The following is a 57671-nucleotide window of genomic DNA, read 5'->3' as shown; positions in this document are numbered from 1 at the left end:
CGCAGCCACGGACGCGGTAAAGACGTAGACACCGCTATTACCTGCCGGAATAAAGTTGGCCGGAATATTCAGTCGTGAAGCACCGTTGGCAGGAATGCTATTCGTGGTGGTAAATACGTGGTTTACACCTGATATACCCTGATACGTCCAGCCATTGATTACGGTACCGGTACTAACGCCGATAGTCCAGTTCGCTGATCGTCTAATATTAAGCGTGATGGTGCCAGTGGTAGGATTACCCGCTAACTCCACTACAGTAGCACGAACCGTAATAGCCGTATTACCTGTAACGATCGAAGGCAGAATGACCACCGTAACGCCCAGGTCTGGAGCCGCATTACTCAGCCCACCAAACTCACTGGGTTTGTTATCCACGGCATCGGCAATACCATCATTGTCATTGGTATCTACCGGGCCATCTACCTTGCCATCATTGTTGGTGTCGGTTGAACCCTTACCATTTTCGACAATATCATTGGTGCCGTCACCGTCGCTATCAAGATCGTTATAATCCGGCGTACCATCGTTGTCCGTATCACGGGGAGCCGTAGTGCCCGGCGAGCCAAACACGGCATCATTGGTATCTGCACTATCCTGAATACCATCACCATCGGCATCCGGACCATCTACGACGCCATCATTGTTGCCATCGACCAGACCAGGCTTGCCACTTTCAACCAGATCCGAAACGCTGTCCTGATCGCTGTCAAGGTCTACATAATCCGGTTTGGTATCACCGTCCGTATCTTTTACTGGTGTGATCCCCGGAGATCCGAAAACCGTATCGTCCGTATCCGCACTATCCCGAATCCCGTCACCATCAGTGTCCGGACCGTCTACAACACCATCGTTGTTGGTATCCGTCAAGCCCGTCTTACCACTCTCAATCAGATCGGGGATACTGTCATTGTCGCTGTCCAGATCACGCTGATCCGTAATCGTATCACCATCGGTGTCTCTAGGCAGCGGCATGTTGGGCGAACCGAAGGCGGCATCATTGGTATCTACGCTGTCCTGAATTCCATCCTGATCGGCGTCTGGACCATCCACTACTCCATCATTATTCGTATCAGCGTAGCCCGTCAGACCACTTTCCTGAAGATCCGGAATGCCATCATTGTCGCTATCCAGATCAAGGAAGTCAGGGATGCCATCGCCATCTGTGTCACGGGGGGTGTTGGTAGAAACGGGGTTAGCCGTGTCCAGTACACCATTCTGATTAGCATCGTTGTTGCCTACCGCAACGCCCGATTCGTACAGATCCAGAATGCCATCGTTGTCACTATCCAGATCCAGGTAGTTGGGAATGCCATCGCCGTCCGTATCCACATCAATGCCCTCAATGGTATCGGGAATACCATCGTTGTCACTGTCGGCATCACAGGCGTTGAAAATGCCGTCGGAATCCGTATCTACGAAAGGTGATTTGTTGTTCACCTGATTACAGCCATCGACGCAGTCCGGGGTACCATCGCCGTCGGAATCCAGAGCGTCATTGCCGGCAGGGCAGACGTCAAAGCAATTCGGTACGCCGTCGTTGTCATCGTCCAGGGAAGCCAGGGCGTTATAAATACGAATACGGCCTCCCAGGTTAACTCCTACCGGAGTATTAATCGTAATTCGAATCCGGTTATAGGGCAGGGTCGTTTTAAATCCAATCGTAGAGCGACCATCACGACCTGTAATCAAACTTAATCCCAGTAATCCACCCGCTGTGCGACTTTGCTGTTCGGTATCTCCGTTATAGGTGGTAATAACAATGTTATCCAATAGCCCCAGATTCAATAGGCCGCCCACGCGTTCGATGACAAAACCCGCGAAGGAATACCGGGGAATGGTATCCACATTAGCAGTGGTTCCGTTGTTGCGAATCGTCAGCTGAACCGAACCACCGATACTAACCGTTGGAAAAATATAGGTGGCGAAATCATTCGTATCGGCGTTCACTACGTTAGGGGTGTCATCAATAATTGGAACATTAAAAGCATTCGTCGTGGTGGAAGCAACAGCTCCTTTGAACCGGTTCTGGCTAGCCGTACTTACGAGCAAAGACCGACATTCGGCACAGGCGGAGCCACTTTCAAACGCATAGTAGATCAGCAGAGGTGAACTTAGCACATTGGCGGCAATGCCATTACGCTGTACCAGCCGTATCTCATTGTAGGGCTTCGTTGTCGTAATGGCTACTTCCTGAGCTGGGGTAGTATTGCTGCCCGATAGCAGGCTCAGGCCCAGGAGACCCGTGCTGCTGCTCAGGTTAACATCATCCTGAAGCTGACCGTGTAGATAGGTACGGATCGCCAGGCTATTCAGGACATCTGCACTTAAGAGACCCCCATTACTGACCTGGATTACAAAGCCAGCCTTACTACCAGCCGGATAAACCTGCTGCAGGCTGTTCACGCCGACAAAGGGAGCATTCGACAACAGACCTGTACCCACGGTAAGCGTCCAGGAAGCGGCTGTATTCTTATTGCCGTCAATGATGTTCTGGGGATCGGACAGGCCGGAAAGTACACCCGCTAGCCCGTTGGAATAATTCACCACCGTCTGATTACCTGCAATCTGATCGTAGCAAATATTGTTGTTTTCCTTGAAGCCACAGCTGGGGTCAAAAGCAGTCGCATAATAAATCCGCAGCGACGAGGCCAGGGAAACACTCAACGTTTGAGGTTTATACAGACGAACTTCATTGAAAGGACGCGTGGTTTTAAAATTCAAGTAAACCCGTCCCGTCGAACTGCCCGCAATCACCGTGACGCCTACACCATTCGCAATTGTAAACGTTTCAGGAGCCGTGGCAGCATTACCATCATCGGTCTGAATGATAAAGCCGTTGAGCACATCCGCATTTACTAATCCAGAACCTCCTAGTTCTACTACGTACCCGGCGTGCCAGCCTGCTGGATAGGTCATTGCACTATTTCTGACACTCACACCTCCATTACCGAGCAGGGTTACGATATTAGAAATTTCTGCGTAGTCATTAAGATTGCCGTTGGTTAATTTATCGGGGGTATTCCCTGTAGAAAAGCCAACGGTTGCTACCGAACCACCCAGCGGAGCAGCGGTGACGCCAGCTCCAACAATGGGTTTGTAACAAAGCGAACCTTCCTGAGCATACGTCATTGAAGGTAACGTTAGTCCCAGTAATAAGGACAAGAATAGTGCTAGTAGTGGCCTGAAGTAAGCCGCTGATTGAGAGGTAGAAATTTTCATGTGTAATTTGGATTGTTAAACTAGATTATCAGCAACACGCATACCTGTTTCTCGATCGCCGGGACTCGGTCGTTCGGGAAAGGATATGTACCGATAACTCCTACGAAAATGAGTAGGAGACAAAAAAGCACCGATTACTAACTGGCGTTGATCGCAGTTAGACTAATCATCAGACGTTGCGGAGCCAGCAGGGACTGTAACGCAGAGAGGGATAGAGGGCGGGTGTGGACGTAAAATTAGTCATAGCGGTTACTAGGTTTACAAGAATTGGACGGTTAAAAAAAACTGACGGTTACTGCAAACGATAGATTCGAGGTGACTTTGGGGCGAAACAAGTAATTAATGGACAAATTAACACCTGTTAATGTAAGGCAAAGTAAATAAATACTTACAAATATATACGTAGATAAAACTTTATATTTTTAGCTTTTTTTATTAAAATAACTATGCCAGTATAAAATGTTAATAAAAAAGCCGCCCCAATATGGGACAGCTTTTTTATTAAGGATCAACTAGTTATCAAAAAGAATTCGCTTTTCTAAGTGCTCTTCCAGTTGAGAACGTTCAATTCCCTTACTCCACCAATCTGGAGCGGGTTTGTTTTTGAGATGGTAATCAAAAAATTCCATCATTCGCATGGCGTAGTCCTTACGGTTGGGGAGTTTCGCCAGACCGTGGTTTTCTCCCTTATACTGGAAAAGTACTACTGGTTTTTTTAACCGGCGTAATGCAGTATAGTACTCAATACCTTGGGTAAAATCAACCGCACCATCGGCATCATTGTGTAATAACAGCAACGGCGTCTGAATATTCTTGACGTGGTGCAGCGGGGAGTTGCGGTAGTAAGCATCCCAGTTCTCCCAGGGAGCTACGAGCCGGCCCTGTGAACCTTCGAAAATCTGACCGTTGCTGGTACCTGAGTTCTTGTAAATCAGGTTATACATGGAAACCATGTCGGTCAGCGGAGCACCCGCCGCTGCCGCCTTGAACAGGTTGGTCTGGGTAATCAGGAAGCTGGTTTGGTACCCACCCCAGGAGTGGCCGTGAATCCCCATTTTGGTTTCATCAATGACGCCCGTTTTCAAAGCGGCCTTCACTGCGGGTAGTACACACCATACCGCCGACATACCCGGATCATTCATCTTGTAAACGATATCCGGAATGAAGACAGCGTATCCGTTAGACGTATATACATTTGGGTTCCAGCCCGTGCCGCTATAACCCGGATTGGTATACGCGTGCAGCGTTTGCGACAGCTTTTCGTAGTAATAGACAATCGTCGGATATTTCTTACCCGTTTCGTAACCTGCGGGCAGGAACAAGGCTCCCTGTAAGGTGTCGCCTTTGTCGGAAACGTAGTCTACTAGACGTACGCCAGAGCTCCAGGCATACTTTTCAAATTCCGGCGTATTCTTGGTTACCTGTTTCCCACTGGTCAGTTCCGGTGAAGTGGATACGAAATAATCCGTAGGCTTGGTAAAGGTTTCGCGGCTGAACACGTAGACGTTCGCTTTTTTCGCCTTACTCAGGTTACTGACACTGGCGTCTTCCCACAGCAGGGGTTTCACACCCGTAACGAGGTTTCCTTTCTTATCTACCTCAATGCGGCCAATGCCCGATTTCTTCGTAAACTCTCCGTACATCCGCACGTACAGGGGCTGTTTAAGGTTAATTCCCTTTTCTTCCGGGTCGAGCTTATAACGGGTCGTGTAGTGAATCTTTTCTTTCCGGCCGTTTTTCGTCAGGTTTACCGCTTCCTTACCATCCACGGAAACTTTCCAGATGTCCCAGACATCCCGCAGCAGCACGTACTTCGAGTCCGTAGACCAGCCCAGCATGGGTACCATAGGCTTCTTCTGGTTATGATCGTCTTCGGTATCGACAAAGCTGGTGGGGAGCTTTTCGGTCAGGTTCAGACTGGTTTTCGACGGAATGTCGTATACGTAGAAATGGCCGTCTTTGCCATACGTGAATTTAGTTCCGTCTTCGGATGTCATCGGCGAACTGGCGTAGCTGGGCAGATAGAGCTTTTCGAGTACCTTGGTTTTAGCCCCTGTTTTCAGATCCACCACGTAAATATCGGCGTAGTTCTGTCCGTCCAGACTGGTCTCCAGTTCATAGGTTTGATCTTCCAGCCCAACGGCGTACAAATCCTTCGCGGCGGGACGAACGGTCATGAGCGTACTGTCCGTGAGACGAGTGAATTTCTTCCCATCGTACATCGCCAGAAAACTGAATTGCTTGTCCTGCATTTCCGTTACCTGTTGCCGCGATTGCAGACGCTTGTCCTGCCAGTTCCAGATGGTTACTTCGGGTTTGTCAATGTCGTCTTTACCTGAGCTGGGCACCGTACCGCCCCGTTGGGCTACGCGGGCCGAATCAGTTTTGACTTTCGCCAGAGCCTTTTGCAAATCTTCGATTGATTTGATCGTTGTATCGGCTTTGATTTTTGCCAGCTTCTGAGCTTCGCTTACGGGCGAAGGTTTAGGCTTCTGTACAGTATCTTTCTTGGCCTCCTTGGCTTCGGCTTCTTTCTTTGCCAGATCCTCTTTCTGAATACCAAACAGGAGACGGCTCAGGTCTTCCGTCCAGGTGGGACGACGGTTCGGACTGATTTTCATCTTCTTGGGAAAATTCAAACTGTCCTTGCCCGGATCGTATACCGTCAGTTCGGGAGTCGTACCGCGTAGTTTCACGCCCAGTACGCTCAGTACATCCGTTTTGTATTTGTCGTTCTGGGTACCTTTCAGAGCGGCCAGACCGTCGCCTTTTTCCGTCCAGGTTAGTGACTGGTAACGTGCTTTGTCATTGTCGATGATGGAAGTCAGACCTGTCGTCATGTTCCGCAAATGCAAGCCGTTACCCGCTTTTTCGTTCGCGTCAATAGTCAGAGCCAGCCAGTCACCTTTTTTGTTGAAGCTCATATCGGCGACATTACCGATGTTCTGCGTTTTACCACTGGTGAGTTCATACAGCAGTAAATCGCGTCCTTTGGGTGCCGTAGGAGCCATGGCCGGTGTAGCCGGACTCAGCAGTAAAGCCAGGTGCGAGGCTTTTTCACCATTGAATGCAAACGAGCTGACGCGTTCAAATTCCGTTTTCTTCCGGTTTGCCAATTCAATCAGAAAGACCTTTTCCGGCAGGGGTTTGCCGGGCGTTTTACCCGCGGCCTTTTTTTCCTTGGCGGTCGGGAAAACCTTGAACGCAAAAAAGCGGGAATCATCCGAGTAACTCATCGGAACGAAGATGACGGATCCGATAGGATACCGGTACTGGGTGCTGTCCGTGGTTTTCTGCAGAACTAATTCGGCGTCGCCCTCTGCTACGGACGATAATACGTAAGCCATCCACTGCCCATCCGGCGAAAGCTGCGTTCCCCCGAAGTTCGAAATCGCCTTCCAGTTGGTCACGTCTTTCCAGGTAATCGGAGGTTTGGTTTTGGATTGTGTCCAGCCCGGTAGGTAGAGACCCAACAGCAATCCCAGCAGTAAGCATCTTTTCATACAATGAGAAAATGAAGTGAAATAGTAAACATACAAAGATTTGGCAGGCTCTGCCAGTAGTTCGGTAGGAACGGCAGAACGTATACGGCTCATGAGAGGGCAGACGTATAGTATTTTTGTGTAATAAGTGCGTAATCGTTAGATAATTAGCGTAGTTTTAAACGGTTCTAACTTTCAGCCAGTATGAAAAAAAGGTTACCTGCTGCCCGGGCTTTTATCAGCCTGGTCTTTTCCTTGTTTCTAGTCAGTAAAACCCTGTCTGCTCAGGTAAATTTTACCTCCTCCAATCTGCCCATCGTAATCATCGATACGAAGGATGGGCAGGGGATTCCGGATGAGCCGAAAATACCGGCTACGATGAAGATCATTTATCGCGGACCGGGGCTGCGAAATGCACTGACCGATACGCAGTACAATTACAATGGGGCGATCGGTATCGAGGTACGGGGAGCTAACTCCCAGGCCGCACCCAAGAAATCGTTCGGTTTTGAAACGCAGGAAGCCGACGGGTCCGAAAAAGAGGTGTCGCTGATGGGGATGCCCGCCGAACACGACTGGATTCTGTATGCTTCGGCCTACGACAATTCATTCATCACAAATGTACTGGGCTATAAACTTTCCAACCAGATTGGTCGCTACGCCAGTCGGAGTCAGTACGTAGAAGTGGTTCTCAATGGTTCGTACCACGGCTTGTACGTATTGGGTGAAAATGTGAAACGGGGAAAAGACCGCATCTCCATTTCCAGCCTGAAAGAAGATGACGTATCGGGCGATAAACTGACCGGTGGATACATCCTGAAAGTTGATGCTCCGGACGGGAATCATCGCTGGGGTTCGGCCTTCGGAGCCGAGTGTCGCAACGATGGACGGGCGATGTTTGAGATTCACTATCCCAAAACGAAAAATCTGCAGCCCGTCCAACGGGACTACATTCAGAATTACGTGACCCAGTTCGAAAACCTGCTTCACGCGAAAAACTTCAATCCGCAAACGGGCTATGCTTCCATGGCCGATGTGCCTTCGTTCGCCGATTATTTTCTGATGACGGAGCTGAGTAAAAATTCCGATGGCTATACGAAAAGCACGTACTTCTACAAGGACCGGGACAGTAAGGGCGGCAAGTTGAATATGGGACCCATGTGGGATCTGGATCTGGCCTACGGACGGGGTTTTTGCGATGGAAACGTACCGCAGGGCTGGGCTTTTGAAATGAACCTGGCTGTACGCCGAGCGATCAGATTATGCCCTTCTGGTGGTCGTACCTGATGCAGGATACGCTGTTTGTCCAAACCTCCCAGCGACGCTGGACGAACATCCGGCAGGGGGCTTTTGCTACGGCTCGCGTCCTGTCGATGATTGATTCGCTACAGAATATTTTTCAGGAAGCTCACGCCCGTAACGCCATACGCTGGAATATGGGCCAGAATCTGAACGCTGAAATCCAGGATCGTAAAAACTTCATTGCGGCTCGTTTCAACTGGATGGACCAGAATATCAGTGGCCTGGGCTATTACATCAAGCCGTATAACGCTACCGAGCTTTGCCCCGGAAACCCGGTGGTACTTCAGGGGAATAGTAGCTTCAACGTCATTCATTTCTGGAAACAGTCGAACGGAAGTGTCGTCTGGCAGGGAAAAGAATTCAGTCCCAGTACGGCGGGGTACTACATGCTGGAATTTAGCCACGCCTCGGGCAGCCGGATGTGTACCTATACCTTTACGAAAACCCTGAGTCCACGCAACGATGGGGGTAATACCAGTCGGCAATCGGGACCTTGGGAGGAAGACAATACCTGGAGTTGTGGGAAGCCACCCGTCCCCCTGCAAAAAGCGTACATCGTTTCGCCGCACGTGGTTCGGCTCAATAGTACGGCAGCCGCCAGCCAAATTGATGTAGCGTCAGAATCCCGGCTGATCTTGCTGCCCAACGCCCGATTCAACGCTCCCTAAGTTGCTTCAAAAAAGGAAAGAGCAGGCACACCGCCTGCTCTTTTTTTAATACAAACCATCAACCAACAATAGATTACTGTTCGTATTGCTGAATGACTTCTTTCAGAAACGCCAGGAATGGTTTTTCAAACTCTTTCCGTTTCAGGGCAAATTCAACCGTGGTTTTCAGGAAGTCGAGTTTGTTGCCGATGTCGTGACGTTTGCCTTCGATGCGGTGGCTATAGACGTTTTCCCGCGAGAGCAGCAGTAACATGGCATCCGTTAGCTGTATTTCACCACCTTTACCCTTGGGTGTTTGCTCAATCATCCGGAAAATCTCGGGCGTCAGAATGTACCGTCCCGCGATGGCCAGATTCGACGGAGCCTGACCCAAAGCCGGTTTTTCTACCAGCGTTTCCAGCTGCATGATCGAATCGCTGAGTTCTTTTCCACCGACAATACCATAGCGGTTTACCTTATCGGTAGGAACCGTTTCTACAGCAATGACCGAACAGCGGTAGGTTTCGAAGGTATCCATCAACTGCTGCGTAACGGGAATAACCGAGTCCATGATGGTATCGCCGAGGAGTACAGCAAACGGTTCATTCCCCACGTGGTGACGGGCGTAGTAAATGGCATCCCCAAGTCCGTTGAGTTCTTTCTGGCGAACAAAGTGGATGTTGGCCATATCCGAAAGCCGACGCAATTCGTGCAGCATTTCGTCTTCTTTTTCAGCCAGTCGGGTTTCGAGTTCGAAGTTGCGGTCAAAGTGATCTTCAATCGAACGTTTGCCTTTCCCCGAGATGATCAGAATATCTTCAATGCCCGAATCAACGGCTTCCTGTACGACGTACTGGATAGTCGGTGTATCGATAATGGGCAACATTTCTTTGGGCTGTGCCTTAGTAGCGGGCAGAAATCGCGTACCAAAACCGGCCGCTGGAATGATCGCTTTTTTAATCATGAGTGTGGAAAAAAAGAGGAGGGGTGGGAAGTGTTTAGCGTTTGGGAGTTTAACCACAGAGTTAAAATAGAGTATAAGTTGTTAAAATAGCTTGATTAAACGTTGTGTTTTCCTGCCGTACTAATGAGAGCAGGGAATATTTAACTCCGTTTCCTCTGTGCCCAACTCTGCGTAACTCTGTGGTTCATAAGTAAACTCAAAACAACCAACGCATCACATCACATACGGTTTAATGACCCTGGCGTTTAGTTTTCGTAATTCGACAAACAGGCGGTTCAGCATTTCGTCGTCCCGATACAGACCGATGATACTGCCGCCCGAGCCCGTAAACGAAGCGGAAGCTCCCAATTTACGAGCCGTTTCGATCATCTGAATGTTGACCGGATGAATGTTATAAATGCGAGTCCGGAAATCAAAATTCTGATTCACCAGTTCGTGTAACGTTTCGTAGTCACGCCGTTCGATGGCTTCTTTACCCAAAGTCGCCAGATTGGCAATGGATTGCAGCGTTTCGTGTACCAGCGGTTCGCCCCGGTCAAAACGGGCCCGAACGTCGTTATGGACCTTGCCCGAAACCTTGCTCATGTCAGTATTGTAAGCCAGGTAAAGCTTCGGCAACTGAGTTGGATTAATGCGTTCGTACTCGCCGTAGCCGCGGCTTTGCACGAGTTCTTTGGCAAAATCCATATACACACAGCCTTCGTAACACTGAATCACCCGATCCTGTAGGCCGGCAGTAATCCCGAGTTCTTCGGTTTCCGCCTGTAAGACCAGCGTAGGCAGATACTCAAGCGGAATGTCCACCTCATAAAATTGCATCAGGGCTCGCATGGTAGCTACAATAATGGCACTCGATCCGGACAAACCGACCTGTCGGGGAATGGAACTGCTATAGCGAATCGTGAAATTCCGGTTAGGGAGCCGGATGCCCTGTTCCCCGCAGTACAGCGTAAACTTACGAATGGCTGCTTTGATGAGGGGAATACCGCCATTGTACCCAATTTGTCCGACGGTATCACAGAGGTGAAAAATACTGCGGAAGGTGTTGGCATCGGCCTCCTGCTGTTCAATATGAAGCTCCGGTGATTGCCATAAGCTAACGGAAGCCCCAAAATTTCGGACGGTGATGGATAGCGTTTTTCCAAAAAAACCGTCCGAGGGATTTCCTAAAAGTCCGGCCCGGGCGTACGCTCGCGTTTCAATCAGCACTGGTTGATAGGTTTGTAAGATGAGTAATCTGGTTTCAGTAGCGATCCACCTCTTCAGAGAAACGCTGGAATCATTTTTGGCGGGACGTTTTCCTGAAAATGCCCGGGTACTACCGCAATCTGCCCGGAAGTTTACGAACTTTAGGCCAAAATGGTACGGTCGTTCGCTGAAAAAGACCCGGCTTATGACCGTACACCCTGATTTTTGTATGCGAAAACTTTCAATGGATGAACTCGACCGCCTGTCAGTCGAGGAATTCAAGGCCGCGGAAAAATTTCCGTATTCCGTGTTACTCGACGACGTTCGGAGCTTAAATAACGTAGGTTCCGTCTTTCGTACGTCCGATGCTTTTCGGGTGTCTACGGTATATTTAGGGGGAATTACGGGTACACCCCCGCACCGGGATATTACGAAAACGGCTCTCGGAGCCGACGAATCCGTACACTGGGAACACGTACCTGATGCGGTTGATTTCTGTAAAGAGCTGAAAGCGAAGGGCGTACGCATTGTAGCGGTGGAGCAGGCCGAGGCTAGCGTGGGCTTGCCCGATTTTCAACCCGAACCCGGTGGCGAATATGTTTTCGTTTTTGGGAATGAAGTTTTTGGAGTGAATGATAAAATCATTGAAATTGCCGACCTATGCCTGGAAATTCCCCAGTACGGCACGAAGCATTCGCTCAACATTGCCGTAACGGTTGGAATCGTTTGCTGGGATTTTGTCCACAAGCGACTGGCTGCGAAGAAATAACAGAACTACCCAATTCATAATAAATCTCTTCATGAAACCCGACAAGAAGCTTACCAACGAACTGGCCTCTACGCTTACTGAAAAACTGAGTGGTCTGAACGCCAAACACGGCAAAAAACTGTCGAAACAAATTGAAAAAGCTGCGGAAGACTTAGCGAAAAAATTTGCTAAACTTCAGCAGAAAGAGAAAGAAAAAGACGAAAAATCGGCAAAAGACGCTAAGAAAAAATTAGCCAAACAGGCGAAAAAGACCTCTTCCAAATCCGTAGAGGTACCTTCAAAAAAAGAAGAGGCCCCCGCTGAACCGAAAAAGGAGTCAACGCCCGCTGCTTCGCAATCGAAAGCTCCGGCGGCTCCAAAGACGCCTACGCGTTCAACCAAAGCTCCCGCTGCTAAAAGTGCCAAGGTACCCGCAACGGCCAGCAAAAGTGAAGTAGCTACGACGAATGATAGCGTCGAGCCGACCGATATTGAAACCCCCGATATGCCTCACTAAGAGCCAATCGCTAACGAATAAAAATGGAGGAGCCTCACTAGCTCCTCCATTTTGTATGCACTAATTTTTTGCCTTATGTTCCGTATTCTTCTGTTACTGCCGGTGCTTTTCGTGGCCTGTGCCCGCAAACCGGCTTCTTCCCAGTCTTCAAACCTCTACCAAAGCAGTGACTTCACCGCTGAGAATCAGTTTAGCGGGAACATCGAAGGCCCCAGTTTCGACGCGGCAGGGAATCTGTACGTAGTCAACTTCAAACAGGATGGTACCGTCGGTAAAATCAATGCTCAGGGACAAGGGGAAGTGTTCGTAACCTTACCGAATAAGAGTATTGCTAACGCCATTCAGTTTAACTCGAAAGGCGAAATGTTACTGGCCGATTTCGTGAATCATAACATTTTAAAAGTGAACATGCAGACGAAAGAAGTAAGCGTGTTTGCCCACGATGATCGGTTCAATCAGCCCAATGACATTTGCATCACGAAGAAAGATGTGCTGTACGCTTCTGATCCGAAATGGAAAGACAATACGGGCCAGCTCTGGCGAATCGATCCGGATGGCAAGACGACCCGGCTACTGGAAAACCTGGGTACTACCAACGGAATTACATTGAGTCCCGACGAAAAAATCTTGTACGTCAACGAAAGTGCTCAGCGGAAAATCTGGAAGTACGATTTAGATGCTCAGGGCAATGTGCAGAATAAACAGCTTTTCCACGAATTCACGGATTTCGGCATGGATGGCATGAAGTGCGATCAGAATGGAAATCTGTACTGTACCCGGCACGGCAAAGGCGTCATTGCGATTCTGAGTCCGCAAGGGAAATTGCTACGGGAAGTACCGCTCAAGGGCAAAAGTTGTAGTAATCTCGTTTTCGGAGGAAAAAATAAAAAGACCGTATATGTTACCCTTCAGGACCGCCGAGGAATGGAGCAGTTTCGGGTAGAAACTCCCGGAAAATAAAGTACGCAAGCGACGGTTAAAAAGAAATTTGTTGGCAGCGTTTCAGGCAGGTTTGTATTCAGGAAATGGAAGTTTTTTCCCTGAATCAAACGTCCGCTTGAAACGCTGCCTTCTATGTTTGTTACCGACTTTCCAGGAAAAAGCTTAGGCTTGCAGTTCGAATAATTTAGCCAGCTCCGTTGCTTCAGCGGGCATCATCCGTCCGGCCAGAACCAGACGTAATTGACGGCGACGAAGGGCGGCATCGTACAGCGATTTTTCTTCGTCCGTCTGCGGCACTACTTCCGGAATATCCGTCGACGGTTTTCCATCGGCACCTACGGCCACGAAGGTATAAAAAGCCCGGTTTGTCATGAAGCGTTCACCGGCCGGAATATTCTCCGCGTGTACGTCGATGAATACTTCCATGGACGAATTGACGCCCGCGTCACGAAGGCCCGCAGCGTAATGACACTACCCAGGGGAATCGGGTCTTTAAACGCTACGTTATCCACCGAAGCCGTAACGACCACGTGGCGGGAATGCTTCTGGGCGGCAATCGCACCGCAAATATCCATCAGACGTAACAGGTTTCCCCCCATCAGATTACCCAGATTATTGGTATCGTTGGGAAAGACCATTTCAGTCATGGTCGTCAGGGATTCGGAGGCAAATTTGGACTGAGTCAAAGCAGTGAATGTTCAGAATCAAGATTCAACGTTGATGAAGCAGCAGGCTCCGGCAGAACCGGGGGCCGACGAAGCAATCGAACGATCGGCTTACCAACCGCTCGTGTAGTTTACGGTAAAATTCGCTGGAATGAATCGGCTATACCAAACAACTCCGCTAAATTCGTCGAAAATTAGTAGCAAGCCATGAATTTGCCAGACTGGTTAACCTTTTTAACGGATTCCCGGGAGATTATTCAAACCGGTGGCCTGGTGGCCATCACCTTAATCGTTTTCGCGGAGAACGGTTTATTCTTTGCCTTCTTTCTTCCCGGCGATTACTTACTTTTTCTGGCGGGCGTATTCTGCGGAACGGGCGTACTAAACGCGACCCTGCCTGTACTACTAGCCTGTATTCTGGGAGCGGCTGTCTTTGGTTCGCTGACAGGGTATCTCTTTGGAAAGTACTTCGGCGGTAGGCTCGAAAACCGGCCCGATTCCCTGTTTTTCAAGAAAAAGAACATCGAAACGACTCGTCAATATTTTTTGAGATATGGTTCCAGTGTTTTGATTATCAGTCGATTTTTGCCCGTGGTTCGTACGTTTGCACCGATTTTATCGGGTATGATCAAGCTCGATTTTCCGCATTTCATGACGTATAACGTCATTGGTGGAGCCCTCTGGACAATTCTGCTTTCGGGCGGTGGGTACTATCTGGGCGAGAAGTTTCCCGGTATTATTAACTACGTGCATTACATCATCATTTTCTTCCTGGCCGTCACGACGTTTACAGTCGTTAAAGGTTACCTGAATGCCCGTCGGGATATGAAGTAGGCGAATAGGTTGAATGCATAGTCAAGAGGTTTTGAAGAAGGGGTATTTCAGAAGATGCTGAAAAGAGGTATCTTTCGAAGTACCCCTTTCAAATAAAACCTTACCTATGAAACGAATCTTACTCCGGCTGGTAGCCACGTTGTTGGTACTAACCCCCGGCTTCTCAAAAGCTCAGTTCGACGCTCCTAACCTCAGGATTACTCCTGCCAGACCCCAACCCGGCCAGTCGGTTCAGGTAGTGTATACCCCGACCGAAGCGAAACTGGTTGCCAGCCCCCTGATCGAGGCTACGGCTTATGTCTTGTCAAAAAAGAATCCCGTTGCCCTAACGATTCCGCTTTCTAAAAAAGACAAGCACTGGGAAGGGGCGTTTGTACTTCCCAAAACGGCTTTGGTAGTTGCGTTCGATTTTTCTAACGGGCGAAAAGTCCACGATACCAATGCCGAACAAGGGTATCTACAGCTTTTGTATACCAATGACCAGGTGCTGCCGGGTAGTCGGGCGGCTGCAGCCGTGTGGCTGAATGAGTGGGCTGACAATATCCTGGAACTTGAACCCAATCCGGAAACCATTCATAGGCTGTTTGAAAAGGAATTTCAGGAAAATCCAGCTACCAAACCTCGTTTTATTTTTCCCTACGTGTACTCTCTGAACAACCGTACGGATCAGGCTTTGCTCAAAAGTGAAGCCGCCCGACTGGCCCGTCAACCCAAGCTTACGGAGGACGAGATGAAAGCACTCATCCTGGCTTATCAGAAGTTAGAACAACCCCAGGAAGCTCAGAACTATGAAACGAAGATACGCACTGTCTTTCCCAAAGGAACGGCGGCCCTTCGAAGCATCTATAAAACATTCAGTGAGGAAAAAGACCTTACTAAAAAAAGAGCGATCTGGGGAAAGGCAAAGCAGCAGTTTGCAGGCATACCGGAAGCTAATTTCTACATCAGTTACATGGCTAGCCAACTCGCTACGGCCTATGTTCGAAAGGGCCAATGGGAAGTACTGAAAACACTGGAGAAACAACCTGATTTCGCAGCTCCCATTGCCACCGCCTACAATTCCTACGCCTGGGAAAAGGCCGAAGCGGGCGAAAATCTGCCCCAGGCCGAGCGTCTTTCCCTGAAAGCATCTGAATGGGCGAAAAACCAACTGGATAAACCCCGGTCTGGGACGGATGAGTCCTATCTGACGGATGCAGCCATTCGGAAAAATCGGGAGAATACGTATGCTTATTACGCCGATACGTATGGGTTTATTTTGATGAAGCAGGGAAGATTAGAGCCCGCTCTTGAGGCGATGAAACAAGCGGCTGTCACTTATGGAAAATACGAGGAGCCCGATATCACCCAGCGGTACGTTGAAGCACTCGTGCAGGCCGGACAGTCTGCTCAGGCATTACCGGTGCTGGAGGCGGCTCTGCGTAAAGGCAAAGGAACGCCGAAAATAGAAGAATTATTCAAACAAGTCTACACCCAAGAAAAAGGTGTGGCTGACTACGATACCCACTGGGCAGGTATCAAAAAGGAAGTGGCGGATCGCGTGAAGGCTACTTTGCAGGAAATGATGATCCGGAAACCCGCTCCAGCCTTTACACTTACGGATCTGGAAGGGAAACCCGTTAGTCTGGCTTCCTTACAGGGGAAAATAGTCGTGGTAGATTTCTGGGCTACCTGGTGCGGTCCCTGTATTGCGTCTTTCCCCGGTATGCAGAAGGCCGTAACGCGGTATGAAAACGATCCGGATGTTGCTTTTCTATTCGTGAATACCTGGCAAAAAGAAGCGGATAAGCAAAAGAATGCGGCTGACTTCATCGCTAAAAACAAGTATAACTTTCGGGTGGTACTGGACGATACCGATGAGGTGGTTACGCGTTTCAAGGTAAGCGGTATCCCTACCAAATTTGTACTGGATAGAAAGGGCCAGATTCGTTTTAAAAGCTCAGGCTTTACTGGCAATGCCGAAGCCACCGCTGAGGAAGTGAGCCAGATGGTTGAAATGTTACGGGAAGAAACGAAATAACTAGTCTGCTAACGAAGAAAGGCCGGGTAACCGGCCTTTCTTCGTTAATTCTGACAATGTTTCTTTAACAATTTCGTCGCTTCTTTTTCTCCCGCTCGTTCCAGAAGTTTCCAGTCCTGGCACGCTTCCGGCAGACGGTTGAGTTTGTAGAAGGTAGCGGCCCGATTGAAACGAATCGATACGTTGCCGGGATCTAATTCAATACACTGATTGAATACGGCCAGTGCCTGATCGTACCGCTGTCGATTATAGTGTTGTAAGCCCGTTTCAAACAAATCTTTCGCTTTTAACGCCTTGATGTCATCCAGGGTGAGTTGCCGATTTTCGGGGATGCCGTACGGAAACTCGTAATTCACCTGCACCCGTACTGGCTTGCGGCCAACGGTCGCGGGAATCCACATGCCTTCAGAAGCTTTAATGGCCGTTCGCAGGTTATCGTCCATTTTCGGGTCCGAACTCTCCACGATTTGAATATTTTCAATCCGGCCCGTACGATTCACAATGAAACTCACCCGAAAGCGATCCCGACGCGGACGAGCCAGCTGCCGGAACGCATCTTCGATATACGTATAGGAATTCTGGTATGTTTCGTAGAAACTGCTGTCAATCAGCCGCGTACGGAATTTAGGGAAGATTGTTTCGTTCATGACGTAGAACGTATCCCGATCAAAGCGGGCGGCGGGCAGAACGAATTTCTTGCGAATGTAATCGTCGTAACTGGTGGCTTCCTGACGGGCACAGATAAACCGAAGCTGATCAGTACGCATGACGGAGGAAGTCTGCTCGGAAAGCTGTAATTCGTAATCCGTGAGTTTATCGATCGTGTAGGTGGCGTTTTCTGCCGTACGAATGCGGTTACCACTCAGCGTGTAGCTTACCGTAGTGGCCTTCTCATTGGTATAAAACCGTAGTCGCCGATCTTCAAAAACAAAAACAATATTGGACTTATCGACTTCAGCGTCACTCATCATTTGGTACCCGTTGCGGTATTCAACCCGTTTCGCTACCCAAACACCTTTGAGCTTTTCTTTATCAATATCCTGAGCCAGTAAAGACTGGGAAAACAAAAAAACAACAACAAACAAAACGGTTTCATGGCAGTCGTTTTGGATCTATCTTAAGGTCGTGAGCTGGAAAATATTTTCGCTGCTCCGGTCCGGCCATACCAGCCAGTGGCCGAAAATGAACGACTCCAGGGACTTCGACAAATATAGTTTTTTCAATTAACGAAAATTAACGTAATCTGATGAAGAATTACCCGGCTGTCAACCGCCTTTACCAACATCCGTTTCCCTGGGGAGAAGAAAGGACTGTAAAAGACAGGATGAGCAAATAAACGTTTGTACCAGTGTTTTTATACCACAAACTAGAAGAAAAAATACATAGAATGGTACAAAAAGATTGGACAGTGGGGCAAGATACGACATAAGCCGGGCTTTTTGGGCATCAAAAATGACATTTCCAGTAGTAAAAGGTGCCCAGTCGCGTTGCAATCTGGTACGGAATCAGCACGGTAGAAAAGCCTGCCTGAGCTAATAGTTCCGGCCAGCGACCCGCCGGGCCCAGTCCGTTCTGGGTCGGGTCGATCCAGTGGACGAGGCGTCCCAGTACCCGTTGCGTTGGGCCTTGGGATGGACCCCAGTCACCCAGCCAGAGCGTGCCACCGGGCTGGAGAATCCGTCGAATTTCCCGAAAGTAAAACAGCGATTCTTCGACTGAAAAATGTTCAAAAACCCAGGTGCTCGTTACGGTACCAAACCGCTCGCCCGCGTAGGGCAGGGGTCCGGAAGCGTAGTAATCGACGGGTACGGATTTTCGACGACTCACGCGAACCATGTAAGGGTCGGTATCCAGCCCACGAATGGTTTGCTGCGGATGGGTCTGCTGTAACTGTTGAAGGAAATTACCCGTACCACAACCAAAATCCAGTAAGGGCTGATGGGCGTCAATATGTTCGATGAGATAGGAACGAATCTTACGTTCGGGTACGCCTAGCCACAGGGCCCACTCGTACGCGGGCGCAGGAATGAATAACCAAGGGCAGGGTGGGGGTTGGACATACAAAATCAGAGAAAAGCAGGGGCTTAAAACTTGGCATGGAAAACAAAAGAGAAACGTACTTTTTGATGAATTTAAGCGAATTCTAATAATCCTTCTGTTCCCTTTTTCAAATTAGTTATTTTTGCAAATCGGTCTGGCTGTAAAGGACCTTTTCCAAGTGATTGTACCCGAAGTACTATGAATATTTCCCTTAATTGGCTCAAACAATACATTTCCCTGACCGAGTCGCCCGAAGAATTAGACCAGTTACTGACGGGCTGTGGCCTCGAAGTGGAAGAAATCGAACGCATTGATTCCGTACCGGGTGGTTTGCAGGGCGTGGTGATTGGCGAAGTATTGACGTGTGAGCCGTTTACCGTCAAAGAAAAACAATTACACCTGACCACCGTCGACATTGGTACGGGGGAACCCACGACCATCGTTTGCGGAGCTGCGAACGTCGCCGCGGGTCAACGCGTGGTCGTCGCTACAGTAGGAGCCACCATTTATCCAACGAATGGCGAACCGTTTACCATCGGTAAGCGTAAAGTGTACGGTCACCCTTCCGAAGGGATGATTTGTGCCGAAGACGAGCTGGGTCTGGGTACCAGCCACGCGGGAATCATGGTACTCACCACCGATCTCCCCAACGGTACGCCCGCAGCTACTTACTTCAAACTGGAACCGGATTACCGCATTGTGATTGGCCTGACGCCCAACCGGGCCGATGCCGCTTCGCACATTGGCGTAGCCCGCGACCTGAAAGCACTCTTGCACCGGGATATTAAGCTGCCTTTTGCGGATAACTTTTACGCCGCCAACAATCAGCATCCGATTGACGTAGTGGTGGAAAATACCGAAGCTTGTCCACGGTTCTGTGGGGTTACGATTGACGGGGTGAAAGTGGCGGAATCGCCTGACTGGCTCAAGCAATCGCTGCTGGCCATTGGTTTGCGACCCATCAACAACATTGTCGACATAACCAACTTCATCTGCCACGAGCTGGGTCAGCCGATGCACGCCTACGACTGGCACGAACTGGCCGGACAGAAAATCGTGGTGAAAACCATGCCGGAAGGGACGAAATTCGTGACGCTCGACGGAATCGAACGGACGCTTTCCAGTGAAGACCTGATGATCTGCGATGCTGAAAAACCCGTAGGCATTGCGGGCGTATTTGGTGGCCAGGAATCGGGCATCAAGGAAACGACGACGCGGGTGTTTCTGGAAGTGGCGTACTTCTCGCCCGACTGGGTACGGAAATCATCCATGCGACATGGCCTGAAAACAGACGCCAGTTTCCGATTTGAACGCGGAACGGACCCCAATTTCAAGCTGTACACGCTCAAGCGGGCGGCACTGCTCATGCAGGAACTGGCCGGCGGAAAGATTACGAGTGAAATTACGGATACGCATCCGGCTCAGTTCAAACCCGCTCAGGTGCTGATGAGCTACCGGAATATTGACCGCCTGATCGGACAAAAAATTCCGCATGAGCAAATCCACCAAATTCTGACGGATCTGGATATTAAAGTCTGGAATGGTACGGAAGAAGGCTTCACGGCTTCGATTCCGGCTTATCGCGTGGACGTTACGCGGGAAGCTGACGTGATTGAAGAAATCCTGCGGATTTACGGATTAAACAACATCAGCCTGTCGGTTAATCTACGGACCGACTATCTGGCGAAGTTCCCCGAGCCTTCCAAAGACCGGGAACGCGTTCCGTTCAAAATTTCTCAGTTGCTGGCCGGAGCTGGTTTTCAGGAGATTTTCACTAATTCATTGACGAAACCGGCCTACGCGGCCAGTATAAAAGATAGTCTGCCTGGTGAAGATGTCGAGATTCTGAATAAATTGAGCGAAGATTTGGGTGTAATGCGGCAAAGTATGCTATTCTCCGGCCTGGAAGCTCTGGCCCATAACGTCAACCGGCGTCAACGGGATCTGAAGTTTTTCGAGTTTGGGAAAACGTATCACAAGATGCAGCCTCACCAGTACGTCGAGAAACCGCACCTGGCTCTGTATCTAACCGGAAACATCGTTTCGGAGAGCTGGCAGCAGAAAAGTCGGCCCGTAGCTTTCCACGATCTGGTTAGTACGGTGAACCGGATTTTCAAAAAGATGGGTGTGAAAGGCCTGACTACGCAGGAAGTAGAAACCGGAAACGTGTGGGCGTATGGTTTGCAGTACCTCAAAGGAAAACAAGTACTGGCGACCATCGGTTTAGTACGCAGCGATTTGACCAAGCTGACGGATCTGAAACAGGCGGTATTCTTCGCTGATCTGGATTGGGCCGCTTTGCTGGATCATTACACCACGGAAGTGACGTTCCAGGAGATTTCGAAATTCCCCGAAGTACGCCGTGATTTGTCGCTGGTACTGGATAAAACCGTTAGCTTTAAACAGATTCAGGAAGTCGCTTTCAAGTATGAGAAAAACCTCCTGCAAAGTCTGAACGTATTTGATATTTACGAAGGGCCTAATCTGGGCGAAGGCAAAAAGTCGTACTCGGTAAGTTTCACTCTGCTGGATGCTTCGCAAACGCTGACGGATAGTCAAATCGACAAAACCATGAATCGACTGATGCTTGGTTTTGAAAAAGAATTAGAAGCTGTCATTCGAAAATAAGTTTCAGGGTACGGGAAGCGATTTCCGTACCTCCAAACGCTAAACGTACCATACCCTTGATGAATCCCCTGGATACCTCCCGCTCGGCGGATGAACTGGAAGAACGTCTGCGTGCCAAAGGCCAGCATCTGGAACTGAAGATACGCACGCTCATTTCCCAGATGGAGCAAATGAATATGATCTTGCAGGACAAACAACGGGAGCTGGAAGGCCTACATTCGTTGTTGAAGGAGCGGGATGAAATCATCAAAAAGCAGAAAACGGAACTTTCGGACTTGCGGAAACGCAGTGAGCAAAAAGGCCGGATGAGCCGGGTTGCTCTGGATTCACTGAACCCGGATAATCCCGAAGCGTTGCGTATTCAGGTTGATCATTTCATTCAGGAAGTGGACAAGGCCATTAAAAAATTATCGGAATAGCGATTTAAAAGGAATTGCTGTACCAAAGAAAAGTGAAGCCAAATCAGAGGGTGTAAGGGTAAAAAAGAACCGATGGCCCAGGTGAAAATAGGATTAAAGCCTATAATTTATTGCGAAAAGCCAATCATTCGGAATGAATAGCCCACACAATATTTGCATAATTTCACTTTTAAGTACTAAACTTGTAAAAGTTTAGATTGTAATACAGGCCATCTGACCGGCTCAACCGCCGATTAAAAGACCGAAGAAAATGCAGTTAGAGCGATAATAAGCCATAACTACTTTTGCATGGGAACGAATCGTACCATCCACATACAGCTTGCTGGCACGCAATACGAAATGACGATTCCGAAAGAAGATGAACTCTACATTCGGGAAGCGGCTAAACTATTGAATCAGCAAATGCAGCAATTACTCGAGAAGGAAAATGTTCACAGCATGCACGAGCGGATGACGCGTGTGATGCTTTTTGCATGGTTACTAATCTGAAGCTCAATGCCTTACAGCATCAGGCTTTTGCTCAGCTCGAAATGATGGATGAATTAGTCAATCCGGTACTGCGGAATTGATTGATACACTAGAGATCCCTGTTTTTCTTCACTTTTAACGGTCTCCGGCAGAGGACTGTTTGGTTTCACTATTATTTAACCATACAGACAAATGCAGGATAGTAGTATTCTATTGTATTTGCTCGATACCCTCATTACAGCGGGAATAGTATTCTTTATTACCCGGATATTCTTAGGGAAAGCGATTAAAAATCGGGAAGCAGAGGCCGAAGTAAGAGCCGTCGACATTATTAAAAACGCCGAAGAAAAAGCGGAAAACCTCAAAAATCAGCGGATTCTTGAAGCGAAAGAAAATTTTCTTAAACGCCGGGCTGAATTTGAAGAAGAAACCAATAAGCGGAAACGTGTTCTTCAGGAAAATGAAGCGAAACTGAAGGATTTTGAGCGTCAGATCAATCAGCAACGTGAACAGGCGAAACGCAAGGAAGACGAACTGGAAAAGCAGCGGCAGCAGTTAGCCCAGCAGCAGGAGTCAGCGAAACGGAAAGTGGATGAGGCCGAGAAAGCCCGCACCAGTGCCGTTTCCCAGCTCGAAAAAATCGCCGGTCTAACTGCTGATGAAGCTCGTCAGCAACTGGTCGATAACCTGAAAGCCGAAGCGGAAACCCGGGCCTCCAGCTACGTAAAAAACATCGTAGAAGAAGCCAAACTGACGGCAACGAAAGAAGCGAAGAAAATCGTTATTGAAACCATCCAGCGGACGGCGGCGGAACAGGCCATCGAAAACTGCGTCTCGGTTTTCAATATCGAATCGGACGATATTAAAGGTAAAATCATTGGCCGTGAAGGACGGAATATCCGGACACTGGAATCGGCCGTGGGCGTGGAAATCATTGTAGATGATACGCCGGATGCGATTGTGATTTCGGGTTTTGATCCCGTACGCCGTGAAATCGCCCGTTTGTCGCTCCATCGACTGGTACAGGATGGCCGTATTCACCCGGCTCGTATCGAAGAGGTGGTTGCTAAAACGCGGAAGAATATCGAAGACGAAATCGTTGAAATCGGTGAACGTACGGTGATTGATCTGGGTATCCACGGCTTGCACCCGGAATTGATCAAGATGGTAGGTCGGATGCGTTTCCGGTCTTCGTACGGTCAGAACCTGCTCCAACATTCCCGCGAAGTAGCCAAGTTGTGTGCAACGATGGCTTCCGAACTCGGGCTGAATGCGAAGCTGGCCAAACGGGCGGGTCTGCTGCACGATATTGGTAAAGTATGGCACGAAGAGCCGGAATTACCGCACGCCATTCTGGGTATGGAAATGGCCCAGAAGTACAAGGAGCACCCGGAAGTTTGCAACGCCATTGGAGCTCACCACGACGAAATTGAGATGACCAGTATGATTTCCCCCATCGTGCAGGTATGCGACGCCATTAGTGGTTCACGTCCCGGAGCCCGTCGGGAAATGATGGAAAGCTACATTCAGCGTTTGAAAGACCTGGAAGCTCTGGCCCTCAACTTCAACGGCGTAGATAAGTGCTACGCCATTCAGGCCGGTCGTGAACTTCGCGTCATCGTGGATTCGGATAACGTATCGGATGAAAAAGCGGGTCAGCTGAGCTACGATATTTCACAGAAAATTGAGAAAGAAATGCAGTATCCCGGTCAGATCAAAGTGACGGTAATTCGGGAAATGCGTTCCGTAGCTTACGCAAAATAAGCAAGTCTGTAAACGCAGGAACCCCGCTGGTATCAATCAGCGGGGTTCCTGCGTTTACAGGCGAAGACGCTACTTATCTTCGCTTGTCTTTCACGCGTTTTTGTTCAAACCGGAATGAAAGGGCCGGGTTACGGGCTGGATAAGTGATTTCGTAGAAGTGGGCCGCCCGGTTGGACTCCAGCAGGAGTTTACCCCGCATGGCCTCACCCGGTTGAAGTACCATGTGGCGAAACGTTTCCCGCTCGAAGTTGCCCTGTTCCCAGGTAAGCTGATCCATCCGATTCCCAAAACGCTGGTGATCAGCTACCCGCTTAATCGCCAGGGTTTGCCAGCCGGCGGCAATGCCCGCCCGCTTGGAAGCGTACTCGTGATAGGTTTGCCGTGAATTCGTTTGGGTCGCTACGTCGGCGGCAACCAAACCCACCAGTAAGACGGTATTGAACACTTTATTGAATTGAAGAATCTTCCGTTCCTGCTTGATTTGCCGGGCTACTCGCTGTAATTCCAGGTCTGGATCCAGGCCTCTTTTTCGCCAGGCGTTGAACGTACGGGCGGATGTTTTGTAGAGTAACAGGGTTTGCATTTCATCCAGGGCAGTACTTTCGAAATCATGTGGGTTGATTTCGATGGGCCGCTCGGTGAGATTCGTAATTTCCGTATCAAAAATCAGATACTCAATATTGGCTCCCGGTTGACGGCTGAGATAAACGGATTCAAAAGCCGTAACGACTTTTAAACTGTCATTCATCTGGCGAGCTACTTCCAGGCCATTTTCCGGATGAGTATCGGGATTAAGTGACTTGAGCTGTAGCGTCGAATGCGTACAGGAAGCCGAAAGAAGGACAATCGTGAAAAAGTAAAGGTAGATTTTCATAGCTAGTGCGGATGCGGTTGACTAGCCGAAAATACGGAGGAAGCTACTGATGATGAAAGAATTAACAGATTTTAACGGCGAGGGTTGGTCACCAGAAATGTGTAAGGGGGCGTTTTATGCTTCAAGGCAACGGAATTACGAAATGTTGCTTTGAAGCATAAAACGCTACTTAGAATACTTAATCAATAAGAGCTACTACCGAAATTTCTACGGAAACATCTTTAGGCAGGCGGCTAACCTGAACGGTTTCACGGGCTGGATAGTCCCCCGAGAAGAACTCGCCATAGATGGCGTTTACTTCCGCAAAATCGTTCATATCTTTCAGGAAGATGGTGGTCTTAACGATATTGTGGTAATTCATGCCTGCTGCATGTAAAATTTCGCCAATGCTTACCATAACTTGACGGGCTTCAGCTTGAATTCCGGCCTGGCTGGCGGCTAGATCGGCAGCGATCTGACCGGAAACGTACAAACGACCATCTATTTTTACTGCTTGAGAATAAGGTCCGATGGGTGCGGGTGCATTGGGAGTGAAAATAATTTGCTTGTTCATTGGTCTCTTTACAAGTATTTAAAAGGGCAAGTTAAAAAAAAAGCGTGCAGTTAAAGAACGTTAATCTTAAGACTTGAGTACGTTAAAACTTTTTAATCAAAGGAAGGTTCATTAGTCAGCTCCTTATACGAATTATCGACATGCCAGCTTCCGACCGTCCGTTCTATCACCGGGCTTCTCACTCTTTAATTATCATTAGCCTCGTTACGCTGGGTATTTACATTGGACAGGAAATTATTGTGCCCCTGGCGTTGGGAGGCTTATTGGCCATTCTGTTAAGACCCGTAGAAGCCTGGTTTATGCGGAGGGGCGTTCATAAAGTAATCGCTATTTGTCTGACGTTGTTACTAGCCGTTATTGTCTTGTCGGGCGTAGCCATCTTCATTTCCATACAGATTTCCAATTTCTCGGATGATCTGCCGAAGCTGCAGCAAAACATCAATGACTTTTACCGGGTAGCCCGTCGCTGGGTTCGCCAGGAGTACAATGTCAGTTATACGAAACAGGCTCAGTACATCAAGCAGGCCCAGCAGAAAACGCTCGAAAACCTGCAGGGCGGTACGGGAGCCTTAGCGGCTATCTCGGGACCCCTCGGAACCCTGGCTTTGATTCCCATTTATGTCTTCTTATTGCTGTACTACCGGGCCATGTTGCTTAAGTTTCTGGTATCACTCTTTGTGGAAGAACACGCCGGGCGGGTCTGGGAAATTATTGGGCAGGTAAAGACCGTTATTCAAAGTTACGTGGTCGGCCTGCTGCTTGAAACCGCTTGTGTAGCCATTCTTAATGCTCTGGGATTACTGGCTTTGGGCGTGGAGTATGCCATCATGCTGAGCGTCATCGCCGCCATTTTGAACTTAATTCCTTATTTGGGAGGCATCATTGCAACGGTACTGGCCGTTGCCATTGTGTTTATTAATAATCCGGAGCCTTCGATGCTGCTGGGCGTGGTAGGCGTGTTTCTAGCCGTACAATTCATTGATAATAACTTCTTAGTACCGATGATTGTCGGTTCGAAAGTAAAGGTCAATGCTTTAGTATCCATCGTGGGCGTACTCATTGGCGGAGCATTGGCTGGTGTATCGGGGATGTTTCTTTCCATTCCGGCGATTGCCCTGATGAAAGTCGTTTTCGACCGGGTCGAAGGGCTGGAACCCTGGGGCATACTCATTGGCGATGATCAGCCCGACGACGCCAAACAACCGATGTTGCCGCGGTGGATGCGAATCTGGGAACGCAGAAAGGCCGAAAACGGTTGATTCCAAAAGCTTTCTTCCCAGTATGCAATCATCTACGGCCGAACCGATTCAGAAAAATAATCAACGCTATCAACCTTCAGCGGTTGTATTGATGCTACTGGCTTCTTTGCTGTTTGCGATCATGACGCTGACCGCCAAGCAGCTCAGTACCCGTTTCGATGCCGTAGAACTGGTGTTCTTTCGTAATCTAGTAGGGGCTACCTTTATTTTAATCAGCCTCCGACGCCGTCCCATGCAGCAGCCGGGCGGCAAACCCTTCCTGCTGATTTTTCGGGGTGTGGTAGGGACGGCTTCTCTTTACATGCTTTTTTATTCGGTACGAACGCTGACACTCGGTACGGCTTCGGCTTATCAGTATACCTATCCTATTTTTCTAAGCATTCTTTCCTTTCTGTTTTTTGGCGAAAAACTCAACCGTCGGGAGTGGGCGGCGATTGGACTGGGCTTCGTGGGAATTCTCTTCATTTTTCGTCCGGACGTAACCATGCCTCTTCGCTGGCACCTGATTGGGCTAAGTTGTGCGTTACTGACGGCTATTTCTTACCTGTCTATTCGAGGACTTAATCGCTATTACGATACGCGGGCCATTGTTCTTTCCTTTATGCTATCAGGCCTAGTCTTACCAGCTATATCGATGGTACTGGGCGAACACTGGCCCAAGGCAGAAAGCCTGTGGCTCGGTCGTTTCGTATGGCCGCAGGGCTGGGAGTGGCTCGTCTTGCTGGGAATGGGAGCCGCGGCTCTGGCAGCTCAACTCGCCATGACGCGTTCTTTGGGCATGGATAAAGCGGGTCGGGTATCGGCGGTTGGTTATTCAAATATTGTCTTCTCCCTACTGCTGGGGTTACTACTAGGCGACGCTCTGCCCTCCCTGCCTGTACTGCTCGGAATCACGTTGGTCATTAGCAGTGGGGTGCTCATTGCCTGGAAGAAACGAACGCCTGCAACCGCTAAATAAAGATCAGTTGTTATCAAAAAAAGATTAGATTTTTTTGATAACAAGCAGGGTTTGCTTTTGCTTTAATCGTCTTATCCTCAGTAGTACTTAGCCTCTTTCCGTTAAACAATTCCTTAATTTTTTTAAGAATACGCGTGAGCGTAGGAAGCTCAGCCGTTGTCGCCTTTCGGGCTTCATACGGACGGGAATGCTATGCCTTTATACACTCAATCTTTCTATTCCAACCTTTTCAAAACCGTTTAAACGAGCACCGACTATGACCTTTTTGGATGAAACCATTGCCCTGCCCGTCGGCGTAACCCTGGATCGATTTATCAAACGTAACCAGGAAGCTTTTCCCTTTGCTACCGGTGAGCTTTCACAACTTTTACGGGATATAGCCCTGGCGGCTAAGATCGTGAACCGGGAGATTAATAAAGCGGGTCTGGTGGATGTGACCGGAGCCCTCGGAACGTCCAATATTCAGGGAGAAGCCCAGCAGAAACTGGACATGATCGCCCATATCCGGTTTATGCGGGCCTTGAGAAATGGCGGCGAAGTGGCCGGGATCGTGTCGGAAGAAGAAGAAAATATTGTTTTCACCGGAAACGATGAGGCTAAGTACGTAGTTGCCATCGATCCTTTAGACGGATCTTCCAACATCGATGTAAATGTTTCAATCGGTACGATTTTCTCCATCTATCGTCGTCTGAGTCCACAGGGTACTAAAGTCAACACAAACGATTTTTTACAGGGTGGCGAAGCTCAGGTAGCCGCCGGGTACGTGCTATACGGCTCGTCAACAGTGCTGGTATACACAACAGGACACGGTGTCAATGGCTTTACGTACGAGTCTTCACTGGGCGAATTTTTCCTTTCCTATCCCACCATTCAAATTCCGGAGGATGGCAATCTGTACTCAATTAACGATGGGAACATGCCCGATTTTCCGGAAGCCATCCTTCGGTATATCGACGTATGCCGGAGTCGTCGGTATTCAGCCCGATACATTGGTTCACTCGTGGGCGATTTTCACCGGAATCTTCTGAAGGGAGGTATTTACTTCTATCCACCCACCCGTAAAACGCCTCAGGGCAAGTTGCGGCTCTTGTATGAATGCTACCCGCTGGCTTTCATTGTCGAACAGGCAGGCGGTATGGCTACCGATGGGAAGCAACGTTTATTAGAGGTCGAAATCAGGAATTTACATCAACGAAGTTCCCTGTGTATTGGCTCTAGTAATATGGTGAAAGAAGCCAATCAGGTATACGTTGAACAGGGCACCATGGCGGAATAAAACGGACCGACAGTCAGGGCTTACCCATAAGTGCTCGCGTGGGAACAATTTTCTACAGATTTAGTAAGTTTATTATTTGTTTAACTGTTTGATTTACAGGGATATTTGATTTTTGGCTTAGGTTTTTTTGCAGAATTAACATAAGCGTATCAACCAAAAACAAGTAAGTCATGGAAACTACAGTAACAAACGACAAATTAGTAGATGTACTTAATGATTTAGTGCGTATTAATAACGACCGGATCGCTGGATACGAAAAAGCAGTAAACGAAGCTGAACTCGAAGACGTAGATTTGAAAGCTTTGTTCAACCGTTTTGCCGACGAAAGCCGCACATATCGGGATGAGTTGAGCCGTGAAATTGTTAGCCTCGGTGGCACGCCTACCGACGAAACAACTACTTCTGGTAAGTTCTACCGCGTATGGATGGACATCAAAGCTGCGTTCTCTGGTAAAGACCGGAAAGCTATTCTCGAAAACTGCGAGTTTGGTGAAGATGCCGCTCAGGAAGCCTACCAAACAGCTCTGGAATCAGAAGCTACAATGACGACTGATGTACGTCAATTGATTAGCACGCAAAAGTCAAAGCTGAAAGATTCACATGACGCGGTGAAAAAATACCGTGATTTGCATGAATCGATGAGCTAAGAAAGCTTTTATATAAAAACAGGAAAGGCGATCTCATAACGGGATCGCCTTTCCTGTTTTTAGGTTTTCAGATACGGAATCAAAACAGGTTAATAGATTGAGTTAAAGAGAGTTTAGTAGACATAAATGCTTATTGAAAATAATTTTAAAGTTGTATATATAATATTTAAAATTATTAAATAAGTGATTGATTTTAAGTATTTTATGTAGAAAAAGGGTCTTTCCCTTTTTATTTATCCCCTGATCTGTTTGCTTTGAACAGTATAGATAAATCAGTAGTATTTACGTACGGTAAGAAAAGTGCAAAAACTATTGTATCGACCCTCCATTACATTTCTTCCATTAATCTTTACCACCTATGTGCGGAATCGTAGCATACATTGGGCACCGCGAAGCCTATCCTCTCATCATTAAAGGCCTAAAGAGACTGGAATACCGAGGCTATGACTCGGCTGGGGTAGCTCTGCTCACCGATACGGGCCTGAATGTATATAAGAAAAAAGGAAAAGTATCCGATCTGGAACAGTCGCTGGACGAAGAACAGCTCAGCAGTCATATTGGTATTGGGCATACGCGTTGGGCTACCCACGGTGAACCGAACGATCGGAATGCCCACCCCCATTATTCACACACGCAAAAGCTGGCGATAATTCACAATGGGATCATTGAGAATTATGGAGCTATAAAACTTAATCTTCAAAACAAAGGCTACGCGTTTCATTCGGATACCGACTCCGAAGTATTTGTCAACTTCATTGAAGACATTCAAAAAGAAACCTATTGCTCACTCGAAGAAGCAGTACGGCTGGCCATGCAGGAAGTCGTAGGGGCGTATGCCATCGTTCTCATTAATCGCGAAGAACCCGGTACACTCATTGCCGCCCGTAAAGGCTCACCGCTGGTCATTGGCGTAGGAGAAGGCGAGTACTTTTTTGCTTCGGACGCAACGCCCATTATCGAGTATACCAACGAGGTAATTTACCTGGATGATTTTCAGATTGCGGTAGTACGCGAGGGTGAACTGACCGTTAAGAACATCGAAAATATCGTTTTATCGCCTTACATCCAGCACATTGAGCTTGAGCTGGAAGCAATCGAAAAAGGCGGTTATGAGCACTTCATGCTCAAAGAAATTTTCGAACAGCCCCGCTCCGTGAAGGATTGCTTCCGGGGCCGGGTCAATGCTGATGAAGGTCATTTGGTTCTTGGAGGACTGCGGGAGTATTTGGACGATATTGCCAAGTCGCAGCGAATTGTCATTGTGGCCTGCGGTACCTCCTGGCACGCGGGGTTAGTCGCTGAATATGTTTTTGAAGAGCTGGCCCGTATTCCCGTTGAGGTAGAATACGCTTCTGAATTCCGCTACCGAAACCCCATCATTAAGGAAGGTGACGTAGTCATTGCCATTTCGCAGTCGGGCGAAACCATGGACACCCTGGCGGCTATTGAACTGGCTAAATCCAAAGGGGCCATCATTCTGGGCGTTTGTAATGCCGTAGGATCGTCCATTCCCCGAACTACCCATGCAGGGGCATACACCCACGCCGGTCCCGAAATTGGCGTGGCTTCGACGAAAGCCTTCACCGCTCAGGTTTCTGTCCTTACGCTGATGGCCATCGCGGTGGCTCGCCGGAAAGGCATTCTGCACGAAGATACCTTCCGTCGTTTCCTGTTCGAACTCGAACGCATTCCCGAGAAAATAGAAAAGGTGTTGAAGAACGCCGAAAAGATCAGGGAGATTTCAGCCTTGTTCAGCGAAGCCCGTAACTTCATCTATCTGGGTCGGGGCCTCAACTTCCCCGTAGCGTTGGAGGGAGCCCTGAAGCTCAAGGAAATTAGTTACATCCACGCCGAAGGCTACCCGGCAGCGGAAATGAAACACGGACCGATTGCCCTGATTGACGAAGATATGCCCGTCGTATTTATCGCCACGCGAGATCAGTCCTACGAAAAAATTGTTTCGAACATTCAGGAAGTAAAGGCCCGAAAAGGTAAGGTGATTGCGGTGGTGACGGAAGGCGATAAACTGATTCCAACCATGGCGGACCACGTCATCGAAATTCCGATTACGCACGAAGTTTTAACGCCGCTTTTGTCCGTAATTCCCCTGCAATTGTTGTCGTATCACATTGCCGTGATGCGGGGTTGTAATGTGGACCAGCCCCGTAACCTGGCGAAATCGGTTACCGTAGAATAAAGTAGTCCGATTCAAAAAAAGCCATCTGTCCAGATGGCTTTTTTTGTTGGATAGACCATTGTAAATCGATGTAAATACTAATGAATGTACAAATTGATCTTCGATAGATCATAAAATAGTCAAAATACAGTCAGTGGACGGTAAACGGCAGGGAGTGCAGACTTAGAAGTATAAATACATTTGTCTTAGTGGATAAATTCACTATTTTCTTGGATAGTGAATATAATCCGCTAGTCACTTACGACTTGCCGCTAGAATTACACCTAATCAATCGCTTCCTAATCCTTTCCACTATGACTGTAACGTAACGTATTTCCATTGGTAGAAGAGAACCTTTTCTGCAATCCAAGTTTGTATTGATCTGCCTTAATGTGCACTTCGCCCAGCGAAGGAGCCTGTGTCTGTATTGCCTGATCGATTTCCTAAAAACCTTTACTTCTATGCTAAAAAATCGACTTTTCTTACCGGGAGGATCAACCTTCTGGCTATTTATGCTACTGCTCTGTTGTGTCGTACGACTGCCGGTACAAGCGGCGGATGTAGTCGTTTCCGGAACGGTTAGCAGTCCCAGCGGTGAGCCGCTTCTGGGAGTAAGCGTTCTGCTAAAAGGGACGACCCGGGGTGTTATTACGGATGCTCAGGGAAAATTTAAAATCAGTGTTCCCGATAATGAATCGGTATTGATTTTCAGTTTTGTAGGCTACGTGCCGCAGGAAATGGCGGTAGGCTCTCTGACCCAGCTGACGGTTACGCTCCAGCCCGATACCAAAAACCTCAGTGAGGTAGTTGTCGTAGGCTATACCACACAGTCGCGGGCTACCGTGACCGGAGCAGTGGGTACGCTGAAATCGTCCGATCTGTTACGTACACCCGCCGTTACTACATCCGGAGCGTTAGTGGGTAAAATTCAGGGTATTACGGCTCGTCAGGCCGACGCCCGCCCCGGAGCCGGAACGAATATTCAGATCCGTAACATGGGTACTCCCTTGTTCATTATCGATGGCGTTCCTTCGGATGAAGGCAATTTCAACAACCTGGGTCAGAATGATATTGATAACATTTCCATTCTGAAAGATGCCTCCGCTTCCATCTACGGATTACGGGCAGCCAACGGGGTAGTGCTGGTAACCACGAAACGCGGGAAGATCGGCAGCAAGCCACTCATCAATATTAATGGCTATTACGGGGTGCAGAATTTCACCCGGTACCCACGTCCCGCCAATGCTTACCAGCACGTTCGGGCTCAGGTGGAATCAGATCAGAATCAACGGATCAACACGACCTGGACGCCGGAGGAACTGGCGAAGTGGAAAGCGGGTACGGAGAAAAATTACCGCAGTTTCGATTATTACGATATGGTCATGCGGCCTAACGTACCCCAGTTCTCACTCAATGCCAATGCTTCAGGAGCCAATGAAACCGTAAACTATTACGTATCCGTTGGACACCTGGGACAGGAAGCGTTGATTAAAGATTATCGGTTTAACCGGACCAACATCCAGACCAACGTAGAGGTAGCTCTGGCGAAACGGTTTAAAATCGGTACGCAGCTAAGTGCCCGGCGTGAATTTCGCCACCAGGTAGGGGTACCCGGACTGGACGATTATTTCAACCCTTTCCTGAGTATCTTCACCATGTGGCCCACCGAGCGGCCTTATGCGAATGATAATCCGAATTACATCAATCAAACGCATAACGTGAACGTAAACCCGGCAACGTATAAAGAAGACGTTACCGGTTACATTGACGAAGTATGGATGAATGGGAAGGGTAACTTCTACGCTCAGTATGACTTTAATTTTGGTCTGTCGGTGAAGGGTACGTATTCCTATGCGTTTACCAACTTTGATTTTGATGGTTTTGAATACACCTATAATGCCTACCGTTACGACGAAGCAACGGATACGTACAACGTGGTTCCGGGTGGTGGAAATCAAAACCCCTGGCGGGAACGTCGGAAACGTAACATCATCGACCGGTTCGCTCAGATTCAGCTGAGTTACAACAAGCAATGGGGCGATCATACGGTAGCAGCAGTAGCTGCTTACGAACGGTACGATCAGGACAATAAGTATATGGTTGTCCATACGGTACCACCCAACAACTACATTCCGATTCAGTATTTCGCTAATCAGGATTTATTGATTGACGAGTGGAATGTACAGGCCCGGGCGGGTTACATTGGCCGTTTAAACTACAACTACAAACAGAAATACCTCTTTGAGGCCGTGGGTCGCTACGATGGTTCCTTTCTCTTTGCTCCCAATCGGCGGTACGGCTTCTTCCCCGGGGTGTCCTTGGGATGGCGATTGTCGGAAGAACCTTTCCTGAAAGATCGCACCAGTAATTTTCTGGATGATTTGAAGCTGCGGGTTTCGTACGGAAAAACGGGTAGTGATTTAAGCGGTAACGATTTCATTGTAGCTCCCTTCAGCTATCTGCCGGGTTACAACTGGAACAGTCGTACGGCCGTTTTTGACGGAAACCTGGTAACGGGGCTACAACCCCGGGGGCTGCCCATTCGAAATCTTTCCTGGGTAGAAAATACGTCCCGTAACGTGGGAATTGACTTTTCGTTCTGGGATGGCAAATTCTCGGGTACGTTTGATGCCTTCGAACGTTTACGCGAAGGCTTACCCGCCGCCCGCTACGATGTGTTACTGCCCAGCGAAGTAGGCTATACTTTACCCAACGAAAACCTGAACTCGGACGCCCACCGGGGTCTGGAAGGGGTGCTGACGTACCGGAACCGGATCAATGAGGTGCAGTATTCATTCAGCGTCAATGGAACTGTAGCTCGCCGCTGGGACGTACAGGGTCGCTACAAACCCCGATACGGAAACTCCTGGGACCAGTACCGGAACTCCTGGGAACAACGCTGGGCCAACATCAACTGGGGGTATCAGGTGGTGGGCCGGTTTCAGTCACAGGCTGAAATCGACAATTACAACGTCAACAACGACGGACAGGGCAACCGCACGCAGTTGCCGGGCGATTTCATCTACAAGGATGTCAACGGCGATAAAATCATCAATGAGCTGGATGAACGACCCATTGGTTACGCCGAAGGAGCCAACCCGTACGTGAGTTTTGGGATCAACAGCAGTGTATCCTGGAAAGGCTTTACCCTTCAGTTCGATTTCGCCGGAGCGACCATGCAGACCTTCCAGCGGAACTGGGAGATGAAGATTCCTTTCCAGAACAATGGAACATCACCCGCCTACATCTTCGAAGATCGCTGGCATCGGCAGGACCCATTCAACCCCGACAGCCCCTGGGTGCCTGGTACATATCCGGCCGTTCGGAAGGATAACCCCAGTCACGTCAACTTCCGCAAGAGCGATTTCTGGTTAACCAACGTAAGCTACATTCGGTTGCGTAACCTGGAACTGGCCTACAATATTCCATCACCCGTACTCAAAAAGCTGAAATTATCAGGCCTGCGGGTATACGTGAATGGTACCAATCTCTTCTCCTTCGACAACGTCAAGAGTTTCGGAATTGACCCCGAAATCTCTTCCGGCAACGCTTTGGTATACCCACAACAACGCCTCGTAAATGCCGGATTTAGTCTGAATCTCTAAAAGCTACTTCAATGAAATTATCGTATAAACATTTTGTGCTGGCGGCCGCGGTATTCGCCGCTTCCAGTTGCCAAAAAGGAGACTGGCTGGAGCGGAAATCGCCTACGCTAATTACGGAAGAGCAGGTATGGAATGATCCGAAAATGATTACCAGTCTGCTGGCCAACTACTACGACCGTCTGCCCGCCCACGCTGAGCTGGAAGGGGGCTGGGCCGAAATGGCTGCCTACGACGAGGCTATGTGGTCGGGCAACAACGATGATCGCAATAACATCATCGCGTACCCCTTCGATCGCTGGCGTTTGTGGGATTACGGCCTGATTCGTGACATCAACCTGGCGATGGAAAGTATCGAACGCTACGGTACCAACCTGTCGGCTACCCAAAAGAGCCAGTTTGCGGCGGAGTTGCGGTTTCTGCGGGCGTATCAGTACTTCGAGCTGGTGAAACGCATGGGCGGTGTACCCATCGTGACGAAACAACTGGTGTATGATTTCAGCGGCAATCCTGAACCCCTGCAACAGCCCCGTAACAAGGAAGAAGAGGTCTACGATTTCATTGCCTCCGAACTCGACGCGGTGAAAGAGCAACTGGGCAATGCGGGTAGCAATACCCGGGCCAACAAGTATACCGCTCTGGCTCTGAAAAGCCGGGCTTTACTCTACGCCGCTTCCATTGCCAAGTACAACAACCAAATGAGTTCGCCTATTACTTTGCCCGGAGCCGTCGTGGGAATTCCCGCCGCCCGAGCCAGCCAATACTACACGCAGTCGCTGGCCGCCGCGAAGGAAATTATTGCTTCCGGAGCTTATTCGCTGTATCAGACGAACCCGAATCCGGGCGAAAATTTCTTCGAAGCCATTACCAAAAAACAGAATAATAAGGAAGTCATTCTGGCGAAAGATTACCTGGTATCGAAAGATAAACGCCATGGGTTTTCGTATGATAACATTGCCCGTGGCATTCGCGAAGATAATTTGGGGTCCTCAGCCGTGACGCCTACGCTGAATCTGGTGGAAGATTATGAGTACCTGGATGGGAGTTCCGGTGAATTGAAAAACCGTACTGCTGACAATGGCGACTACATCTACTACGATCGTCTGCAGGATATTTTTGCCAACAAAGACGCTCGTTTGTACGGAACCATCATCTATCCGGGAACGACGTTCAAAGGCCAGGATGTACAGATTCAGGCGGGCGTAAAGGTTTGGAATGGTACGACTTACCAGACGGTGGAATCAAACGTGCTGGGTGCTACGCATACGGATGGGAAATTACTAACGGGTACCTCCGGTCCGCAACGCTCACAGACGGAAGTTTCCAATACCGGCTTTTACCTGCGGAAATACATTGATCCGGCGACGATGTCCAGCACGCGGGGGATTCGAAGCGATATGTGGTGGGTACGTTTCCGGCTGGGTGAGGTGTACCTCAACGCCGCCGAAGCTGCTTTCGAACTCGGTCAGACGGCCGATGCCCTGCAGTATCTGAATACGCTTCGGCAACGGGCCGGTTTTGCAGCGAATGCTTTAAAAACGGTGACCATCCAGAAAATTCAGAATGAGCGTCGGGTAGAACTGGCTTTTGAGGATCACCGCGTCTGGGATCTGAAACGCTGGCGAATTGCCCACGAAGTCTGGAACGGAAGCAACTCCAACCCCGACGCCATGGCGTATGCTCTGTATCCCTACCGCGTGGTACGGCCCGGCGATCCCCGGGATGGCAAATACGTGTTCGATAAACTGGTGGCTCCCCGGTACCGGGCTCCGCGTCAGTTCCAGATGGGAAATTACTATTCATCCATCGATCAGACCGTGATTAACAATAACCCTAAAATTATCAGAAACCCCTTCCACTGATATGAAAACGCTTTTTTATGGATTACTGACCGTCGTGCTCGGCCTGGTGGGTTGTGCCAAGGATAATTTCGATGCTCCGGCTTCGGTACTACAGGGGCGGGTCATCTACCAGAATCAGCCCGTTGGCGTACGCAGCAATGGCGTTCAGCTTGAACTCTGGCAGCCGGGCTTTCAGGTATACACCAAAATTCCCGTATACGTAGCCCAGGATGGCTCATTTGAGGCTACCCTTTTCAATGGCGATTATAAACTTGTACTGCTGCGGGGTAATGGTCCCTGGGTAGATAACAGCGATACGGTTCGGGTGTCCGTACGAGGCAATACCCAGGTCGATGTGCCCGTGCAGCCTTACTATACCGTCAGTGGGGAACAGTACCGCAAAGATGGAAACAACCTCCTGGCCACGGCAAAGATCAACGGCGTGGTCACAAGCCGGGCCATCGAGCGGGTGACGTTTTACGTGGGAGCCACGAAGTTTGTGGATGTCAACAACAACGCTGGCCGCGTAGATCTGACGGGTACGGCTCTGGCGGACCTGAGTAAAACCTTATCCTTCACCTTAGCCGTGCCGACGTCATTAGGGAAAAATTACGCGTATGGCCGAATCGGGGTAAAAACGGCCGGGGTGGCCGAATTGCTGTACTCGCCCGTGCAGGAAATTAAATGGTAAAGTAAACAAACCGATCGTCCCCAAATAGAGGGTTTAAGGATTCGCTCGTACTCATTCATTCCATGCTACCGTATCGAATGAATGGGTACGAATGAATTCAGTTGAGGTTAGTGCGAAAGTGTTTACAGGATCATGAAAATCCGTGAATCGGGGCTGGATTGAATCCTATTCAGGTAAAGACACGAAAGAATTACTGCTACAAATCTTTCAGGTAGATGACATTAAACACTATTTTGACTATATTTTTTTAGATGTCTTGCAGAAATGTCAAAATAAAGGAATAAACAGGTAAACCGTAGGGAGTCAAACCCTTTTCAACCTTTTACTTTTGAAGGTAGTATCGTAGCGTTGAACAAGAACATTTCGCCTAAACACATTGAATCGCGGCCTTGACTTACTATGAAAAAAGCACTTACTACGCTAGCCTGTGCGTTGGTTTCCAGCTGGGCGGTTGCCCAAAATCAGCTGACGATCAGTACTTCTTCGGAAAACGTTATCATTGACAAACACATTTACGGCCACTTTGCTGAACACCTTGGACGCTGTATTTACGACGGCATTTACGTGGGGGAAAAGAATACAAAAATTCCCAATCAAAAAGGCATACGCAACGATCTGGTCGATGCTCTCAAGAAATTGAAAATCCCCAACCTTCGCTGGCCCGGCGGCTGTTTTGCGGATACCTATCACTGGAAAGATGGCATTGGTCCCAAGGGTAAGCGTCCATCGATGGTCAATACCTGGTGGGGTGGGGTAACGGAAGATAACAGCTTCGGTACGCATGACTTCCTCGACTTGTGCGAACGCCTGGGAGCGGAGCCGTACCTGGCGGGTAACGTCGGTAGTGGAACAGTTCAGGAACTGACCGAATGGGTACAGTACGTGAACTTTGAAGGCAAAAGCCCCATGTCGAACCTGCGGCAGGAAAACGGCCGGGCAAAACCCTGGAATGTTAAATATTGGGGGGTCGGTAACGAAGCCTGGGGCTGCGGCGGTAATATGAAGCCCGAATATTACGCCAACGAATACCGTAAGTACGCCACCTTTATGCCGGACGGCAATGGAGCCAAGTTGTTCCGAATCGCCTCCGGGGCCAATTCCGCCGACTACAACTGGACGGAAGTGCTCATGCGGGACATTCCCCATGAATTACTGGCGGGGGTGGCTCTGCACCACTATTCAGTAACGAACTGGCAGAAAAAAGGCCCTTCAACGGAATTCGACGAAAAACAGTATTTCGGCACGATGAAGCAGGCTTTGTTTATGGAAGAACTCGTCCAGAAACACAGTGCCATCATGGACAAGTACGACCCGAAGAAAAAAATAGCCTTGGTGGTGGACGAATGGGGTGGATGGTACGAGGTTGAGCCAGGAACCAACCCGGGTTTTCTGTACCAGCAGAATACCATCCGGGATGCCATGATTGCGGGTGTAACCCTGAACATTTTCCATAACCACGCCGACCGGATTCGCATGGCCAATCTGGCTCAGGTCGTGAACGTACTACAGTCGGTCATCCTAACGAAGGGCGAAAAGATGATCCTGACGCCTACGTACCACGTCATGGAAATGTACAACGTGCACCAGGACGCCACCCTGCTGCCCGTTCAATTGAAAAGCAACGATTACGCCTTCGAATCGGATAAGTTGAAAGCCGTTTCGGCATCGGCGTCGAAAGATAAAAGTGGTTTGACACACGTATCACTCGTGAATATCGATCCCAAGAAAGAGCAGGACATCACGGTGGAACTGAAAGGAATGAACCTGAAAACGGTAAGCGGTCGGGTACTGTCTTCCGGAAAATTGCAGGATTACAACACCTTCGAAAACCCCAACAAAATACATCCGGTCACCTTCAACGGAGCGAGTCTGTCGGGTAGCCAACTGAAGGTTAAACTTCCACCGGCTTCTGTAGTCGTACTGGAACTCAAGTAAGTGATATTAACAGCATACGCAATGCAAAAGTGGTATACAACGATACTGGCCTTGGGTTTGGCCGGACAGGTACTGGCTCAGAACCCGCTGGTGGTGAAGGTGAATCAGCCCAAAGCGGAGATCCAACCGACCATGTGGGGTCTGTTTTTCGAGGATATTAATATGGGAGCTGACGGCGGCCTGTACGCTGAACTGATCAAAAATCGCTCTTTTGAGTTCGAGTCTCCGATGATGGGCTGGAAAGAGCAGAAAAACCCGAAAGCAAGCGTGCTGGTACTCAACCGGCAGGATCAGCCCGAAAACCCCCGGTTCATTCGCGTGAAGACCGAAGGTGGGAAGTATGGATTGACCAACGAAGGTTTTCGGGGGATGGGCGTCAAGCAGGGCGTCGGCTACGATTCTCCGTACTCTCGCGTAACGTCGAAGGAAATCTGACGCTGAAACTCGAACTCGTGAAACCCGACGGTCAGGTACTCGGCACGGCTTCGTTGCCCCTCAACAGTACCGACTGGAAAAAGCATTCCGTACGTTTCACGTCGAACGGTACCGAACCCAAGGCCAAGCTCAACGTCTGGTTTGAAGGCACCGGAACAGCCGATCTAGACATGATTTCGCTTTTCCCGCAGGACACCTGGAAAAACCGTCCGGGCGGCTTACGGGCCGATCTGGTCCAGTTGCTGGCCGATATGAAACCCGGTTTTCTGCGGTTTCCCGGTGGCTGTATCGTGGAAGGCATGGACCTGAGCAATCGGTATCAGTGGAAAAAGACGGTAGGGCCGCTGGAAGGTCGTGAAGTAGCCATCAACCGCTGGAATAAGGAATTCAAACACCGGCTGACGCCCGATTATTTCCAGACGTTTGGACTGGGTTTCTTCGAATATTTCCAACTGGCGGAGGACATTGGAGCTGAACCCCTGCCCATTCTGAATTGCGGCATGGCCTGTCAGTACAACACGGCAGAAGTAGTACCCGTCGAAGAACTGGATCCGTACGTACAGGATGCTCTGGATCTGATTGAATTTGCGAATGGTTCGACAGATACCAAATGGGGAAAACTCAGAGCAGACATGGGGCACCCGGCTCCGTTCAACCTCAAATTACTGGGGGTAGGTAACGAGCAGTGGGGGCCACAGTACATTGATCGATACATTGTATTCGAGAAAGCGATCAAGTCCAAATACCCGGAGGTTCGCCTGATTTCGAGTGCCGGACCAAATCCGGATGGGGAAGTCTTCGGTTTTCTCAATGGGAAATTACGATCGCTGAAAGCCGATATTATCGACGAGCATTACTACCGCAAGCCCGAGTGGTTTCTGGAAAATGCCACGCGTTACGATGATTACGACCGCAACGGTCCCAAGATTTTCGCCGGCGAGTACGCTTCCCAAAGTAAAGATATCGCCAGTCCTGAGAACCGGAATACCTGGCTTTGTGCCTTATCGGAGGCGGCTTTCATGACGGGTCTGGAACGGAACGCCGATGTTGTGCACATGGCTTCGTACGCTCCACTGTTTGCCCACGCCGACGGCTGGCAATGGACGCCTGATTTGATCTGGATGAACAACCTGCAATCGTACGGAACGCCCAACTACTACGTGCAGAAGTTGTATTCGACCAATAAGGGTACCAAAGTGCTGCCCATCCTTTCCAATAATCAGTTGATTACGGGCAAGGAACAATTGTACGCATCCGCTACCTGGGACGAACCCACGAAAGAGGTAATTCTGAAACTCGTCAATGCTTCCGGTCACCCGCAAACGCATACGGTCAATCTGGAAGGCGTCAAAAAACTGGAAAATAAAGGCAAACGCTTCACGCTGAAAAGCAGCGAACCGGGAGCCGTGAATAGCTTCGATCAGCCCAAACAGGTGAGTCCGACGGAGGAAGAGCTGGCCGTAAAAGGAACGAAGCTCAACCTGACACTGGCTCCGCAGTCATTCACGGTTATACGGGTAAAAGTAGTAAAGTAGTACTTGTTCTGTTGGTGCTCATGCAAGGCCGGGTTTGGTAATCCCGGCCTTCTTTTTAAGTCGACTACAAGATTGAAATTCAGATTTCCTACGCTAAACCTCTGGACTATTCTATGCTTCGCTGGCTTTTGTTTCTTCTACCGGTATGGGCTTTCTCGCAGGCTCCTGCTACGCACGATCCGAGTACCATTCTAAAAGAGGGCGATAAGTACTATTTCTTCTCAACCGGGCACGGCATCACAGTACACACCTCCACGGATTTAAAAAGCTGGCAGCAAAGCGAACCGGTATTCAAAAAGGGTACCTGGCCGGAATGGATCAACACCAGCGTTCCCGGGTTCAAAGGCCACTTCTGGGCTCCCGATCTGCTGTTTATGAATGGAAAGTATTATCTGTACTATTCCTGTTCAACGTTTGGGGCTTCGACTTCGGCTTTGGGACTGGCGACGAACGTCACGCTCGATGCCGCTTCCCCGCAGTACCAGTGGCAGGATCAGGGCTTGGTGATCGAATCCAGCGACCGTAAAGGCTATAATGCCATCGACCCTAACCTGTTTCGCGATACGGACGGTAAAGTTTATCTAACGTACGGTTCGTTTTTTGGTGGAATTGCGACGGTGGAACTGGATACGTCAACCGGAAAAATCAAGACGGGAGCCACGCTAACGAAAGTCGCGGGCGGCAACGCTTCGGACTGGGAAGCCGCCTGTCTGATCAAAGAAGGAAAGTACTATTACCTGTTCGTCAATAACGGTCTATGCTGTAAGGGAGTAAATAGTACGTATACCATCGTAGTAGGCCGCTCGGAACAACCCTTAGGACCGTTTCTGGATGATACGGGGAAGGATCTGGCGAAGGGAGGAGGAACGATAGTACTGCGAACGTCAGGAGAGTTTATTGGTCCGGGCCACGTGGGATTACTCGCTGAGAAACGATTGGTATCTACCCATTACTACGATGCCAATGATAATGGTAAATCGAAACTGCGATTACTGAAGCTTCAGTTTAAAAAGGGCTGGCCGATACTAACTCCCTAAGTTTAGGCATCAAAACCAAGCTAACGGACTTCGCATTTGGTTACAAGCTATCGTTAAAACGTAGTAGTGAACCGCCCGTCCATTCCTATCTTTATTTCCCATTTCGAAGCTTAAATAATTTTAAAAAATATATGGTAAATACAAAAATATTGTGTTATTTCGACACGATTTAAGCGTATTGTTCCGCAGCCACCTTGTACCTCCATGCTTCTAAAGTATCCTCATTCCAACCGCGTGCTGGTTGCCACCGATTGTATCATTTTTGGCTTCGATGGCGAGGAACTGAAGTTGTTAGTCATTAAACGGAACTTCGAGCCGGAGCAGGGAAAATGGTCTCTGATGGGCGGATTTTTGAATGAAAACGAAGATCTGGAAGTAGGGGCCAAACGCATTTTGCATGAACTGACGGGCCTGGAGAATGTGTACATGGAACAACTGCATACCTTCGGTGAGGTGCAGCGTGATCCAGTCGAGCGGACCGTATCCGTCAGTTTTTACGCGTTAATCAACATCTCCGACCATGACGCAGAATTAGCCCGTTCGAAAAATGCGTACTGGCAAAGTCTGGAAACCATGCCGGATCTGATTTTCGATCACGGCCGGATGGTACAAATGGCCCTGCAACGTCTGCGGTACAAAGCGGCCCTGCACCCCATTGGTTTTGAGTTACTTCCCGAAAAATTTACGATTCCTCAGCTACAGCGTTTATACGAAGCCATTTACAGTCAGGCTTTCGACCGCCGGAATTTCAGCCGGAAGATTCTTTCCACGAAACTGCTGAAAGATACAGGCGAAAAAAACGAACAGAGTCTGACGAAAAAAGCCATCCTGTACCGACTCGATCAGGAACGATACCAGAAACAGTTTAATGCTTTCCTTCACTTTATCAGTGATTTTTAATCGCCAGATTGTAAGGTTTTCAAAGGCGAACCAGCGTCTTGAGTAGAGTCAAGAAGCGAGAGGAAATACAGGTTCAAGCCATAGAAAATGCAGCAAAAAGCGTCGAATGGCGTCCGTGTACGATAATGAATGTGTCAGATTAACACTTTAGCATACAAATGGAAACAAAATACGTCATTGGCGTAGACTACGGAACGGATTCCGTACGGGCTCTGGTACTGAATGCTCAGACGGGAGCGGAGGTAGGAACGGCGGTATACGAGTACCCTCGCTGGAAACAGGGTTTGTACTGTGATGCTCCGCATTCCCAGTTTCGTCAGCATCCTCTGGATTATCTGGAAGGCCTGGAATTTTCCATCAAAGGAGCCCTAGCCAATACTACGGACGAAGTACGTCAGAACGTAGTCGGGATCTCCGTAGACACCACGGGTTCGACCCCCGGCCCGGTGGATGAAAACGGTACGCCCTTGTCTTTACTGCCCGAATTTGCCGAGAATCCTAACGGTATGTTCATTCTCTGGAAGGATCATACGGCCAATAAAGAAGCTCAGGAAATCAATGATTTAGCCCATTCCTGGGATCTTGATTTTACGAAGTACGTCGGCGGTATTTATTCTTCCGAGTGGTTCTGGGCAAAGATTCTGCGTATACTTCGCGTGGATGAAAAAGTACGGGAAAAAGCGTTTTCCTGGGTGGAACATTGCGACTGGGTGTCGGCCGTTTTGACGGGAAATACGAACCCATTGACGCTGAAACGCAGCCGTTGTGCCGCCGGCCATAAAGCCCTCTGGCACGAAGACTTCGACGGTCTGCCTTCCGAAGAATTCCTGACTCAACTCGATCCGCTACTAACGGGTATTCGGGGTCGCCTTTTCCACGATACCTATACGTCGGACGAAGCTATGGGCAAAATCTCGAAGGAATGGGCTGAAAAGCTGGGTATTTCCGACGAGGCCATCATCGGCGTAGGAGCTTTCGATGCCCACATGGGAGCCGTAGGCGGTACCATTGAAGCGTATTCGCTTTGCAAAGTGATTGGTACGTCTACCTGCGATATGCTGGTCGCTCCGACGGAAGAAATCGGTAATCTGCTGGTACGTGGTATCTGCGGTCAGGTGGATGGTTCGGTCATTCCTGGTATGCTGGGAATGGAAGCGGGGATGTCCGCCTACGGGGATATTTACGCCTGGCTGCAACGCCTCGTACTGCAACCCGTTCGCGAATTGCTCGGCGAGGAAGCGGCTGAAACGCTGCGTAAACAACTCATTCCGCATTTATCCGAAAAAGCGGCTCAGTTACCCGTGACTGAAAACGATGCCGTCGCGATTGACTGGTTCAACGGTCGCCGTACGCCCGACGCGAATCATACGCTGAAGGGAGCCATCATGGGCCTGAATCTGGGAAGTGATACCGCCCGGGTATTCAAAGCTCTGGTGGAAGCAACGGCCTACGGTTCGAAAAATATCGTGGATCGTTTCGTGCAGGAAGGCGTCCCCATCAAGCAGGTCATTGCCATTGGTGGCGTAGCCCGCAAGTCGGCTTTTGCCATGCAAACCCTGGCAAACGTGCTGGACATGCCCATCAAAATTGCCAAATCCGATCAGGCCTGTGCCCTGGGTGCGGCCATGTTTGCCTCCGTGGCGGCGGGTCTGTACGCCAACGTGAGCGAGGCTCAGGAAGCCATGTCTTCCGGGTTCGATGCCATTTACGAACCACAGCCAGATAAGGTGGAAGTTTATAAAGTGCTCTATCAAAAGTTCCTGGAACTTGGTCAGTTTGTGGAGTTTGGCCCGCAGGAACCGGCGATACTCGGGCATTCGTAAGGTGAAGTCCAAATTTACTACAGGTTAATTCGGGATTTGCAATCCGGAATCAAACGCTCAGGAATTTATAATTCCAGTATAAACTAGTCATTGATATTCAGAAGTATACACCATGATTGACTTAAAACAATTTGAAGTCTGGTTCGTAACGGGTAGCCAGCATTTGTACGGCGAGGAAACGCTTCGTCAGGTAGATGAACATTCCAAAACCATCGCCGAGCATCTGGATCGGTCGTTGCCCGTACGGGTGGTTTTCAAGCCCGTCGTGAAGACTTCGGAAGAAATTTACCGCATCATTCAGGAGGCCAACGTAGCTCCAAACTGTGCCGGGATCATCACCTGGATGCACACGTTTTCGCCCGCTAAAATGTGGATTCTGGGGTTGAAAGCTTTGCAAAAGCCCATGCTGCATTTGCATACGCAATTCAATCGGGATATTCCCTGGGGTGAAATCGACATGGATTTCATGAACCTGAACCAGTCGGCTCACGGCGACCGCGAATTCGGCTTCATGATGTCCCGCATGCGACTGAACCGGAAAGTCGTGGTCGGTCACTGGGAGCAGGAAGATGTGATTGCACAAATCAGCACCTGGTCCCGCGTATCGGCGGCTCGTTACGAAATGCAGGGCATGAAAGTCGTTCGTTTCGGCGACAACATGCGATACGTAGCCGTAACGGACGGTAACAAAGTATCCGCGGAAATGACCTTCGGGTACTCGGTGAATACGCACGGCGTTGGTGATCTGGTACAGGTCGTAAACCAGATTTCGGACGCGGAAATCGACCGACTGGTTGCCGTTTACGAAGAAGAATACCGCGTGGTAAACTCGCTTCGGCAAAATGGTGAGCTCCGTCAGTCGCTGCGGGAAGCGGCTCGTATCGAGCTGGGACTGAAAGCATTCCTGGAAGACGGAAATTTCAAAGCCTATACCGATACCTTCGAAGACCTGCACGGACTGGTCCAATTGCCCGGTATTGCTTCGCAGCGATTGATGGCGGCGGGTTACGGTTTCGGTGGCGAGGGCGACTGGAAAACGGCGGCGATGGTACGTACCATGAAAACCATGGCAAGCGGTCTGCCGGGCGGTAACTCGTTCATGGAAGATTATACCTACCACTTCAATCCGGCGAATAAACTCGTACTGGGTTCACACATGCTGGAAATCTGTCCGTCGATTGCCGACGCTCAGCCTTCCTGCGAAATCCATCCGCTGGGTATCGGTGGTAAAGCCGATCCGGTGCGTCTGGTATTCAATTCAGCGGCGGGTCCGGCGATCAACGTTTCGATCATCGACGTTGGAAACCGCTTCCGGATTCTGGTGAACGAAGTAGAAGCCGTAGCCGCTCAGGAAGAACTGCCCAAATTGCCCGTGGCCCGCGTACTATGGAAACCCCAGCCCGATATGCAAACGGGTTGTGCGGCCTGGATTCTGGCTGGCGGTGCTCACCATACGGTATACAGCCAGAACCTGACAACGGAATACATCGAGGACTTTGCCGATATGTTCGGTACCGAACTCGTAGTCATTGATAAAGATACTACCCTGCGTCAGCTCAAAAACGAGCTTCGCTGGAATGACGTAACGTATCGCTAGTAGGAGGGGAAGTTTGAGGTTTGAGTAGGTTTGAAGGGTATAACGTTTGAGCGTTTTGAAGTTTGAAAAGTATAAGGTTTGAAAAGGGTTAGGTTGACAGGAGTAGAACGGGACTGTTTCGGGTTCGTGCATTCCTGAATAACAAGGACTTTTCAAAAAACAGACCTTATACTTTTCAAACCTACTCCAACCCGTAAGATCAGGTTATAAAGGAAAGTACTCTTTCAAACCTTCTACTCTTCAAACGTCAAACCTCTTATACTTCTCAAACTCACTCAGACTGCAACCCCCTGCCAGCTTACTCAACATTCAAACCCCATGAGTTATCAAAGCTTAAAAGAAGAGTGCTACGAGGCGAATATGCTGCTGCCCAAGCTCAATCTCGTTGTATTTACGTTCGGCAATGCTTCGGTAGTAGACCGGGAGAAGGGCGTATTTGCCATTAAACCCTCGGGTGTACCCTACGAATTTTTGCGTCCCGAAGACATCGTCATCTGTGATTTCGATGCCCAGGTAGTCGAAGGTACCAAACGCCCTTCGTCGGATACGAAGACGCACGCCGTACTCTTCAAAAATTGGGAAAAGATCGGTGGCATTGTGCACACGCATAGTACGTACGCGACGGCCTGGGCTCAGGCTCAGCTGGATATTCCGATTCTGGGTACGACCCACGCCGATCACCTGACCACGGACATTCCCTGTGCTCCGCCGATGGATGATGAAATGATCAAGGGCAACTACGAATACGAAACCGGTTATCAGGTTCTCAACGAATTTGAACGGCGTAACCTTTCCTACGAAGAAGTCGAGATGGTTCTACTGGGCAATCACGCTCCGTTTACCTGGGGAAAAACGGCGGAAAAAGCCGTGTACAATGCCGGGGTACTCGAAGCCGTGGCCCAGATGGCGTATTTGTCCTGTACCCTGCGTCCGGACGTGCCCCGCCTGAAACAGACGTTGATTGACAAACACTTTTTCCGGAAACACGGGAAAGATGCTTACTACGGACAAGGCTGCTAAGCAATCCTAACCCACGAAATCACACGTATCGCTATGGACGATGCCGTCGGTAGCGGTACGTTTAACAATCCCCTTCTGCAAAACTAATCTTACTCTAAACCCATTTATGACACTCGGTCTTGAATCGCTGGACTACACGATTTTCCTGGTTTATTTCGTGATAGTGGCCGTATACGGTTACTGGGTCTTCAAAAACAAAGGCAAACAAACCGCCGATTCCAAGGATTTCTTCCTGGCGGAAGGTTCGCTTACCTGGTGGGCCATTGGTTCCTCCATCATTGCTTCTAACATTTCTGCCGAACAGTTTATCGGCATGAGCGGTCAGGCCTTCCAATTGGGGCTGGCGATTTCGGTTTACGAATTAGTCGGTGCGTTTTCCCTGATTATCATCGCCGTGTACTTCCTGCCGATGTACATCAAGAACAAGATTTACACCATGCCTCAATTCCTGCAGGTTCGTTACGACGGACGGCTGGCAACGATCATGGCGGTATTCTGGCTCTTGCTGTACATCCTCGTCAACCTGACCTCGATTATTTACCTGGGGGCGATCAGTCTGGAAAAAATGACGGGTTTTGGGTTCATGCCCTCGGCTATTTTCCTGACGGTTTTTGCGGTATTTATCACGCTAGGTGGGATGAAGGTAATCGGTTACACCGACGTGATTCAGGTAGTCTGTCTGGTAGTAGGGGGTCTGGCTACGACCTATCTGGCTCTGGATTTGCTGTCTGACCGGGTGGGTACGGGAGCAGGCGTTTTTGAAGGGCTGGGCCTGTTGAAAGAAAAAGCCGACAGTCACATGCACATGGTCTTCTCGCCGGGCGAGTATCAGGTACACGACGGTCGCGGTGGGTTCATCGATGCCTACAACCAGTTACCGGGTCTGATGATGTTCATCATTGGTGGTCAGTGGATTGTAAACTTCAACTACTTCGGCTGTAACCAGTACATCACGCAACGGGCCCTCGGAGCCGACCTCAAGACGGCCCGAAACGGTCTGCTGTTTGCTTCTTTCCTGAAAGTAATGATGCCCTTTATTGTGGTATTGCCCGGTCTGGCGGCGTATGTTTTGTTCCAGGAAAATGCCGATCCGGCAATTGTGAGCGGTATTACTGAAGGAGGCGTCGTCAAACCTGATAACTCCTATCCGGTACTGCTGAACCTCCTGCCCACGGGTCTGAAAGGTCTGGCCTTCGCGGCTCTGACGGCAGCTATCGTCGCTTCGCTGGCCGGAAAAGCGAACAGTATCTCGACCATTTACGTACTCGACATTCACAAGAAATTCTTCAATGCTGATCTGAACGAAAAACAAACCGTACGCTTGGGACGTCTTTCCATCATAGTGGCATTTGCTATTGCTCTGGTGCTGAGTCCATTCCTGCGGAACTTTGGTCAGGGTTTTGAGTACATTCAGGAGTACACGGGCTTTATTTCACCGGGTATTCTGGCAATTTTCTTACTGGGTTTCTTCTGGAACAAAGCCACGGCCAACGGTGCTTTGGTGTCGGCTTTGCTGAGTATTCCACTCTCGACGCTGTTCAAATACCAAGCTCCGGATATGCCCTTCCTCAACCGGATGGGTACGGTATTCTGGATTTGCGTAGCGGTGCACGTAGCCATCAGTTTACTGGAATCCAAGGGCAAGGCCAACCCCAAAGCCTTTGCTGTTGAATCCAGCTGGTTTAAAGTATCCACCTCCTTCCTCGTTGGTGCCCTGACTATTACCGGGTTGATTCTAACGATTTATGGGGTCTTCTATTAAGCGTTGTTACGTTTTGAGTTTAGGGTTTAGAGTTGTTTTCTCCCAAATCGTTCATGATTCGTTTTTGGAATTATAACCTACTGAGAAATCAGAAAGCTCGAGATAGAGGTAAAGAGGGGATAATTAACTCTAAACCCGAAACCCCAAACTCAAAACCCACCATTACCTTTGCCGCATGAAAAAGAAAGCTTTGATCTTCGATATGGATGGGACGATGGTGGATAACATGATGGTGCACCACCACGCCTGGCAGTCGAAACTGGCCGAGGTAGGGAAGGAGCTGACGCTGGATGAAGTCATTGCTACCTGCCACGGTATGAATGACGATATTCTGGTTCGGATCTTCGGCGACCAGTATGCGTTTGAAGAACGCGACCGCATTTCCGCCGAGAAGGAAGCCCGCTACCGGGAAATTTTCCTGGAACAGCTTCGCCTCATTGATGGCTTACCCGAACTGCTGGCCAGAGCCGCTGAACTGGATATTCCGATGGGCATCGGTACGGCGGCCCGGTACGAAAACGTGGATTACGTGCTGGATAATCTCAACATTCGGCATTACTTCAAAGCCATCGTTTGTGATCGGGACGTCAAGAAAGGCAAGCCCGATCCCAGCGTATTTTTCCAGGTTGCTCAGACACTGGGTGTAGAACCCGAGGAATGTCTGGTGTTCGAAGATTCCCCCACGGGAGCCCGTACGGCCTTCAACGCCGGGATGGAAGCCATCATCCTGACAACCACGCACAAAGCCGAAGAATTCGAAACATTTACCAGCGTTCGGAAATGCGTGAAGGACTATACGGAGCTTGATCTGGAAGAAGAATTAGCGAAGTAATAGGGTATAAAACAGTAGTACGAGATTTCGATTTTACTTAACGGCAGGTTCCTACCTGCCGTTTTTTTTATTGAGTAAAGATTTAATACATTGATAACCAGTGAACTGCTGAGTTATTGCCTGTAATTTTCTTACATTTACAAAATGTGCGTATTAAATTTCATCTTTTAAATACCAAATCCTAGCACGCCGTATCCAGTACTTGAAGATCGAATCCCCTACCTATGAATTGTAAAAATTGTAACACGGAAATTAACTCAAATTACTGCCCTGGGTGCGGACAACCAGCTAAACTCAAACGGATTGACGGGCATTACATCGTGCATGAAATTGAACATGTACTCCACTTTGAACGTGGTATCTTATACACGATTAGAGAACTTTTAACGCATCCTGGCCAAAATGTAAGAAACTATATTTCAGATAACAGAAGTCGGCTCGTTAAACCCATTATTTTCATTATTATTACCTCTCTAATCTATACGATTGTAAGTCATTTTTTTCATATCGAAAATTCGTATATACAATATAATGAAATAACAAAAACTACCGTTAGCGTAGTCTTTAAATGGATTCAGGATCACTATGGTTACTCCAATATTATCATGGGGGTATTCATTGCTGGTTGGTTAAAGGTTTTCTTTAGAAAGTATGATTATAATTTTTTTGAAATACTTATTCTCTTATGTTTCGTAATTGGAATGAGTATGTTAATTTATACCCTTTTTGCAATTTTTCAGGGAGTAACGGGTTTTAGACTGATGCAGATCGGAGGTATGATCAGTATTGTGTATAATACCTGGGCCATTGGTCAATTTTTTGATAAGAAAAAAGTAGGAAGCTATATCAAAGCACTGGCTTCTTACCTCTTAGGAATGATCACCTTTATGTTAACAGGCGTTTTTATGGGAATAGCCATTGACACGTTGATGAGGTAGTTAAATAGTACTGTTTATAGGTTCGTAATAGATTTAAATGAAATGGTTTAACTTGTTCATTGGAAAGAAAACTACTTAAGTATTTTATTAATCTCAACTTAAATATTTTTACTTGATTCAAATACAGTTGAAATAAGGTTAGATACCTTACAAATCTCCTGCTAAAGTTTGGGATAGATACGTTAATAACAAAGAGCTACTTCGCGTATCGAAGTAGCTCTTTGTTATTAAAATAAAAACTATTTTAAAGCTAGAGTAAACCTTGCCTAATTTAAAAATCGATCATTGTATGAAACGCTGATTCTGGAAGGCGATACCGTTTACTACGTTAAGCCAAGGCAACCGCTGTAAGGCTACATTTTTACTAGTTCTACGCGTCGATTCTTGGCTTTATGTTCTTCCGAATCATTCGGTACTAAAGGTTTTTGTGCACCGTATCCGACGGCTTTCAAGCGGGAAGGATTGGTACCGGATGCGACTAATGCCTGTAGTACAGCTTTAGCCCGATCTTCCGACAGCTTTTTGTTGTGGTCCGCATTGCCGGTATCATCGGTATGCCCTTCGATGCTAAGCTTAAGGCCTTTATCGCTGTTGAGGACTTTCTCGATTTCCTTCACTGCTTCCTGTCCCTCTGGTTTCAACGTGGCCTTGTCGACATCAAAGTTAATATACAGGACCGCTTTTCCTTTTTCCGCCAGCTGGCTCTGGATTTGATCGGCTTTCAGCAGGGTAATGGTTTGCTTGAACGCTTCCTTTTGCAGGATATTGAGTTTACCGGAAGCACTGTTCCCGCTGAGCTGAATATAGATGTCGCCACCATCCGCCCGGCGAATCACGTACACTTTTATGTTTTCTTCGGTATAACCGATCGAGCCATCTTCGCCTAAGTAAGGGGCCTGATTGTGGTAACGCTCGTATTCTGCACTGGTAATTTCACCATCAAAGACCTTGACGCCACCCACTTTAGTGATGGCGTCATCGTAGCTTTTTCAAAATAGGGCAGTGACCACTCCTCCGTGCTACCCGGCTGCGTAACGATATAACTCTTCCAGACTTTTCCTTCCAGCGGCGTCATGACACCGTTTAATGCAAAGAACAATTTGTCAAAAGACCGCTGGACGGGCTTGTTTTGTTCGGCTAAGCCCTTGGGAAGGCTAAAAAAGGGAAAGGCTTCGAGGGGATGAGTAGATACCGGAAGGGTACTCACATCAAAAGGTTTGGCAGTCGCTGTACCCGAGGGTTCGGCTTTGGGCTCCGTTTCATTGGATTGGACTGCCTCGGTAGCTTTCTCATTTTCCTTACCGGACTTCTGGCAGGAGGTACTTGAAATAATCCACCCAAAGCAAGCCAGCAGAAGCAGTGATTTGAAGGATCTGATCATAAGCGGTTGTACGTTTAGCGTCTGTTAAAAGAAAAAAGGTTGAGCGTGGCGGCAGTGTTGAGGATTAGCCAAACACCGCGTCTTTTAATCGGCGGTAATTTGGGCCTTACCGGAGTAGTAATGCAAGCCTAAGCTGATCTGCGGCAAATAGGAAAGGTGTTCTGCCAATAGCCTAGACCAGCGGTTCGGGCGATCATTCGTTTAGTCCTGATTGGGAGCGACCACTGACTTTTGATCCTGTTTCCTGCAAAAGGTAAAACGACCCAGGATCATTTTCTGCTTTTCGCCAGTTAGCTTATTGCCGTCTAGCTCGAAGGTGAGTAGATGTGATTACCCCGGATTTACTTCCCCAGGAAAGCCTTTAAAAATGACGGAATGTCAAGGCGTGAAGTTTGGATTTCCCAGTGTTTAGCTTTTCCCGAAGTCAACATTTGTACGGATAATAGAATAGCAGGAAGTGACCTTAGGGTAAGGTTACCCAAAAGTGTTTAAGCGTTAATCCAGAAGATATTTACTCGGAACTTTAGCCAGTTATAACCGATGACGGTTCACCTTCTAATGAGGTAGGGGTAGAGTAATAGGGTCGAATCTATACGCTCATTCAATTTTGCTCAATCTTGTTATTACACCGCATCCGCCTTTTCCACAATCACTGCCCCATTTTCTACCCGCCAGTTCTCCTGAAAAATCATGGTATCCTCTACGTCGATGTACTTCATCACGGCATTCGGGCCCTGTAGCGTCAGGTACGCAAAGCCGTTGTAGCTCACATCCCGACGGCGAAGACGGGTACGGATGCGGTCGTCCATGAAGTAGATCGGATCGTGGGTTTCGGGGGCTTTGAGTTCTACGGGCATACCGCCGTGGCCGATGCAGCGGCCGTGTACCGTCAAACTATTTTTCAGTTCCTGCGTATGGTAAATCACCATGCGATGTTCATGTCCGTAAATCCACGCGACGGGCCGGGTGGCTTCGCCCAGAATCTCGCGGAGCTGCTCACCGGGCTTGGGAAAGGCATTTCTGAACACCGAAAAAACGGGATGGTGACTCAGAAAAATAAGGCCGCGGCTATCGCTGGCATCACCCAGTTTTACCTGCTCCCGTAGCCATTGCACCTGCGAATCTTTCAGGCGACAGTCCGGTGGGTTGATGATTTCCATAATCGGATTTCGTACGGAGGTATAGCCCGTATCCAAGCCAATGATTCGCCAGTGATCGTTTTCCAGACAGAAAAATCCCGCCTTCTGCGAAACGCGTACACCCGCCTGATCGACGCCCATGCGGGGAAGCAATTCTTCAAAGTAACCACGACCGTTGGAGTACATTTCATGATTCCCCGACAGGGCCAGACTGCCCTGCGTACCCCAGGGCCAGGAGGCATCCGGATTTAGAAAGTTGGCCCGTATCTCTTTCGGAGCCCCAACGAAATAGACGTCTCCCAGGTGTAAGGTATAGTCGGCCTGATACCGGGCTACCAAACGTCCCACCAGATCGGATTCGATAGTATCCGTGGCCCAGTCGGAAAGCAGGGCCAGGGTCGCATCGTTTGGAATTCGATACACACCCGAATCCCCGTCCTTCGGATACGACTGATACGGATAGCGTTTTCCGAATCGACTTTTAAAATAATGGTAGACGAAACCGAAGAAATTCGACCAGAAAAATTGCCGGAGTTTATAAGTGACGGTATCCGTTGGGACTACTTCTTCCTCAAACTCATTTTGCAGGGTTTTGAGGTGGTTTTCTACCTTGTTATGACTCAGATTAACATATTGCTTACTGGAACGCACGGATGATCAGTTTTGCAGAGAAACATTTCTTTAGAAGAATTACCAAAAGCCAGCGAAGATGTTTTCACATGAGAAAATCTTAATAATAAAAAACGTCCCTTCCGGTGAGAAAGGGACGTTTTTGTACGCAAATCAAAGGACTAGCTCTCCAGCGGTGGAATCCGCAGTACCTGACCGGGATAGATCAGATCGGGATCTTTCAGCATGGGCTTGTTAGCTTCAAAAATGACGGGGTATTTCATGACATCGCCATAAAACTTACCCGCAATTTTCGAAAGGGAATCGCCTTTTTCTACAGTGTGATACTGAGCCTCGGGTTTCGGAGCCGTCACGCGGATGCGGTTGTCTACCTGTTCTACGCCGGTGACGTTACCCACGGTCAGGGCAATTTTTTCAGCGTCTTCCTGCTTGTCTACTTCGCCTTCCAAAACAACTGTTGAACCAGCGGTTTTGATCGTCAGGTTTTTGTAGGTCAGACCCAGGCTTTTTACTTTTTGTAACAAAGCTCCGGCCCGCAGTGTTCTACTTCTTCAGGCTTGGCCTGAGCTACTTTGGTTTCTTCATCTTTACTACCGAAGAGGTTTTCGCCGACCCCCTTCATGAATGAAATCAGTCCCATAAGGATTGAGAGTTAAGGTTGAATATAAGTGAGTATTCCTAGAAATATGGAAAATGTCATTCCAGCACATCTTCAGATCAGGAACGGGCGAAAAGTAAGTATTTTTCCGGAAACTATTGAGGAATTACTGCCAAATTCCCAAGCGGTACGAAATCAACAACTCGTTGCCCCGCCAGAAGGATAAGCGTTGATTCCGTAAATCGCCGAAAATCAGTACGTCTTCTGAGGTAAGCGAGGGGACTTTCGCCAGCTGAGGCAACGAAGTTTTTAACGAATCTCCTTGACAGGCACAGGGCATCCGTTGCCGGAATTCGTTGAGGATCATTAATAAAGCTTTGGTGTCTTCAACTTCATTTTCCCGATTATTCTCAATTTTTTGCCGTACGCGTCGCAGGTAATTTTCGTAAAAAGGCTCAAACTCAAAGCGGAGCATGGGGAAATCCCGCAGAAATACCGCCGCGTTTTTGTACAGTTGAAAGTGGGGAGGATCGACAAAACCCACAAAATTTCCGCCCCATATTAATTGATAGTACGGCGTCAATTCCCCAATGGCCTCGTAGGGACCCGCGTTACGGACCAGGCGGCCCCGCCGGAAAAGCCCAGGTCAGCAGCCAGTCCCAGCTGGTGAAACGAAATGGGAGCCATACTACGGCCTCGCCCCAACAGTTTGGTCTGTAATTCCGCACTTCGCAGGTCGGAAATCACTTTTATTTCATAATTCGGCAACTGACGACGCAGCGAATCCACGAGTGAATCCCGGCGAGTCAGAAATACTTCACGCGTGGTATTGAGCAGCCAGGACCAGCGATCGTACAGATAAATGGGCTCGTCGGTTGCCGAAGCGAGGTACGTGTGCCGTTGTATACTGTCTAAAGGTGTAGTGGGGGAGCCTAGCGAGTCCGCGATTGAACCCGTCCGATGCGAACCCAGAAACCGAACCGTACCTTTTTCATCCGCCACAAAGGCCAGCACGCGGTTGACGCCAATGGTTTTTTCGCGGATACTGTCCGTGCTGTACAGGGGAAGAATCAAATCATACAGGCTTAAAGCACTAACGCGTTGAGTACTGTCACAACGCAAAGCTTCCCAGCCGGGCAGGGCCTGCGGGAGTTGCCCGCAAGCCTGAAAGATAGTTCCGAAAAACAGGCAAAAGTGAATGAATCGCTTCAAATCGTTTCTTGTTCGTACTTTAAAAAAAGCTCGTAAAGCTTACGGGTAACGGCCCCCGGCTGTCCGGTTCCGATGGGTTTCTGATCAATTTTAGTAACGGGTACAATCCGTTTGGTCGATCCGGTGGTGAAAAGCTCGTCGGCCTGCAGCGTCTCTTCCAGCGTAACCGGACGCTCTTCCACCCGCATAATCTGGGGAGCAAATTGCAGGATGTGTTTCCGGGTAATGCCGCGTAACATGCCTTCGGCAGGTGTAATGAGCGTATCGCCTTTGACCACAAACACATTGGAACGGGACGATTCGGTAATCAGACCGTTTTCGTAATACAATACGTCGTCGGCTCCTATTTCGCGTTGCTTTCGTAATAAATAAATCGGCAACAGGTAATCGAGTGACTTGACTTCGGCCAGCTGGCGTTGGTGTTCGACGCTCATGAAGTGCAGGCCTTCGTCCGGACTTTTGAACTCGAAGGGCTTCGGAATGACGAAAAAATTGGGTGTTTCGGCGGGAGCAAACCCATCCGGTGAATAACCACCCGTAAGTACCAGCTTCAAGCCTAGCAGGGCATGCGGATTCAGACGAATCAGTTCGGCAATGATTTCGCGAAGCTGTTCCCGACTGGCGGGAATCGTCAAGCCCATCAGTTCCGCTGAACGCTCAAAGCGGTCGAGGTGGTCTTCCTGAAAAATGGGCTGACCGTCCATGGCCCGGAAAAAATCAAAAATGCCATAGGCCCGCAACAGACCCAGGTCGGTAATATGAAGTTGGGCTTGTTCTTCGGGAACGAACGAACCGTTGACAAAAAAAGTAGCTGCCATGTTGAAGAAAGATATCGTCGGTCAAAGATAAGGATGGGATTTTTGATTCTTTCCCAAAGACTAATGATTACGTTTTGTAAGCAAGGTTTGATTAGTGTCTGGGTATTCTGTGTAGGAGTAGTTTAAAACCAACAACTTTTGATTACAGGGGCACTATATCGTTCTGCTGAGTTGGCTGGTTTTTCAGTCCGCATGGAATGCGATAGGACGGGGATCGGGTGTATGCCGTCTAATAGGGTATTCGATTGTCTTCTATGAACCTATAACTAACAACCATCAACTTTCAAAAGATGTCAGAAAATTGAAAACCTCTCCCGCCCGGAAGCCATTCCATGGCGGCAACTGAACGACCTAC

At 48.9% G+C, this 57671-nt stretch carries 44 protein-coding genes and 2 pseudogenes (1 of these 46 running past the window's edge); 30 read left to right on the top strand and 16 right to left on the bottom strand.

Going from position 1 to position 57671, the window contains the following annotated elements; translation table 11 throughout:
• Positions 1–3219, bottom strand: partial view of a hypothetical protein gene (locus tag BWI93_RS09510; protein ID WP_141217410.1) — the 5' portion only. 66 nt of this gene lie to the left of the window's left edge; 3219 of the gene's 3285 nt are visible here — the first part of the coding sequence; its start codon is at positions 3217–3219; its stop codon lies beyond the left edge, outside the window.
• A gap of 512 nt (positions 3220–3731) precedes the next feature.
• Positions 3732–6722: a prolyl oligopeptidase family serine peptidase gene (locus tag BWI93_RS09505; RefSeq protein WP_094810589.1), complete on the bottom strand. Its 2991-nt coding sequence runs from the start codon at positions 6720–6722 to the stop codon at positions 3732–3734.
• Between the two features lie 183 nt (positions 6723–6905).
• Here BWI93_RS09505 and BWI93_RS09500 point away from each other — a divergent pair, with 183 nt between their 5' ends.
• Positions 6906–7988, top strand: a complete 1083-nt coding sequence (locus BWI93_RS09500; RefSeq protein WP_094810579.1) for a CotH kinase family protein — start codon at positions 6906–6908, stop codon at positions 7986–7988.
• The gene (locus tag BWI93_RS09495; RefSeq protein ID WP_094810577.1) at positions 7964–8671 is read left to right on the top strand and encodes a CotH kinase family protein; all 708 of its coding nucleotides are present in this window, start codon (positions 7964–7966) and stop codon (positions 8669–8671) included. The genes BWI93_RS09500 and BWI93_RS09495 overlap by 25 nt, the downstream gene beginning before the upstream one ends.
• Before the next feature lie 73 nt (positions 8672–8744).
• Here the strand turns inward: BWI93_RS09495 and galU are convergent, their stop codons facing one another.
• Together galU and BWI93_RS09485 are read right to left on the bottom strand one after the other, a co-directional pair.
• Positions 8745–9614: a UTP--glucose-1-phosphate uridylyltransferase GalU gene (galU, locus tag BWI93_RS09490; protein ID WP_094810575.1), complete on the bottom strand. Its 870-nt coding sequence runs from the start codon at positions 9612–9614 to the stop codon at positions 8745–8747.
• Between the two features lie 213 nt (positions 9615–9827).
• Positions 9828–10823, bottom strand: a complete 996-nt coding sequence (locus BWI93_RS09485; protein WP_094810573.1) for a mevalonate kinase — start codon at positions 10821–10823, stop codon at positions 9828–9830.
• A gap of 208 nt (positions 10824–11031) precedes the next feature.
• Between BWI93_RS09485 and BWI93_RS09480 the strand changes: the two genes are divergently transcribed.
• The 3 genes from BWI93_RS09480 (at position 11032) to BWI93_RS09470 (ending at position 13027) form a co-directional block, all read left to right on the top strand.
• Positions 11032–11571 (top strand): TrmH family RNA methyltransferase, encoded by a 540-nt coding sequence (locus BWI93_RS09480; RefSeq protein WP_094810587.1) that lies wholly within the window; start codon positions 11032–11034, stop codon positions 11569–11571.
• 31 nt (positions 11572–11602) lie between these two features.
• Complete coding sequence (locus tag BWI93_RS09475) at positions 11603–12067, top strand: hypothetical protein (protein ID WP_094810571.1); 465 nt, start codon at positions 11603–11605, stop codon at positions 12065–12067.
• 75 nt (positions 12068–12142) lie between these two features.
• The gene (locus tag BWI93_RS09470; protein ID WP_094810569.1) at positions 12143–13027 is read left to right on the top strand and encodes an SMP-30/gluconolactonase/LRE family protein; all 885 of its coding nucleotides are present in this window, start codon (positions 12143–12145) and stop codon (positions 13025–13027) included.
• Between the two features lie 144 nt (positions 13028–13171).
• Here the strand turns inward: BWI93_RS09470 and BWI93_RS09465 are convergent.
• A pseudogene (locus BWI93_RS09465) lies at positions 13172–13695 on the bottom strand (acyl-CoA thioesterase).
• Between the two features lie 186 nt (positions 13696–13881).
• On the opposite strand from BWI93_RS09465, the gene BWI93_RS09460 reads away from it, so the two are divergent.
• Both BWI93_RS09460 and BWI93_RS09455 read left to right on the top strand, forming a co-directional pair.
• Positions 13882–14508, top strand: coding sequence for a DedA family protein (locus BWI93_RS09460; RefSeq protein WP_094810567.1), 627 nt, complete (start codon positions 13882–13884; stop codon positions 14506–14508).
• A 106-nt stretch (positions 14509–14614) separates the two neighbouring features.
• Positions 14615–16528, top strand: coding sequence for a redoxin domain-containing protein (locus BWI93_RS09455; RefSeq protein WP_094810565.1), 1914 nt, complete (start codon positions 14615–14617; stop codon positions 16526–16528).
• Positions 16529–16572: 44 nt separating this feature from the next.
• On the opposite strand, the gene BWI93_RS09450 is transcribed toward BWI93_RS09455, so the two are convergent.
• On the bottom strand, positions 16573–17613 hold the full coding sequence (locus tag BWI93_RS09450; RefSeq protein ID WP_141217409.1) for a tetratricopeptide repeat protein: 1041 nt from the start codon (positions 17611–17613) through the stop codon (positions 16573–16575).
• A 361-nt stretch (positions 17614–17974) separates the two neighbouring features.
• Positions 17975–18592 carry a class I SAM-dependent methyltransferase gene (locus BWI93_RS09445; RefSeq protein ID WP_176454182.1) on the bottom strand — a complete coding sequence of 206 codons (618 nt, stop codon included), beginning with the start codon at positions 18590–18592 and terminating at the stop codon, positions 17975–17977.
• 174 nt (positions 18593–18766) lie between these two features.
• On the opposite strand from BWI93_RS09445, the gene pheT reads away from it, so the two are divergent.
• The 4 genes from pheT (at position 18767) to rny (ending at position 23847) form a co-directional block, all read left to right on the top strand.
• On the top strand, positions 18767–21196 hold the full coding sequence (gene pheT, locus BWI93_RS09440) for a phenylalanine--tRNA ligase subunit beta (protein ID WP_094810559.1): 2430 nt from the start codon (positions 18767–18769) through the stop codon (positions 21194–21196).
• A gap of 59 nt (positions 21197–21255) precedes the next feature.
• Complete coding sequence (locus BWI93_RS09435; RefSeq protein WP_094810557.1) at positions 21256–21615, top strand: hypothetical protein; 360 nt, start codon at positions 21256–21258, stop codon at positions 21613–21615.
• A gap of 288 nt (positions 21616–21903) precedes the next feature.
• Positions 21904–22104 (top strand): cell division protein ZapA, encoded by a 201-nt coding sequence (locus tag BWI93_RS09430; RefSeq protein ID WP_094810555.1) that lies wholly within the window; start codon positions 21904–21906, stop codon positions 22102–22104.
• Positions 22105–22275: 171 nt separating this feature from the next.
• Positions 22276–23847, top strand: coding sequence for a ribonuclease Y (rny, locus tag BWI93_RS09425; protein WP_094810553.1), 1572 nt, complete (start codon positions 22276–22278; stop codon positions 23845–23847).
• A 73-nt stretch (positions 23848–23920) separates the two neighbouring features.
• Here rny and BWI93_RS09420 read toward each other — a convergent pair whose 3' ends face one another.
• Both BWI93_RS09420 and BWI93_RS09415 read right to left on the bottom strand, forming a co-directional pair.
• A complete protein-coding gene (locus BWI93_RS09420) occupies positions 23921–24721 on the bottom strand; it encodes a hypothetical protein (protein ID WP_094810551.1) in 801 nt (266 codons plus the stop codon).
• A 178-nt stretch (positions 24722–24899) separates the two neighbouring features.
• Positions 24900–25274: a Rid family detoxifying hydrolase gene (locus BWI93_RS09415; protein ID WP_094810549.1), complete on the bottom strand. Its 375-nt coding sequence runs from the start codon at positions 25272–25274 to the stop codon at positions 24900–24902.
• Between the two features lie 140 nt (positions 25275–25414).
• Here BWI93_RS09415 and BWI93_RS09410 point away from each other — a divergent pair, with 140 nt between their 5' ends.
• The 19 genes from BWI93_RS09410 (at position 25415) to BWI93_RS09325 (ending at position 51538) form a co-directional block, all read left to right on the top strand.
• Positions 25415–26533 carry an AI-2E family transporter gene (locus tag BWI93_RS09410; protein ID WP_094810547.1) on the top strand — a complete coding sequence of 373 codons (1119 nt, stop codon included), beginning with the start codon at positions 25415–25417 and terminating at the stop codon, positions 26531–26533.
• A gap of 22 nt (positions 26534–26555) precedes the next feature.
• Entirely contained in the window at positions 26556–27491 is a 936-nt protein-coding gene (locus BWI93_RS09405) for a DMT family transporter (RefSeq protein WP_255157789.1), read from the top strand.
• A 256-nt stretch (positions 27492–27747) separates the two neighbouring features.
• Positions 27748–28767: a class 1 fructose-bisphosphatase gene (gene fbp, locus BWI93_RS09400; RefSeq protein ID WP_094810545.1), complete on the top strand. Its 1020-nt coding sequence runs from the start codon at positions 27748–27750 to the stop codon at positions 28765–28767.
• A 170-nt stretch (positions 28768–28937) separates the two neighbouring features.
• The gene (locus BWI93_RS09395; protein WP_094810543.1) at positions 28938–29414 is read left to right on the top strand and encodes a PA2169 family four-helix-bundle protein; all 477 of its coding nucleotides are present in this window, start codon (positions 28938–28940) and stop codon (positions 29412–29414) included.
• A gap of 358 nt (positions 29415–29772) precedes the next feature.
• Positions 29773–31611 carry a glutamine--fructose-6-phosphate transaminase (isomerizing) gene (glmS, locus tag BWI93_RS09390; RefSeq protein WP_094810541.1) on the top strand — a complete coding sequence of 613 codons (1839 nt, stop codon included), beginning with the start codon at positions 29773–29775 and terminating at the stop codon, positions 31609–31611.
• A 491-nt stretch (positions 31612–32102) separates the two neighbouring features.
• Complete coding sequence (locus BWI93_RS09385) at positions 32103–35195, top strand: TonB-dependent receptor (protein ID WP_255157788.1); 3093 nt, start codon at positions 32103–32105, stop codon at positions 35193–35195.
• Positions 35196–35206: 11 nt separating this feature from the next.
• Positions 35207–37054, top strand: coding sequence for a RagB/SusD family nutrient uptake outer membrane protein (locus BWI93_RS09380; RefSeq protein ID WP_094810536.1), 1848 nt, complete (start codon positions 35207–35209; stop codon positions 37052–37054).
• A gap of 1 nt (position 37055) precedes the next feature.
• Positions 37056–37724, top strand: a complete 669-nt coding sequence (locus tag BWI93_RS09375) for a DUF3823 domain-containing protein (RefSeq protein WP_094810534.1) — start codon at positions 37056–37058, stop codon at positions 37722–37724.
• A 399-nt stretch (positions 37725–38123) separates the two neighbouring features.
• Positions 38124–39659 carry an alpha-N-arabinofuranosidase gene (locus tag BWI93_RS09370; protein WP_094810532.1) on the top strand — a complete coding sequence of 512 codons (1536 nt, stop codon included), beginning with the start codon at positions 38124–38126 and terminating at the stop codon, positions 39657–39659.
• Positions 39660–39680: 21 nt separating this feature from the next.
• Positions 39681–40094, top strand: coding sequence for a hypothetical protein (locus BWI93_RS28170; RefSeq protein WP_217902255.1), 414 nt, complete (start codon positions 39681–39683; stop codon positions 40092–40094).
• A gap of 17 nt (positions 40095–40111) precedes the next feature.
• Entirely contained in the window at positions 40112–41629 is a 1518-nt protein-coding gene (locus BWI93_RS09365; RefSeq protein WP_217902254.1) for an alpha-L-arabinofuranosidase C-terminal domain-containing protein, read from the top strand.
• Positions 41630–41742: 113 nt separating this feature from the next.
• Positions 41743–42666, top strand: coding sequence for an arabinan endo-1,5-alpha-L-arabinosidase (locus BWI93_RS09360; protein ID WP_094810530.1), 924 nt, complete (start codon positions 41743–41745; stop codon positions 42664–42666).
• 204 nt (positions 42667–42870) lie between these two features.
• The gene (locus BWI93_RS09355) at positions 42871–43566 is read left to right on the top strand and encodes an NUDIX domain-containing protein (protein WP_094810528.1); all 696 of its coding nucleotides are present in this window, start codon (positions 42871–42873) and stop codon (positions 43564–43566) included.
• 158 nt (positions 43567–43724) lie between these two features.
• Positions 43725–45389 carry a ribulokinase gene (locus BWI93_RS09350; protein ID WP_094810526.1) on the top strand — a complete coding sequence of 555 codons (1665 nt, stop codon included), beginning with the start codon at positions 43725–43727 and terminating at the stop codon, positions 45387–45389.
• Positions 45390–45501: 112 nt separating this feature from the next.
• Positions 45502–46986 (top strand): L-arabinose isomerase, encoded by a 1485-nt coding sequence (gene araA / locus BWI93_RS09345; protein ID WP_094810524.1) that lies wholly within the window; start codon positions 45502–45504, stop codon positions 46984–46986.
• A 318-nt stretch (positions 46987–47304) separates the two neighbouring features.
• Positions 47305–48006 (top strand): L-ribulose-5-phosphate 4-epimerase, encoded by a 702-nt coding sequence (locus BWI93_RS09340; RefSeq protein ID WP_094810522.1) that lies wholly within the window; start codon positions 47305–47307, stop codon positions 48004–48006.
• 106 nt (positions 48007–48112) lie between these two features.
• Positions 48113–49768, top strand: a complete 1656-nt coding sequence (locus BWI93_RS09335) for a sodium/sugar symporter (protein ID WP_094810520.1) — start codon at positions 48113–48115, stop codon at positions 49766–49768.
• Between the two features lie 175 nt (positions 49769–49943).
• The gene (locus BWI93_RS09330) at positions 49944–50600 is read left to right on the top strand and encodes an HAD family phosphatase (protein ID WP_094810518.1); all 657 of its coding nucleotides are present in this window, start codon (positions 49944–49946) and stop codon (positions 50598–50600) included.
• Between the two features lie 224 nt (positions 50601–50824).
• A complete protein-coding gene (locus BWI93_RS09325; protein WP_094810516.1) occupies positions 50825–51538 on the top strand; it encodes a DUF3667 domain-containing protein in 714 nt (237 codons plus the stop codon).
• Positions 51539–51891: 353 nt separating this feature from the next.
• On the opposite strand, the gene BWI93_RS28165 is transcribed toward BWI93_RS09325, so the two are convergent.
• From BWI93_RS28165 to BWI93_RS09295, 7 genes and pseudogenes are all read right to left on the bottom strand, one after another.
• The gene (locus tag BWI93_RS28165; protein WP_217902253.1) at positions 51892–52500 is read right to left on the bottom strand and encodes an OmpA family protein; all 609 of its coding nucleotides are present in this window, start codon (positions 52498–52500) and stop codon (positions 51892–51894) included.
• Complete coding sequence (locus tag BWI93_RS28160; protein ID WP_217902252.1) at positions 52422–52919, bottom strand: hypothetical protein; 498 nt, start codon at positions 52917–52919, stop codon at positions 52422–52424. Before BWI93_RS28160 ends, BWI93_RS28165 begins: the two co-directional genes overlap by 79 nt.
• Before the next feature lie 623 nt (positions 52920–53542).
• A complete protein-coding gene (locus tag BWI93_RS09315) occupies positions 53543–54709 on the bottom strand; it encodes a metallophosphoesterase (protein WP_094810514.1) in 1167 nt (388 codons plus the stop codon).
• A 140-nt stretch (positions 54710–54849) separates the two neighbouring features.
• A pseudogene (gene lysM / locus BWI93_RS09310) lies at positions 54850–55328 on the bottom strand (peptidoglycan-binding protein LysM).
• Positions 55329–55452: 124 nt separating this feature from the next.
• The gene (locus tag BWI93_RS09305; protein ID WP_094810512.1) at positions 55453–55869 is read right to left on the bottom strand and encodes a hypothetical protein; all 417 of its coding nucleotides are present in this window, start codon (positions 55867–55869) and stop codon (positions 55453–55455) included.
• Positions 55866–56498: a hypothetical protein gene (locus BWI93_RS09300; RefSeq protein ID WP_094810510.1), complete on the bottom strand. Its 633-nt coding sequence runs from the start codon at positions 56496–56498 to the stop codon at positions 55866–55868. Before BWI93_RS09300 ends, BWI93_RS09305 begins: the two co-directional genes overlap by 4 nt.
• The gene (locus BWI93_RS09295) at positions 56495–57316 is read right to left on the bottom strand and encodes an aminotransferase class IV (protein WP_094810508.1); all 822 of its coding nucleotides are present in this window, start codon (positions 57314–57316) and stop codon (positions 56495–56497) included. The genes BWI93_RS09300 and BWI93_RS09295 overlap by 4 nt, the downstream gene beginning before the upstream one ends.
• Between the last annotated feature and the right edge of the window lie 355 nt (positions 57317–57671).

This window comes from Siphonobacter sp. BAB-5385 (assembly GCF_002261125.1).
GTDB lineage: Bacteria > Bacteroidota > Bacteroidia > Cytophagales > Spirosomataceae > Siphonobacter.
Note: the sequence above shows the minus strand (reverse complement) of the source record. Positions and strands in the feature narration are given on the sequence as shown.

Excerpts from the sequence above, each read along its gene's own strand:
- pheT (WP_094810559.1), top strand. The coding sequence starts at position 18,767 with ATGAATATTTCCCTTAATTGGCTCAAACAATACATTTCCCTGACCGAG.
- BWI93_RS09430 (WP_094810555.1), top strand. The coding sequence starts at position 21,904 with ATGGGAACGAATCGTACCATCCACATACAGCTTGCTGGCACGCAATAC.
- BWI93_RS09415 (WP_094810549.1), bottom strand. The coding sequence starts at position 25,274 with ATGAACAAGCAAATTATTTTCACTCCCAATGCACCCGCACCCATCGGA.
- BWI93_RS09335 (WP_094810520.1), top strand. The coding sequence starts at position 48,113 with ATGACACTCGGTCTTGAATCGCTGGACTACACGATTTTCCTGGTTTAT.
- BWI93_RS28160 (WP_217902252.1), bottom strand. The coding sequence starts at position 52,919 with ATGATCAGATCCTTCAAATCACTGCTTCTGCTGGCTTGCTTTGGGTGG.
- BWI93_RS09295 (WP_094810508.1), bottom strand. The coding sequence starts at position 57,316 with ATGGCAGCTACTTTTTTTGTCAACGGTTCGTTCGTTCCCGAAGAACAA.
- BWI93_RS09355 (WP_094810528.1), top strand. The coding sequence starts at position 42,871 with ATGCTTCTAAAGTATCCTCATTCCAACCGCGTGCTGGTTGCCACCGAT.
- BWI93_RS09330 (WP_094810518.1), top strand. The coding sequence starts at position 49,944 with ATGAAAAAGAAAGCTTTGATCTTCGATATGGATGGGACGATGGTGGAT.
- BWI93_RS09375 (WP_094810534.1), top strand. The coding sequence starts at position 37,056 with ATGAAAACGCTTTTTTATGGATTACTGACCGTCGTGCTCGGCCTGGTG.
- BWI93_RS09360 (WP_094810530.1), top strand. The coding sequence starts at position 41,743 with ATGCTTCGCTGGCTTTTGTTTCTTCTACCGGTATGGGCTTTCTCGCAG.
- BWI93_RS09475 (WP_094810571.1), top strand. The coding sequence starts at position 11,603 with ATGAAACCCGACAAGAAGCTTACCAACGAACTGGCCTCTACGCTTACT.
- BWI93_RS09480 (WP_094810587.1), top strand. The coding sequence starts at position 11,032 with ATGCGAAAACTTTCAATGGATGAACTCGACCGCCTGTCAGTCGAGGAA.
- BWI93_RS09500 (WP_094810579.1), top strand. The coding sequence starts at position 6,906 with ATGAAAAAAAGGTTACCTGCTGCCCGGGCTTTTATCAGCCTGGTCTTT.
- araA (WP_094810524.1), top strand. The coding sequence starts at position 45,502 with ATGATTGACTTAAAACAATTTGAAGTCTGGTTCGTAACGGGTAGCCAG.
- galU (WP_094810575.1), bottom strand. The coding sequence starts at position 9,614 with ATGATTAAAAAAGCGATCATTCCAGCGGCCGGTTTTGGTACGCGATTT.
- BWI93_RS09395 (WP_094810543.1), top strand. The coding sequence starts at position 28,938 with ATGGAAACTACAGTAACAAACGACAAATTAGTAGATGTACTTAATGAT.
- BWI93_RS09370 (WP_094810532.1), top strand. The coding sequence starts at position 38,124 with ATGAAAAAAGCACTTACTACGCTAGCCTGTGCGTTGGTTTCCAGCTGG.
- BWI93_RS09380 (WP_094810536.1), top strand. The coding sequence starts at position 35,207 with ATGAAATTATCGTATAAACATTTTGTGCTGGCGGCCGCGGTATTCGCC.
- BWI93_RS09495 (WP_094810577.1), top strand. The coding sequence starts at position 7,964 with ATGCCCTTCTGGTGGTCGTACCTGATGCAGGATACGCTGTTTGTCCAA.
- BWI93_RS09435 (WP_094810557.1), top strand. The coding sequence starts at position 21,256 with ATGAATCCCCTGGATACCTCCCGCTCGGCGGATGAACTGGAAGAACGT.
- fbp (WP_094810545.1), top strand. The coding sequence starts at position 27,748 with ATGACCTTTTTGGATGAAACCATTGCCCTGCCCGTCGGCGTAACCCTG.
- glmS (WP_094810541.1), top strand. The coding sequence starts at position 29,773 with ATGTGCGGAATCGTAGCATACATTGGGCACCGCGAAGCCTATCCTCTC.
- BWI93_RS09405 (WP_255157789.1), top strand. The coding sequence starts at position 26,556 with ATGCAATCATCTACGGCCGAACCGATTCAGAAAAATAATCAACGCTAT.
- BWI93_RS09410 (WP_094810547.1), top strand. The coding sequence starts at position 25,415 with ATGCCAGCTTCCGACCGTCCGTTCTATCACCGGGCTTCTCACTCTTTA.
- BWI93_RS09505 (WP_094810589.1), bottom strand. The coding sequence starts at position 6,722 with ATGAAAAGATGCTTACTGCTGGGATTGCTGTTGGGTCTCTACCTACCG.
- BWI93_RS09350 (WP_094810526.1), top strand. The coding sequence starts at position 43,725 with ATGGAAACAAAATACGTCATTGGCGTAGACTACGGAACGGATTCCGTA.
- BWI93_RS09470 (WP_094810569.1), top strand. The coding sequence starts at position 12,143 with ATGTTCCGTATTCTTCTGTTACTGCCGGTGCTTTTCGTGGCCTGTGCC.
- BWI93_RS09420 (WP_094810551.1), bottom strand. The coding sequence starts at position 24,721 with ATGAAAATCTACCTTTACTTTTTCACGATTGTCCTTCTTTCGGCTTCC.
- BWI93_RS09460 (WP_094810567.1), top strand. The coding sequence starts at position 13,882 with ATGAATTTGCCAGACTGGTTAACCTTTTTAACGGATTCCCGGGAGATT.
- BWI93_RS09385 (WP_255157788.1), top strand. The coding sequence starts at position 32,103 with ATGCTACTGCTCTGTTGTGTCGTACGACTGCCGGTACAAGCGGCGGAT.
- BWI93_RS09455 (WP_094810565.1), top strand. The coding sequence starts at position 14,615 with ATGAAACGAATCTTACTCCGGCTGGTAGCCACGTTGTTGGTACTAACC.
- rny (WP_094810553.1), top strand. The coding sequence starts at position 22,276 with ATGCAGGATAGTAGTATTCTATTGTATTTGCTCGATACCCTCATTACA.
- BWI93_RS28170 (WP_217902255.1), top strand. The coding sequence starts at position 39,681 with ATGCAAAAGTGGTATACAACGATACTGGCCTTGGGTTTGGCCGGACAG.
- BWI93_RS09340 (WP_094810522.1), top strand. The coding sequence starts at position 47,305 with ATGAGTTATCAAAGCTTAAAAGAAGAGTGCTACGAGGCGAATATGCTG.
- BWI93_RS09325 (WP_094810516.1), top strand. The coding sequence starts at position 50,825 with ATGAATTGTAAAAATTGTAACACGGAAATTAACTCAAATTACTGCCCT.